The sequence below is a fragment of the Pseudomonas sp. ICMP 3272 genome, assembly GCF_001466905.1.
Classification (GTDB): domain Bacteria; phylum Pseudomonadota; class Gammaproteobacteria; order Pseudomonadales; family Pseudomonadaceae; genus Aquipseudomonas; species Aquipseudomonas amygdali.
Map to the genome: position 1 here is coordinate 168,455 of NZ_LKEK01000053.1, position 57,281 is coordinate 225,735.

Consider the following 57,281-nt stretch of genomic DNA (forward strand, 5'->3'; position numbering starts at 1 on the left):
CAGGTCGGGCAGCGACTGGGTAATGCGCTGGATCGATTCGACGCCAACATTACCCATCAACTGAGGTTTGGCGGCGGCGTCGACCAAGGGCCGCTGCAGAGTGCCTTCGGCAACGCGGACGGTTTTCTGATTCCGCACAGCCGCGACAACGTTGCCAAGGCGTGGCTGATGTTCGGCTTCTATAACCCACAACAGCAGGCTCCAGACCTGGGAGAGCGCGAGTGGCTCAACCTGTGTTCGGCGCTGGCCGGGCCGGTGCTTTTTCGCTTGTCCGAGCAGCACAACCGTCACCATGTAGAGCGCCTGGCGGTGCTTCAGGATCTGCTGGGCACCGGTTGGTGGGAGCTGATGCCTGCGCGTGACGAAATCCTCCTGGCACCGCAACTGGCGCGCAGTTTACGTCTGAGTGATCGGGTCGAAAGCCTGTCACGTCAGGACTGGCTGGCGTTGATTCATCCGGTCGATCGACAAGAACTTTCCAGTCGTCTGGCGCAGTTGCGTGACAAAGGCACAGCCCTGATGCTTTGCGTGCGTCTGGCGCAAAGCGACCCTGCCCAGGAAACCCTCTGGTTTCGTATTCAGGGTCAGGCGCTGATCAGTGGTCAGGTTCAGCGGGTGTTGGGTTTCATGCTCGATGTCAGTGATATCAAGAATCAGGAAACCGAAGCAGCGGCCGCTCACGCCCGGCTGGATAACCTGATTGCCAGCTCGCCGGCCGTGATTTACGTGCAGCGCTACGATCACGGCAACCTTGAGCCAACCTTTTTCAGTGACAGCCTCACGCCCTTGCTGGGCTGGACGCTGGCTGAATGCGTAGACGGCCAGTTGGCGGAATATATTCACCCCGAAGACCGCGACATCTGGTTCGAGCGTAACCGGCAGCTGTTGCGCGAAGGCGTTGTCAGTCGGCGTTACAGGTTGCGCAACAAGAACGGCCATTACCATTGGTTGCTGGACGAAGCGCGATTGCTGCGTGACGACCTCGGCATGCCGGTGGAGGCGGTCGGCCTGTGGCTGGACGTGACCGAAGCCACTCTGGCGGCCGAGCATGTGCGTCAGAGCGAAGAGCGCTACCGCATTCTGGTTGAAGACTCACCGGCCATGATCTGCCGCTACTCTCCGGAGCTGGTACTGAGTTTCGGCAACCGGCCACTGGCCAATTACATGGAATGCACGCCGGAACAACTGACCGGGATCAATCTGGGGGACTGGCTTTCTGACGAGCAGCGCGAGGCGTTCATTCGGCGTATCGGTCAACTCACCCCGCAAGCGCCGGTGAGCACCGAAGAAATCTGTATCGAACTGCCCGGCCGTGAGTACGCCTGGTGGGTATGGGCTGACCGGGGAATATTCGACGAGCACGGCACGCTGGTCGAGGTTCAGGCTGTAGGCCGTGATAACACCGATGTGCGCCGCTCCAGGATGCAATTGAACCAGAGTGCGAAAATGGCCACGCTTGGCGAAATGTCCACAGGCCTTGCCCACGAGATCAATCAGCCCCTCAACGTCATGCGCATGGCGGTAGTCAATGTCCTCAAGCGTCTGGGGCGCGGTGACGTGGACATCGAATACCTCACCGAAAAACTCAACCGTATCGACACACAGGTACAGCGCGCTGCCCGCGTGGTGGACCACATGAGGGTATTCGGGCGGCGCTCCGAAGTGGAGGAGCAGCTGTTCGATCCGGCGCAGGCGGTGGAAGGCACTATCTCGATGCTGGCCGAAGGCATGAAGGGCAAGGGTGTGCAGTTGCGGGTCGGCACCATGATCGAAGACGTGCAGGTTCGCGGGCATGTCGATCAGCTTGAGCAGGTGCTGATCAACCTGATGGTCAACGCCCGTGATGCGTTGTTGTCGCGCCGGGAAAAAGACCGGGATTTCGAACCGTGGATCAGCGTCGAGGCCGAGCGGGATGAAAACATCATCAGGCTGGCGGTTCAGGACAACGGCGGGGGGATTGATCCGCGTTTGCTGGAGCGCATTTTCGAGCCTTTCTTCACCACCAAGCCGGTGGGCGTCGGCACCGGACTGGGCTTGTCTGTCAGCTACGGCATCGTCGATCAGATGGGCGGCCAGCTCAGCGTCGGCAACGTCGGGGAGGGCGCTCGTTTCCAGATCGAGCTGCCGATATTCAATGCCAGTTAGATAATCAGCGTCGCCTGACCGATGTTGCAGCTTAAATTGGCACCCACATCGGTGGCACCCAGATTCAGGCCAAGTGACTCGAACAGCGGGTCGACGACTGATGTCAGCAAGCCGGTCAGCGTGTTCTCCACAATAGCGTCCAGCGCAACGGTCAGGCTGTTCAGCGTTGCAGCTGCTCCAGTAATGACGTTGCCTAGCACATTGCTGGTCGCAGGTTTATAGGCATTCACCTTTACGCTGGAAACCGTGCCGTTCAGCAACGTACTGGGTTTGGTGTGCGCAACGCTTGTCAGGAAATAGGGCGCGCTGTTGATTTCCGGCAGATTGGGCGAGCTGAAGGTTGTACTGACGACCGTTGAGCTGCCCAGCGGCGACTGGCTTACCGTATCGAACGTGAGACCTATGCCGCCACCGCCGAAGGGGGTACGGGCGGTGCAGTTGCCCAACAGTCCCGCTATCTTCTGGCAGGTCTTGGTGCCTATATCCAGCACCGGCAGAGGCAGTGCGGTGATTGCCGAGGGGTCAGTGCTGGCAGGAAACGCTGCCGTACTGTCAATCCAGCCAACCTTGGCGCTGAGCAATCCTGCATCTGTTTTGACACTCAAGGTTTTGCTGGTGTTGCTGGTACAGGTGTAGCCGGTGACATAGGTGTCGGCGCTGGCCAGCGACAGGCTCAGATCTATCCTGGGGCCGGCGCTGGCAGAAGAGTCCGAGGTCAGAAACTTGAAATCGGTGACCATGCAACTGTTTAGCCCTACGGCGCAGGTGGCTGATGTCACCAGGCCCGCGATGTTCAGGCTCAACGCGCTATTGAGGATCGGTGTCAGGCTGCCCACCACCGAGCCCGCAGTGTTGGCCAATGACGTAATGGTGCCCAGCACTGGCAGATTGATCGACACCAGCGCGCGCATCTGCGCGGTGCGCACGTAGATCCGGTTGGCACCGGTTTTGGGATTGAGCGGATCAATCTTGCTCGGGTCGCCGATGGCCGATAACTGAGGCGGCTCAACCACCTGAAATCGTGTGGTGACCTGTGCCAGGGTGCCGACATTTATCTGCGCAGCTGTGGATATGCCGGTCTTGTCATTGGCCAGTTGCGCAATGCCCTGGACCAGGTCCAGAAGGCGCAGATTGGTGTTCAATGCAGCGAGGTCCGAACTGCCTTGTATCGACAGCAAGTCACCGAGCAACACAGTGGTTGCGCCAGCCGCCAGCTTCAATGCCTGCAGGCCCGCGATGGTAGCCGTACCGTTCAAGGTCGCGCCGGGGTCGAGCACATTGATAGCACTCTGGATCAACTGGCTGACAGAAACCGATGTGTTGAGCACCTCGCTGTAACCGACCGCAGTCAGGTTAAGGTCGGTCTTGAGTCGGTTCAGATAGCTCAACAGGCTGAGGTCGGTGCTGGCGAGGCCCTGCCAGTTCGCTACGCTCAGGTTAAGCGTGCCACCGAGCAGGCTGCCGATGAGCGGATTCAGAATGGCCGCCCGAGTGCTGTCCACTGTTACGGTCGCACTGCGAATGGTCAGCGCCGCCAGTGGCGCGGCACTGGCAGCCACGGCCGTGGCGCTGATGGTGATGTTCGCAGGGGAGGGCGTTTTTTCGAACAGGGCAACAATACCGGCAGCAATACTTCGTGGCACCGGATGCGCCGCGACCACTTGAATGGCCAGTGCCTGAGTGGAGTCCGCGACAAATACGCGCTGGCTCTGCAGGCCCACCGTAAGGGTGCCGCAGAGGGTCGTTAGCGTTCGCCCTCCGGTATTCGGGGTAAAGCCGTTACGCGTGGCGCTCTGCGTGGCGAAGCCAGCGGCGGTGGCCGCATCGCTGCATGTCCCCCTGCGCCCCGCAGCTTCCAGGGCGGCGATGTCCGCGATCCGCTGCAACGAGCGTTTTTCCAGATACAGCCTGCCGCTGTCGACCACTATCAGCGTGCAAAGCAGCGCCAATCCCAATGTCAGCGCGGCCATCATGCCGATCGCGCCGCGTTGCCGGGTGGGCATTGCCGCATAACCATCCAGTGGGGACATCAGCACTCCTTCGGCCACGCCGTTGCTCACTCATCTGCTTCAGGGGAGTGTAGTCAACGCCTCGAAAGAGCACTGGCAAGGTGCCAGATTTGAGAAGTGTCGCACCCGATTTGTACGGGCGCGATCAGGTATGCCGATCAGTACTGGTAACGCAGTACTGCGTGCGAGAGGGCGCGCACTGCAAAAATGCCGAGCAGCGCGGTCATTGCCGGGACGATGAGCCACCAGACCCGGACCGACATGGCGGGCAAGGGGTCGTTGCGCTGAATGAATGCCAGGCTGGCGGCGCAGACACAGAACGCCAGGAGCATTCCAGCGAGGATGTCCGTTGGCCAGTGAACGCCCAGATAAACCCTGGAAAGCGCGATGGCCAGTGCCGGAATGCCGCCGACCAGCATCCAGCTCAGGCGCAGGCGCACGGGCTGGCCGCGCCCGGCCAGCACCGCCAGCGTCATGAACAGCGCAAAGGCCGCAGAACTGTGGCCACTGGGCATGCTGTAAGTGGTCAGTGGCTCTACCAGCACCTCCGGACGAGCGCGGGCGAAGAACGTTTTCAGGGTGCCATTGGCAATCGCGGTACCCAGTGTTGCGGTCAGGGCAAAGGCTGCGTGACGCCATTGTCTGGCAACGGCCAGCACGATGATCAGCAGGGAGGCCGCCAGCAACTGGGCCTTGAAGTCGCCGATGCTGGTGACGAAGATCACGATGTTCTGTGCGGCCTCGCTGCGATGCTCTTGAATGAGCGTCATCAGGCCGTTGTCGAAGTCTGCCAGATAGGGCCAGCCGATGAACAGCGCCGCGACCAGCGTCAGGCTGAGCACGGAAATAAGTTTGGTTGCATAACGCTTTTGGCGAATGCTGCTCTGAATACTCAGCCCGAACAGAATCGCCAGACCGGCACCGACCACTGCCGCCTCAGGCCAGAAGCCTTCCGGCAGCGGCAGGCGAATGGCCGCGCCCGCCGCCCAGCCCGGCATCAGGTAGGCAATCGACCAGCCTGCCGCGGCCAGTACACTGACGGCCGCAAAGCGCGGCAGCGGCATGTCGCACATGCCGGCAATCATTGGCAGCATCGGGCGTAGCGGGCCGATGAAGCGCCCGACCAGCAAACTGGCGATGCCGTAACGGTGGAAGTAATTTTCCGCACCTTCCATCCACTCCGGGTGCGTGCGCAAGCCGGGCAACTGACGGATATTCTGATGAAAGCGCCGACCTATGAAGTACGACACCGCGTCACCCAGCAGCCCACCGAGAAAACCCAGTAACAGCACTTCGCTCAACGGCAGTATGCCGCTGCCCGCCAAGGCGGCGATGGCAAACATGATGACCGTGCCCGGCACGACGATCCCGACGATCGCGACGCATTCAGTGAAGGCCACCAAAAAGATCGCGACAGCCACCCAGGAAGGGTTTGCGGTCAGCCAGCCGGTCATGCCATTGAGCAGATCGCCCATCGGTCAGTTTCCTTGATCGAGAAATAAGTAGTCGCGGCCTTCGACCTGACCGCGTCTGAGAGGGTTCCGTGTGCAGAAACGGGCATAACCGGCATCTACGAAGCGATACATCAAATGCTCATCGCGCCCGGCAGGGATACCCAGGCGGGTGGTCTGGATAATGCGCTCGGGTGTCTGGCCGATGTCTTCGACCAGCAACCTCTGGGGGTCGAAGCGCCTGGCGTCCCACTCCGGTACTTTCAGACCAAGCGCCTTGCAAAGCAGCGTCTGGCCAGCACAGAGCCGTTGCGGCGGGCGGATTGCGCCGCTGGCGTCGGGGTTGTTCAACTGCATCTGCGCCAGGGCGTTTTCGTCGCTGGTTGCGTCGGTCCAGGGAAATGCCGATTTGATCAGCACTGCATTGCCCGGCCCCTCGGCGCTGAAATTCAGCGAGTCACCGCCGCGCGCGTAGTACATATAGATATGCCCGCCGTCGAGGAACAGTGCCTTGCGCTTTTCGGTATAGCCCAGCGAAGCATGGCTGCCTTTTTCAGCGCAGTAGTACGCTTCGGTTTCGATGATTCGGGCGGCCAGCCACAGCTCGCCCACCTTATGCCGAATGACCTTGCCCAGCAGATCGCGGGCCAGCAACTGGGCATCGCGATGGAAGAAATGATCCGGAAGGGCAGCGGGCATAGTCAGGCGGGCACGTTGAGAAGGTGCCCGATAATAACAAGCGCAACTTTAATTGCAGCTGAATGTGTCTGGATTAGCGGCTTTGTTGTTTCTGAACGTGACTGAATCATGACAAGCCATTCAGCGCAATGCGCGATGTCTGCATGCGCATGGCGTGCTGCAATGCCAGTCGCCGGTCAATAAATCTGCGCACTGATATCGACCATCCGCCTGTCTGCGCTGTCGTTCGTGCGGCACGACAGCTATAATCAGCCGCTTTCCTCTTTGCCAAGACCTCTGAGACCATGACTGAGTCCGTTCTTGACTACATGACCCGCCTGGGTCGCGCCGCCCGCGAAGCCTCGCGAGTGATCGGTCGTGCCAGCACTGCGCAGAAGAACCGCGCCCTGCAAGCCACTGCCGCCGCTCTGGACGAGGCGCGCGCCGAGCTGTCTGCCGCCAATGCGCTGGACCTGGCCAATGGTCAGGCCAACGGCCTTGAGCCGGCAATGCTGGAACGACTGGCCCTGACCCCCGCGCGTATCGACAGCATGATCGTCGGGTTGCGTCAGGTAGCAGGTCTGGCAGACCCGGTCGGTGCGATCCGCGACATGAGCTATCGGCCGTCGGGTATTCAGGTCGGCAAGATGCGTGTGCCGCTGGGTGTTGTGGGAATCATCTACGAGTCGCGTCCGAATGTGACCATTGATGCGGCCAGTCTGTGCCTGAAGTCCGGCAATGCGACCATCCTGCGCGGCGGTTCCGAAGCCATTCATTCCAATCGTGCCATTGCCGCCTGCATCGAGCGTGGCCTGGCCGAGGCCGGGCTGCCTGCTGCCGTGGTGCAGGTGGTTGAAACCACCGACCGTGCAGCAGTTGGCGCTTTGATCACCATGCCCGAGTACGTTGACGTCATCGTTCCGCGTGGCGGCAAGGGCCTGATCGAGCGGGTCAGCCGCGATGCGCGTGTGCCGGTCATCAAGCATCTGGACGGCATCTGCCATGTGTATGTCAGCGCTCACGCCGATCTGGCCAAGGCGCAGAAGATTGCCTTCAATGCCAAGACCTACCGCTACGGCATCTGCGGCGCGATGGAAACCCTGCTGGTCGATCAAACCATCGCCGCCGATTTCCTGCCCGCCATGGCCGCGCAGTTTCGCGAGAAGGGCGTCGAGTTGCGCGGTTGCGAGCGCACTCGTGACCTGATCGACGTTATTCCGGCCACCGAAGACGACTGGCACACCGAATACCTGGCTGCAATCCTGTCGATTCGTGTCGTTTCAGGGCTGGACGAAGCCATCGAGCACATCAACCATTATGGTTCGCATCACAGCGATGCCATCGTTTCCGACCATCAAAGCCAGATTCGCCGGTTCATGGCCGAGGTCGACTCCAGTTCGGTCATGGTCAATGCGCCGACCAGCTTCGCGGACGGGTTCGAATACGGATTGGGTGCCGAGATCGGCATTTCTACTGATAAGCTGCACGCCCGCGGTCCTGTCGGGCTTGAAGGGTTGACCTGCGAGAAGTACATCGTGATCGGTGATGGTCAATTGCGCGGACAAGCCTGACTTGAACAACCCCACGACAGCGCTGCCCAGACGTATCGGTATGCTTGGGGGTACGTTTGACCCGGTTCATATCGGTCACTTGCGCGGTGCGCTCGAAGTGGCCGAACTGCTGGAACTCGATGAGTTGCGCCTGACGCCCAGCGCCAGGCCTCCGCATCGTGACATGCCGAGTGTCACTGCCGAGGACCGTCTGGCGATGGTTCAGAGCGCGGTTGCGGGTGTGTCGCCCTTGACGGTGGATGACCGTGAACTGAAGCGGGACAAACCGTCGTATACCCTCGACACACTGGAATCGATGCGCGCCGAACTGGCGCCTCAGGACCAGTTGTTCCTGTTGCTGGGTTGGGATGCCTTTTGCGGGCTGCCGACCTGGCACAGGTGGGAAGAACTGCTGGAGCACTGCCATATCGTGGTGCTGCAACGCCCGGACGCGGACAGCGAGTCGCCGGATGCCATGCGCAATCTGCTGGCGGCACGTGCGGTCAGCGACCCCAAGGCCCTGAAAGGGCCGGGTGGACACATTACATTCGTCTGGCAGACGCCTTTATCGGTGTCTGCCACCCAGATCCGTCAACTGCTGGCCAGCGGTAAGTCGGTACGTTTTCTGGTGCCAGACGCGGTACTGGCCTATATCGATGCGCGCGGGCTTTACCGTGCGCCGAACACTGATGGGTCGTCCTGAAACTGCTTTGATCGATAAGCGTTTGAACGGTCCCACACATACGAGCTGAATGAGTTTTATATGACAAAGCAAAAAATGAGCAGTGAAGAAGTCATCAATGTTGCGATTGCAGCCCTTGAAGAAGTCAAGGGTGCCGACATCCTGACCATCGATGTGCGTGACAAGACCAGCATCGCCGACTACATGCTGATCTGCACCGGTACGTCCAACCGTCAGCTGAACGCACTGGTCGATAACGTCCGTGACAAGGTCAAGGCGGCCGGCCTGAAATCCCTGAGCGAAGAAGGCAAAGGCGACAGCGACTGGGTTCTGCTGGACCTGGGCGATGTGATCGTTCACGTAATGACCGCTGCGGCACGCCAGTTCTACGACCTGGAACGCTTGTGGCAGGGTGCCGAACAAAGCCGTGCCGCCAGCGCTGCGCATCACACTCCAGGCAACGAATAAGGCCTTGATGTGCGTCTGCGTCTGATTGCTGTGGGTTCGCGCATGCCCAAGTGGGTGGAGGAAGGTTGGCACGAGTACGCCAAGCGGATGCCCTCCGAGCTTGCGCTGGAACTGGTGGAAATCCCGCTCAATACCCGAGGCAAGAACGCCGATGTCGCGCGCTTCATCCGTCAGGAAGGCGAGGCGATGCTGGCGAAAGTGCAGCCGGGCGAGCGGATTGTCACGCTTGAAGTGCATGGCAAACCGTGGAGTACCGAACAGCTGGCGGTCGAACTCGATCGCTGGCGCCTCGATGCGCGCACGGTCAACCTGATGGTCGGCGGCCCCGAGGGGCTGGCACCTGAAGTCTGTGCCCGCAGTGAGCAACGCTGGTCTCTGTCGCCGCTGACCCTGCCGCATCCACTGGTGCGCATTCTGATCGGCGAACAGATGTATCGCGCCTGGACGGTCCTGTCCGGGCACCCTTATCACAAGTAGCATCGTCTTTACTGTGAATACGGCCTAAATGTCTCAACCGATCCGCCTCAAAGACCACGAAAAGGACGCACGCCTGGTGCGCGGCAGGGTCGTGTTCGGTGCCGTGGCGGTCGTGTTGCTAGTGTGCGTACTGATTGCCCGGCTGTATTACCTGCAGGTCATCCAGTACGAGTATCACTCCACACTGTCGGAAAACAACCGCGTTCACGTTCAGCCGATTCCGCCCAGCCGTGGGCTGATCTACGACCGTAATGGCGTGGTGGTCGCCGACAACCGGCCCAGTTTCAGTCTCAGCATGACCCGTGAGCGTGCTGGCGAGTGGTCCAGCGTGCTCGACACCATTGTCGAGATCCTGCAGCTCACCCCTGACGATCGCATCATCTTCGAAAAGCGCATGAAACAGGGGCGTCGGCCATTCGAACCGGTGCCCATCCTGTTCGAACTGAGCGAAGAGCAGATCGCCTTGATCGCCGTCAACCAGTTCCGCCTGCCGGGTGTCGAAGTGGTTGCGCAACTGGTCAGGCACTACCCGCAAGGGCCGCATTTTGCCCACTCGGTCGGTTACATGGGGCGGATCAACGAAAAAGAGCTCAAGAGCCTCGATCCGATCAATTACAGCGGCACGCACCATATTGGCAAGACCGGTATCGAGCGCTTTTACGAGCCCGATCTGCATGGTCAGGTCGGCTACGAAGAGGTCGAGACCAACGCCCGTGGCCGCGTGCTGCGTGTACTGAAACGCACCGACCCGATTCCCGGCAAGGACATCGTCCTGAGCCTGGACATCAACCTTCAGGAAGCTGCCGAGGCCGCACTGGGTGGGCGTCGTGGCGCGGTAGTGGCGCTGGACCCGGCCACCGGAGAAGTGCTGGCGATGGTCAGCGCGCCGAGTTTCGATCCGAACCTGTTTGTCACCGGTATCAGCTTCAAGGCCTACGCCGAGCTGCGCGATTCCATCGACCGACCGCTGTTCAACCGCATTCTGCGCGGCCTTTACCCGCCCGGTTCGACCATCAAGCCTGCCGTGGCGATTGCCGGGCTGGACGCCGGTGCGGTAACGCCCGGTTCAAGAGTGTTCGACCCAGGGTATTACCAACTGCCCAATTACGATCACAAGTACCGTAACTGGAACCGCACCGGCGATGGCTGGGTGGATCTGGATACCGCGATCATGCGTTCCAATGACACGTACTTCTACGATCTGGCGCACAAACTGGGCATCGACCGGCTTTCCACCTACATGAACAAGTTCGGCATCGGGCAGAAAGTGTCGCTGGATATGTTCGAGGAATCCCCCGGTCTGATGCCGTCCCGTGAATGGAAGCGCGCGACCCGTCGTCAGGCCTGGTTCCCTGGCGAAACGCTGATTCTCGGCATTGGGCAGGGCTATATGCAGGCCACGCCGTTGCAACTGGCTCAGGCGACCGCACTGGTGGCCAACAAGGGTGTGTGGAACCGTCCGCATCTGGCCAGAACCATCGAAGGCAAGGCGCCTGTGGATGAAAACCCGATGCCGGATATCGTGCTGCGTGATCCGGCCAACTGGGGGCGAGTCAACCATGGTATGCAGGAAGTGATGCACGGCGCGCGTGGTACGGCGCGCAAGGCTGCCATCGGTGCGCAATACCGGATCGCGGGCAAGAGCGGTACGGCTCAGGTTGTCGCCATCAAGCAGGGCGAGAAATACGACCGCACCAAGGTTCAGGAGCGTCACCGTGACCATGCCCTGTTTGTCGGCTTTGCACCGGCCGACAACCCGAAAATCGTTGTTGCAGTGATGGTCGAGAACGGCGAGTCCGGTTCCGGCGTTGCTGCACCCGTTGTGCGTCAGGTGATGGACGCCTGGCTGCTCGACGAAAACGGCCATCTCAAGCCTGAGTATGCCGGTTCCCTGAATCTGGAGGCTGCGGCCCGTGAAGAGTAATTTCGACCGCATCCTGTCCAGCGAAGACGTGATGCGCCGCCGTGCCACGTTTCTGCAGCGCATTCATATCGATGGCCCGTTGTTGATCCTGTTGCTGACCCTGGCGGCTGGCAGCCTGTTCGTCCTGTATTCGGCCAGCGGCAAAAACTGGGACCTGCTCATCAAGCAGGCCAGCTCGTTTGGTATCGGTCTGGTGGCGATGGTGGTGATCGCCCAGTTGGAGCCGCGCTTCATGGCGCGCTGGGTGCCGGTACTGTATGTCATCGGCGTCCTGCTGCTGGTAGTGGTGGATGTCATGGGTCACAACGCCATGGGCGCGACGCGCTGGATCAACATTCCCGGGGTGATCCGCTTCCAGCCTTCGGAGTTTCTCAAGATCATCATGCCGGCGACCATCGCCTGGTATCTGTCCAAACGCACGCTGCCCCCGCATTTGAAGCATGTAGCGGTCAGTCTCGCCCTGGTCGGTGTGCCGTTCATTCTGATCGTTCGCCAGCCTGACCTGGGGACGTCACTGCTGATTCTGGCCTCGGGTGCCTTTGTGCTGTTCATGGCCGGCCTGCGCTGGCGCTGGATTATCAGTGTGCTGGCGGCCGCTGTGCCTGCGGCGGTGGCCATGTGGTTCTTCTTTATGCACGACTACCAGAAACAGCGCGTGCTGACCTTCCTCGACCCGGAAAGCGATCCGCTGGGCACCGGCTGGAACATCATTCAGTCAAAGGCAGCCATCGGTTCGGGCGGCGTTTTCGGCAAAGGCTGGCTGCTGGGCACTCAGTCTCACCTGGACTTTCTGCCGGAAAGCCACACCGACTTCATCATCGCGGTGCTGGGTGAAGAGTTCGGTCTGGTGGGAATCTGTGCGCTGCTGATCATCTATATGCTGCTGATCGGCCGTGGGCTTGTGATCACGGCACAGGCGCAGACATTATTCGGCAAACTGCTGGCCGGGGCGTTGACCATGACGTTTTTTGTTTACGTTTTCGTCAACATCGGTATGGTCAGTGGCCTGCTGCCAGTGGTGGGGGTGCCATTGCCCTTCATTAGCTACGGCGGAACTTCGCTGGTGACCCTACTGTCAGCGTTTGGGGTTTTGATGTCGATCCATACACACCGTAAATGGATTGCTCAAGTTTGATTAAGGTGAACTATTCAATGCAAGCAATGCGTAACTGGGCTCGATATGCTCCGGTGGTCGGTCTGGTAGGCATCCTTGGATCGGTGCAAGAGGCACTGGCCGGCGACTATGAGGGTTCGCCCCAGGTAGCGGAATTCGTCGGTGAGCTGACCCGCGATCACGGTTTTGCCGGTGAGCAGTTGATGAGCCTGTTTCGTGAGGTCGAGCGCAAGCAGGCGATTCTCGATGCCATTTCCCGCCCGGCCGAACGGGTCAAGCAGTGGAAAGAGTATCGGCCGATGTTCATCACCGATACGCGCATCGCCCGCGGTGTCGATTTCTGGCGTCAGCATGAGGCCGCGCTGGCCCGCGCCGAGCAGGAATATGGTGTACCGGCGCAGATCATCGTTTCGATCATTGGCGTGGAAACCTTTTTCGGCCGCAACACCGGCAATTACCGGGTGATCGATGCGTTGTCGACGCTCGGTTTCGATTACCCGCCACGCGCACAGTTCTTCCGCAAGGAATTGCGTGAGTTTCTGCTGCTGGCTCGCGAACAACAGGTTGACCCCTTGACCCTCAAAGGCTCGTACGCCGGGGCAATGGGCCTGCCGCAGTTCATGCCGAGCAGTTTCCGCGCTTATGCAGTGGATTTCGACGGCGACGGCCATATCAACATCTGGACCGATCCGGACGATGCCATCGGCAGCGTTGCCAGTTACTTCAAGCGTCATGGCTGGGTGGCCGGTCAGCCGGTAGTCAGCCGTGCGACCGCACGTGGCGACCGGGTTGATGAGGGGTTGAGCCCTGCGCTTGATCCGGTAATGTCGGTCGGGGAGTTGCGACAGCTGGGCTGGGCGAGTCATGATGCGCTGCGCGACGATATGCCGGTGACGGCGTTCCGTCTGGAAGGCGACAATGGTCCTGAATACTGGCTGGGTTTGAACAATTTTTATGCAATCACCCGTTATAACCGCAGTGTGATGTACGCCATGGCCGTGTATCAGCTGTCTGAATCGTTGGTTCAAGCTCGAGGCGTCAAGTAATGCGGGCATCGCCAATTCTGCAAACATTCAAGCTTCTGGCGTTGACCGGCCTCGCAGTGCTGGTTGCCAGTTGCTCGTCGCCGTCACGCACAACCTCGTCACAGTCGCCAAAAGGCGGTGCCGCGGTGCGCTCGATGCCGGGGCTGGACATCAACCGTGCCCACAAGGACGGCGCGCCGTGGTGGGATGTGGATGTCTCGCGCATCCCCGATGCGACGCCGACCCTGCACACCGGTGCCTATAAGGCCAACCCGTATACGGTGCTGGGCAAGACCTATTTCCCGATGAGCGATGCCAAGCGTTACGTCGCTTCGGGCACCGCCTCCTGGTACGGCACCAAGTTCCATGGCCAGAACACCGCCAATGGCGAGGTGTACGACCTGTACGGCATGAGTGCCGCGCACAAGACCCTGCCGCTGCCCAGCTATGTCAAAGTGACCAACCTGGACAACAATCGTACGGTGATCCTGCGCGTCAACGATCGCGGGCCGTTCTATTCCGACCGTATCATCGACCTTTCGTATGCGGCCGCCAAAAAGCTCGGCTACGCCGAAACCGGCACTGCACGCGTCAAGGTAGAAGGGATCGACCCTCAGGAATGGTGGGCGCAACGTGGTCGTCCGGCGCCGCTGATGCTCAATCAGCCGCAGGTCGTTGCCCAGGCGACGCCGCCCGCGCTGTCCACTTCGACCGGCACCGTCGAGCAGTACACGCCACCCCCTCAGCAGCACGCCGCACCTGTCGTGCCGTTGCAGGTTGACGCAAAAAAAAACGCTTCAGGACAAGCCGCTGGGCTGTTTCTCCAGGTGGGAGCCTTCGCCAACCCGGACGCTGCGGAACTCCTGAGGTCGAAATTGAGCGGGATGGTTCGAGCGCCGGTGTTCGTCAGCTCGATAGCGCGCAATCAGCAAACGCTCTATCGAGTGCGGATGGGACCGATCGACACGCAGGGTGAAGCCCAGCAGCTGCAAAACAGCGTCAGGTCGGCCAATCTGGGTCAGCCGAGCGTAGTGACATCGGATCAGTAAGTTTTTTCGACAATCGTTCTCCGGCAACAATAGAGGACGGTATGCAGTCGCAGGCGGCGCAGCTTTGCCATCAGGGCCAGCGTTGCAGGTAACTGCCCACAAGGTCGCGTGTCGAACAGGCGACTTTGTCAGCCAGGGTTACAGCCTGGCGCCACGAGCCGTACCGAGGCGTTTTCGCCTCGCCGGTCTGTTCAGTTTTGCCCGCAAGGGCATGTTTGCCCATTAGGATTCTAGAGAGACGGATGAACATCACCACCTTTGCAAAACGTTTGTGCCTGCTTGTTCCACTGATTATCACCCCGACCGTCTGGGCGGCAGAGCAGATGACGCCTGCTGCACCGCAGCTGGCAGCCAAGTCCTACGTACTGATGGATGCCACCAGCGGTAACGTTCTGGTCGAGAACAACGGTGACCAGCGTCTGGCGCCTGCCAGTCTGACCAAGCTGATGACCGCCTATATCGCGACCCTGGAAATTCGTCGCGGCCAGATCGGCGAGAACGATCCGGTGACCATCAGTGAAAACGCCTGGCGCACGGGCGGTTCGCGGATGTTCATCAAGGTGGGCAGCCAGGTGACGGTCAGCGACCTGCTGCACGGCATCATTATCCAGTCGGGTAACGACGCCAGTGTTGCGATCTCCGAGCACATTGCCGGCAGCGAAGATGCATTTGCCGACATGATGAACAAGACCGCTGGCGACCTGGGCATGACCAACAGCCACTTCATGAACCCGACCGGTCTGCCGAACCCCGAGCACTACTCGTCGGCTCACGACATGGCGATCCTGGCGCGTGCAATCATTCACGAAGACCCGGCTCACTATGCGATCTACTCGCAGAAAGAGTTCTTCTGGAACGGCATCAAGCAGCCTAACCGCAACCTGCTGCTGTGGCGCGACAAGACCGTTGACGGTCTGAAGACCGGTCACACCGACGAAGCCGGCTACTGCATGGTGTCTTCGGCTGTACGTGACGGCATGCGTCTGATCGCGGTAGTGTTCGGCACCAACAGCGAGCAGGCCCGCGCGGCTGAAACCCAGAAGCTGCTGACCTATGGCTTCCGTTTCTTCGAAACCCAGAACTTCTATCAGAAGGGCACCGAGCTGGCTCAGGCAGCCGTCTGGAAAGGCACCGAGCGTCAGGTCAAGGCCGGTCTGGCTGAAGATCTGAGCATGACCATGCCAAAAGGCGACATGAAGAAGCTTTCCGCCAGCATGACCATGAACCCGCAACTGGTTGCGCCAATCGCCAAGGGCGACGTGATCGGCAAGGTCGAGGTCAAGAAAGACGATCAGGTGGTTCACACCGCTAATCTGATTGCGCTTGATGCAGTTGAGGAAGGTGGCATTTTCCGCCGCGTGTGGGATAGCATCCGCCTGTTCTTCTACGGCTTGTTCAACTGACCCTCCAGTAACTATTGCCGACCTTCTCGCGGCCTGCTCATGATCTGAGCGGGCTGCGTGTCCGTCGTCACGGCTTGTGAGACCTTTACTGCCATGACTGATACCGACATCAAGTCGCACAAAATCGAATTCCCCTGCGATGACTATCCGATCAAGGTGATCGGTGATACCAGCGTGGGCTTTACTGCTGCTGTCATGGAAGTCCTGCACAAGTACGCACAGGTCGACCTCAAGACGCTCGCCGAGCGTCAGAGCAGCAACGGCAAATACACCACCGTCCAGTTGCACATCGTCGCTACAGGCGAAGATCAATTGCGCGATATCAATAGTGCCCTTCGCGCTACGGGTTTCGTGCACATGGTGCTCTGATGACGGCTGCGCTGGGTTTTCGTGATCTGGGCCTGATCGATTACGAAACTGCCTGGCACGCCATGCAACGCTTTACCGATGGGCGTGGCCGCGAGGCTGCCGATGAGGTCTGGCTGGTCCAGCACCCCCCGGTTTTCACCCAGGGACAGTCCGGCAAGGCCGAACATTTGCTGCTGCCGGGCAATATTCCTGTCGTACAGGTCGATCGTGGCGGCCAAGTGACTTATCATGGCCCGGGCCAACTGGTGGCTTACCTGATGCTGGACGTCAGGCGCCTTGGTTTCGGCGTTCGCGATCTGGTAACCCGGATCGAGAACACCCTTATTGCCTTGCTCGCCGACTACGGCGTCAAGGCAGCCGCCAAGGCCGATGCACCGGGTGTATACGTCGACGGCGCGAAAATCGCGTCGCTCGGTCTGCGCATTCGCAACGGCTGCTCGTTTCATGGTCTGGCGTTGAACGTCGACATGGACCTTGAGCCGTTCCGCCGCATCAACCCTTGCGGATACGCCGGGTTGGCCATGACCCAACTGAGCGATCAGGCAGGGCAGATAGAATTTTCCGAGGTAAGTGCCCGACTGCGTGCGCAGCTCGTCAAACACCTCGACTACGCTGAGCAGGCGACCCTTACGGGCGGAATAAACCATTATGACTGACACCGTGCAAACCCTGATCCCGACGCTGGATGTTTCCGAGCGAGTGGCCCGTCCGAAAGTCGAAGCGGGCGTCAAGCTTCGCGGAGCGGAAAAGGTTGCGCGCATCCCGGTCAAGATCATCCCGACGGTAGATCTGCCGAAGAAGCCCGACTGGATTCGCGTGCGCATCCCGGTTTCTCCGGAAGTCGACCGTATCAAGCAATTGCTGCGCAAGCACAAGCTGCACAGCGTCTGTGAAGAGGCGTCCTGCCCCAACCTGGGCGAGTGCTTCTCCGGTGGCACTGCAACGTTCATGATCATGGGCGACATCTGCACCCGTCGCTGCCCGTTCTGCGACGTGGGTCATGGTCGTCCGAAGCCGCTCGACGTCAACGAACCGAAGAGCCTTGCCATCGCAATTGCCGACCTGCGTCTGAAGTACGTGGTCATCACCTCGGTGGACCGTGACGACTTGCGTGACGGCGGCGCTCAGCACTTCGCCGACTGCATCCGTGAAATCCGCCTGCTGTCGCCGGGCGTACAGCTCGAAACGCTGGTGCCGGATTACCGTGGCCGGATGGACGTGGCGCTGGAAATCACCGCCGCCGAGCCGCCGGATGTGTTCAACCACAACCTGGAAACCGTGCCGCGTCTGTACAAGGCTGCGCGTCCGGGTTCGGACTACCAGTGGTCGTTGACCCTGTTGCAGCGCTTCAAACAGATGGTCCCGCATGTACCGACCAAATCCGGGCTTATGCTGGGCCTGGGCGAGACCGATGAAGAGGTTATCGAAGTCATGCAGCGCATGCGCGAGCACGACATCGACATGCTGACGCTGGGTCAATACCTGCAACCGTCGCGTAACCACCTGCCGGTGCAGCGCTTCGTGCACCCGGACACCTTCGCCTGGTTCGCCGAGGAAGGTTACAAGATGGGCTTCAAGAACGTCGCATCCGGGCCGCTGGTGCGTTCTTCGTACCATGCTGACGAACAGGCCAAGATTGCCAAGGCGATGCTCTGATAGATAGCGAGCGTTGAAACGAAGAAGGGCCAGGTAGCGATACCTGGCCCTTTTTTTTGCGGTTGATTATCGTGCCGATGCTCTGCGGACTATCGTGCCAATGCTCTGCGTTGGCATGCCGTTCTGGACGCTCTGCGTCCTCCCGATTACTGCCCCGCAGGCTTGCGCAGGGCCTCCAGCAATTCATGCGTCGGGTAACCATCGGCTGGCCAGCCGAATGACTGCTGCGCGCTACGAATGGCCTTGCGCGTATTGGCACCGATAATGCCGTCTGGTGCGCCTGCGTCGTACTGGCGTGCCGAGAGCAGGGTTTGCAGTTCAATGCGTTCAGAGCGGCTCAGCGGAGTGTCCCCGCGTGGCCATGCGCCTACTACGTAGCCAGCCCCTTTGAAGCGGTCAGAAAGCAGACTGATCGCCAGTGCGTAGGAGGTGGAGTTGTTGTACTTGAGAATGGCGCGGAAGTTATCCAGCACCAGAAAGGCTGGCCCGCGATAACCGGCTGGCAACAGCAAGGCGGCTTGCTGCTGGCTGGCTGCAACTGGAATCGCCGAGCCGTCCGGCTGTTTCAGGCCCAACTGCTGCCACTCCGCAAGACTCTTGCGGGTTGTCGAATCTGCCAGCGAGTAATCAAACCCGGAGCCGAGCACCACTTCAAAGCCCCAGGGCTGACCACGTTGCCAGCCAGAGCTTTGCAGGTAATGCGCAGTGGAGGCCAGGGCATCGGCGGGAGTGTTCCAGATGTCACGGCGGCCATCGCCGTCAAAGTCGACGGCGTGGGTGTTGTAGGTGGTCGGGATGAACTGGGTCTGGCCCATCGCACCGGCCCACGAACCCAGCATCTTGTCCGGTGTGATGTCGCCATGCTGGATGATTTCCAGCGCGGCCAGCAATTGGCTCTGCGCAAAACCCGGACGACGGCCTTCATAGGCCAGCGTAGCCAGCGAGCGAATGACGGATTGCGTGCCCTGGAACGACCCGAAATTACTTTCCATGCCCCATACCGCGACCAGCGCCTGACGATCCACACCATACTGCTGCTCGATCTTCTGCAGGTCGTCAGCGTACTGCGAAAGCAGCGCCTGCCCCTTGCGCACGCGTGCGGCGGAGATGGCACCGTCCAGGTATTCCCAGATCGGACGGGTGAACTCAGGCTGGCTGCGGTCGGCCTTGACCACGCTCATGTCGGGAGTGACACCGGCGAATGCCAGATCGAATACATCCGCCCGGATACCTGACTTTAACGCCTGAACACGAAAACCGGCCTGCCATTCGCTGAAGCTGACGGCGGGTTGAATCGTGAGGGTGTCATCAACGACCAGCGCAGGCGTAGGGGCTACGGCAGGAGCGTTTGTCTGTGCTTTGCTGGATTGAAGAGGCGTGGCATCGGCTGCAGTGGGTTTTTCTGCGCAGGCTACCAAGGCAATAAGGCTGGAGGCAGCGATGAGTTGGCGCAGCTGCGGGCGATGGGTAAAACGAGAAGGCATGCTTGAGTCCAAGGGTATTACCGTTAGGTGCAGACCATAACACGGCTAAGCGGTTGAAAGCGCCTCGGAGATGTTGCTCGATATCAGGCCGCCATAAAGCAGGAAGCCTCCCAGCTTTTAGACTGGAAGGCTTCGCGGCGGTAGCTGCCTTTGCCCTTGGCGGGTTGTTCCTGACGACTGCGGAACAATGGCTGGGCGATAATGGATTTGGCCTTGTTCGGCCGCTTTGGCTTGCTCATGGCGGGGGACTCCTGATGGGTGTTGTAAAACGCTGCAAATCATCGGGCAGATTGACGGTTGTGTCTAATAGTCGTGTGCTATGACGCTGAGCACGGACTTGAATGCAATACCTGTGGGAGCGAGCTTGCTCGCGAAGGGGGCAGTGCAGGCGCCTCACTTTGATTATCGTGCCGATGCTCTGCGTCGGCATGCAGTTCGTGACGCTCCGCGTCACAAGAGGACGCAGAGCGTCCTGAAGGGCATTACCACGCAGAGCGTGGGAACGAGAGTCGACAGCACCTGCCTACTCCGCAGGCAATGCCAGCCGTTGCCCGGCCATCAGCAGCGCCAGCCTGCTCAGGCTGCTCCAGGGCGAGCCTGCCGCCTGACCCTTGATCTGCGCATCGATGCGCTGTGCATCCATTAGCAGCTGGCTCCAGCGTTTTGCCGAATGGCGTTGCAGGGCTTTGCTCATCAGCGGCTTGCGCTTGTCCCAGATTGGCGGGCGGGCCGAGCTGAACACTTTGTCGAGCGGCACGCCCTGACTGAACTGCTGGGACATGTTGGCCAGTGCGCGCAGCTCGCGGGTCAGGGCCCAGAGGATCACGGGGGTTTCGACCCCTTCGCCGCGCAGGCCTTCCAGCATGCGCAACGCATGGGCTGCTTCGCCGTTGAGCACTGCATCGGTCAGACCGAATACATCGAAGCGTGCACTGTCGGCCACGGCCGCCTGTACTGTCTCGACGGTGATCTGGCCTTCTTCGGCCATCAACTTGAGCTTTTCGATTTCCTGCGCGGCTGCCAGCAGGTTGCCTTCGACCCGGGCAGCGATCAATTCGACAGCGTCCTGGGTCGCAGCAAGCCCTGCCTGAGAGAGGCGCTGGCGAATCCATTGCGGCAGTTGGCCAATGTCTACCGGCCAGATCTGCACGAACTGGGTTTGCGCACCCTCAACCAGTGCCTTGCCCCATTTGGTTTTCTGCGCACTGCCATCGAGCTTGGGCAGGCTGATCAGTAGCAGGGTGTCTTCGGCCGGCCTTGCGCAGTATTCCATGAGCGCCGCAGCGCCTTTGTCACCGGGTTTGCCTGAGGGTAAACGCAGTTCCAGAAGACGGCGCTCGGCGAACAGTGACATGCTGGCGCCGGCCTGAAGCAACGTACCCCAGTCGAAACTGGCGTCAGCGCTGAACACCTGTCGCTCATCGAAGCCTTGCTGGCGCGCAGCGGCGCGCACGGCGTCAGCCGCTTCCTGGCAGAGCAGCGGGTCGTCGCCGCTGATCACGTAGACAGGCGCAAGTGCACCTTGCAGGTGTTTACCCAGTTGGGCGGGGGCGAGTTTCATGAGTCAGAGCATGTCGGGGCCAGCTGACTGGCCCCGGACACTTACCTGGCCGGTACTTCGACAGGCGACTGCTGAGGCGTCTCGTCACGGATCCGCTGAGCGGCTTCCTGTGCGTCGGCTTCAGCCTTGGCAACTGCGTCAGCCTTGGCCTGCAGCTGTTCCAGGCGTGCCGGCGTCATCTGCTGCAAGCGCGCCATCAATTTCTGGATCAGGTCGTTGCGCATTTCCTGACGAACCTGGGCGGCTTCCTGATCGGAACCGGTCAGGTTGTTGCCATCGTGAACGTAGGAGCGGTCCGTGCTGACCTTGTCGCCGAGCAGGAAGCGATCTCTGTCGCCATGCACTTCATAGGTCAGGGTGGTGGTCAGCTGGTATTCAGCCGAGCGGCCCGAGCCCGAGTAGCTGACGGTGCGCTGGGTTTCGGCTTCGTTGGTCAGCATGAGCTTGTAAGGCGCGCCGGTGTAGACCTTGACGCCGGAACTGGTCAGCAGGCGAGTGAGTTGAGTCACGGTTTCGCCATAGGCGTTACGCGCGCTGACATCCAACTCCTTGATCGCCAGCTCGGTGGTGCCGGTGCCACGCAGCTGGAAGCCACAGGCACTCAACAGAACAGCCAGGCCCATCACCAGCAAATTGCGTTTGATCATCTTGATGCTCCCCTTGAATCCGTTTGGGCCGCCAGTGCGTACCCTGGAAATATGTTCGGCGCCCGGCGTTTGCCTGGCGCCCGATCCAATCAGCTTGCGACGATATTGACCAGCTTGCCAGGCACGACGATCACCTTGCGAATGGTCAGGCCATCAGTGAAGCGCAATACGTTCTCGTTGATACGTGCGGCCGCTTCGACTTCTTCGCGGCTGGCGCTGGCGGGCATTTCGATATGGCCGCGCAGTTTGCCGTTGACCTGAATCACCAGTTGCAGGCTGTCCTGAACCAGCGCATTTGCATCGCATGCAGGCCAGCCAGCGTCGATCACCGGCTCATTGTGGCCCAGTTGCGTCCACAGCTCGTGGCTGATGTGCGGCGTGATAGGTGCCAGCAACAGGGTGACCGTTTCCAGACCCTCTTGCAGCAGCGCGCGATCCTGCGGTGTGTCCTGCGGGGCTTTTTCCAGCACGTTCATCAGCGTCATCACTTGCGCGACAGCGGTGTTGAATTTCTGGTTCTGGCCAATATCCTGGCTCGCCTGTTTGATCGCCTGATGAATTGCGCGGCGGATGACTTTCTGCTCATCGGACAATGCCGCAACGTCCAGGCCGGTCGACGGGCCTTGAGCGATATGCGCCTGAGCCAGACGCCACACGCGGCGCAGGAAGCGATGCGAGCCTTCAACGCCCGAGTCGGACCATTCCAGGCTCATGTCGGGCGGGGAGGCGAACATCATGAACAGACGGCAGGTATCGGCACCGTACTGATCGATCATGGTTTGCGGGTCGATGCCGTTTTTCTTCGACTTCGACATCTTTTCAGTGCCGCCGATTTCCACCGGCAGGCCATCGCTGGTCAGCTTCGCGCTGATCACCTTGGCCTTGGCGTCTCTTTCCAGGGTCACGTCGGCCGGGTTGATCCAGGTCTTCTTGCCGCTGGTTTCCATGCGGAAGTAGGTTTCGGCGTTGACCATGCCTTGGGTCAGCAGGTTCTTGAACGGCTCGTTCGAGGTCACCAGGCCTTCGTCACGCATCAGCTTGTGGAAGAAGCGCGCGTAGAGCAGGTGCAAAATGGCGTGCTCGATGCCGCCGATGTACTGGTCCACCGGCAACCAGTGGTTGGCAGCGTTCGGCTCGACCAGACCACCCTCGTAATGCGGCGACGCATAGCGAGCGTAGTACCACGAGGACTCGACGAAGGTGTCCATGGTGTCGGTTTCGCGCTTGGCCGGTGCGCCGCATTTCGGGCAGCTGCATTCGTAGAACTCGGGCATGCGCGCCAATGGCGAGCCAGCACCGTCGGGCACTACGTCTTCAGGCAGGACAACCGGCAACTGGTCTTCAGGAACCGGCACGTCGCCACAGGTATCGCAATGCACGATAGGGATCGGGCAGCCCCAATAACGCTGGCGGCTGATGCCCCAGTCACGCAGGCGGAACTGGGTGCGCGACTGGCCGAGGGATTTTTTCACCAGTGCCGCTTCGATGGCATCGAATGCGGACTGGAAATTCAGGCCGGTGAATTCGCCGGAATTGATCAGCTCGCCATGCTCGCCGTAGGCCGGCTGCCATGGGGCAGGCGTCTGGTCGCCAGCACTGGTGCGTACTACGGGCTTGATCGGCAGACCGTACTGCGTGGCAAACTCGAAATCACGCTCATCGTGTGCCGGTACGGCCATGACAGCGCCATCGCCGTAGTGCATCAGCACGTAGTTGGCGACCCACACCGGCAGTTTTTCGCCGGTCAGCGGGTGCTCGACGAACAGCGAAGTCGGCTGGCCTTTCTTTTCCTGAGTGGCAACGTCGGCTTCGGCAACGCTTCCGCCTTTGCATTCATCGATGAACGCTTGCAGCTCAGGGTTGCCTTGAGCGGCCAGGGTTGCCAGCGGGTGTTCGGCGGCAACGGCGACATAGGTCGCGCCCATCAGTGTGTCAGGGCGGGTGGTGAAGACTTTCAGTGCACCGGCTTCGCCGATCGAGGCCTGATCGTACGGAAACTGCACTTCCATGCCGCGCGACCTGCCGATCCAGTTGCGCTGCATGGTCTTGACCTGTTCAGGCCAGCCCGGCAGCTCGTCGAGGCTTTCCAGCAGCTCGTCGGCGTAGGCGGTAATTTTGAAGTAGTACATCGGGATTTCGCGCTTTTCGATCAGCGCGCCGGAACGCCAGCCGCGGCCGTCGATGACCTGCTCGTTGGCCAGTACGGTCTGGTCGACAGGGTCCCAGTTGACGGTGCCGTTCTTGCGGTAGATCACGCCTTTTTCGAACAGGCGAGTGAACAGCCATTGTTCCCAGCGGTAGTAATCAGGCTTGCAGGTGGTGACTTCGCGCGACCAGTCAACCGCCAGACCCAGGCTCTTGAGCTGGTTCTTCATGTAGGCGATGTTTTCGTAGGTCCACTTGGCCGGCGCGACGTTGTTGTCGATGGCGGCGTTTTCGGCCGGCATGCCGAACGCGTCCCAGCCCAGCGGCTGCAGGACGTTCTTGCCCAGCATGCGCTGGTAACGGGAGATCACGTCACCAATGGTGTAGTTGCGCACATGACCCATGTGCAGCTTGCCGCTCGGGTAAGGAAACATCGACAGGCAATAGAAAGTGTCCTTGCCTGGCTGTTCACTGACTTCAAAAGACTTTTGCTCATCCCAGAATGTTTGGGCAGCGGCTTCGATTTCGCGGGGCTGATAGAGTTCGTGCATGGCTACTTTTTACTAAAGATTAGTGACCCTTGACCTCTTCATTGCTTCGCCGAGTCAGGTCGGCACCGCGTGGCGGACAATTGCAACTGTCTGTGCGGTGCGTTCGGGCTCAAGAGCACGGAAGTGGAATTACAGGAAGCGCAGTAGCATACATGAGGGCTGTCTATCGAGGGAAACCCTGATTGCGCCTCGCAGGGCTCAAAGCCCGGCTGACAGCCCCATCTGCCCGTTGGTCGCAGTTCCATGCCGGTTTGCACAGCAGCGCTAAGCTCAATTTCGAGGGTGATGATTATCTTCGATGAGGTGAGCGGATGACCGAGTTGCAGCATGTAATAAGCCTGTCCGAGCTGTATGAACGTCTGATCGACCGCCTCGGGCTTGCGCTCGAGACGGCAAGTACTTCAGTCAGGCTACGAAACGAGTCGCCAGCCGAGCTTGAGCTCAAGGGCTTGAGCAGTGCCGAATTCCAGCTGATCGAAGCCTATCTGGAAAAAGGCCTGAGGGCTGCGGACGTCGCTGTCAGGGAGCGCCTGGTGTTCCAGCCGGATCTCGGCAGGCCTTCCAGAGCGTCAGCGACTATCATCTGGCTGAAAGACAGGCGACGAGGCGGGGGCCTGGCACGGTTGGGTCGCCACAGTTAAGTACTTAAAATCTCGCTTCTGCGCGCAGGCGAAGGGCCTGCTTACTTCGGGCGTTGTCGCCTGGCTTCAAACATTCTAGGCTGCGGACATCCATGGAGATGTCCCGATGCCTTTGCGCTACCTGCTCAAAACCCTCCTGTTGCCGCCCGGTATCCTGTTTGTTCTGCTCATTCTTGGCTGGTGGTTGCGTCGCTCCCGTCCGCGCCTGGCAACGGCATTTTTTGCCGTCGGTCTCGGCGGGTTATGGCTGATGAGCCTGCCGGTGGCGGTGGAATTCGCTGCCCGAAAAATTGAGCAGGTCCCGCCCTTGCCGCAGCAGCAATGGGCAACACTGGCGCAGCAGGCGGACGCCATTGTGGTGCTGGGCAATGGCCGTGAGCGCAATTCTCCGACGTGGGGCACAGATACACCGACCGGGCTGGGGCTGGAGCGACTGCGTCTGGCGGCGCGGTTGTCGAAAACGTCCGGGCTGCCAATACTGACCACCGGCGGCTTGCACTTTGACCAGCCGCCCAGCGAGGCGTCGATCATGGCGCAGTCGCTGCACGATGATTTTGGTGTGACGGTACGCTGGCAGGAAGGGTTGAGCCGTACAACATGGGAAAACGCGACAATGACCGCTGCGGTTCTTCAACCGCTAGGTATCAAGCGCGTGGTGCTGGTCACGCAAGCCTGGCACATGCCACGAGCGCGCTGGAGTTTCGAACAGGCGGGTTTTACCGTGGTGAGTGCGCCGGTCGGCTTTCTCGGTGTCGACAACGCTCGCCCCTTTGGCGGCTGGCTGCCTGAAAGTCGTGTGTTCACGCAAAGCGGCGTGTTGCTTAACGAAGCGGCAGGCTGGCTGGTTTATCCGTGGATCTACCCGGACAGCCACTGACTCTTTAACCGGTATCGCCTGAAAACAGGCGATACCGGTTTCATGCAATCAGACGGTTTTGGCAATCCGTGCGGCCATCAATGCCCAGCCGAACAGCAGCAGGCAGACAATTGCCAGTGGCCACGAGCGCCAGCGCAGGTAAGGCGTGAGTTCGTGCATCGGCACCACTTCGCCGTACAACACGCCGCGTTCGAACTGCGGAATCTGCTCGGTGATCTTGCCAAACGGGTCGATCAGCGCGGTCACGCCGTTGTTGGTTGCCCGGATCATCCAGCGGCCTGCTTCAAGGGCGCGCATCTGGGCCATCTGCAAGTGTTGCAGAGGGCCGATCGAGGTGCCGAACCAGGTGTCGTTGCTGACCGTCAGCAGCAGGTCGCTTTGCGCCGACAGGCCTGCGGCGAACTCTGGATAGACCACTTCGTAGCAGATGAACGGCGCAATGTGATAACCCTTGGCCTGCAACAGCGCCTGGTCGTTCGGGCCGCGGGCGAAGTCCGACATCGGCAGGTCGAAGAAGGAAATCAACCCGCGCAACAGATCCTGCAGTGGCACGTACTCGCCGAATGGTACGAGCTTTTGTTTGAAGTAGGTGCCGTCGCCCTGGCCGGTAACCGTGATGCCGTTGTAATAACGATACTCACCGCGCCCGGTCGGCTCACGCACCGGCACGCCGGTGATCAGCGCTGCGCCGCGGTCCGAAGCGAACTTGCCCATCATCGCCAGATAGCCTTCTGCGCTTTCCTTGAGCACCGGTACGGCGGTTTCCGGCCAGACGATCAGGTCAGCCTGCTGCGAACGGAAGGTCATGTCCCGATACAGCGCGAGCTGATCATTGAGCTTTTGCGGGTCCCATTTCATGCTTTGTTCTATGTTGCCCTGCATCGCCGCGACTTTCAGCGGCGGGCCGGACGGTGATGTCCAGGCATGATCCTTGAGTGCCAGGCCAGCAATCCACGGCGCCAGCAACAGCACCACGCCCGTCGCCAGAAACGATTTGCGTGCCCGCAAGCGGTGCAGGTTGCACAGCAGTGCAGCAGTCAGGCCCAGTGAGAACGATATAAGCCATACACCGCCGACCGGGGCGAGCCCGGCAAGTGGTCCGTCAAGCTGGCTGTAACCGGAATAGAGCCACGGGAAACCGGTAAGGAACCAGCCGCGAAATGCCTCCTGCCACAGCCATAGCGCTGCAAACGCCAGTGCATCGGCCAACGGCGCTTCGTTGCGGCGTAGCCAGCGCGCCCAGACCCAGGCGGGCAGGGCGAAAAACAGGGCAATGGCGGCGATGAACAGCAGCATCAGCAGCCCGGCCAGCAGTACCGAAGCACCACCGTAGGTATGGATGCTGACGTAGATCCAGCTGGTGCCAGCGCCGTACAGGCCAAAGCCGTAACACCAGCCACGAGCCAGTGCCTGGCGCGGACTCAGCTCGCGCAGCCCCAGATAGAACAGGGCCACCGACACCAGCACCAGCGGCCAGAAGTCGAATGGTGCCAGGGCTAGGGTCGTGAGCCCGCCAGCCGCCAGGGCCAGCAGGTTACCGGGCCAGCCGGGGCGGGTTATCCAGCGCATGTAGATTCCTTAAAGCAGCATCAAGTGGTTACGGACGTGAAATGGGAGTCACGCGCAGCAAATGAATGCGGCGGCTGTCAGCGCTCAGGATGCGGAAACGATATGCACCGATTTCAGTGATTTCGTTGCGCTTGGGCAGATGGCCGAAGGCATTCATTACCAGACCGCCCACGGTGTCGAACTCGTCGTCGGAGAACGCACTGTCGAAGAATTCGTTGAAATTCTCGACCGGCGTGAGGGCCTTGACCAGGAAGTCACCGCTGGGCAGTGGTTTGATATAGCTGTCTTCCTCGACGTCATGCTCATCTTCGATATCGCCGACGATCTGTTCCAGTACGTCTTCGATGGTCACCAGACCTGCCACACCGCCGTATTCGTCAATGACGATGGCCATGTGGTTGTGGTTGGCGCGAAATTCGCGCAGCAACACATTGAGGCGCTTGGATTCGGGCACGAACGTAGCCGGACGCAGCAGCTTCTTGACGTCGTCGCTGTCGCCGTCGGCTTTAAGGATCAGCGGCAGCAGATCCTTGGCCAGCAGCACACCGAGCACGTCATCGTGGCTCTCGCCGATCACCGGATAGCGCGAGTGCGCAGCATCGATGACCGCAGGCAGAAATTCACGGGGTGTCTGGGTCGCCTTGATACTGATCATCTGCGAGCGCGGCACCATGATGTCGCGTACTTGCAGGTCAGCCACTTGAATGGCGCCCTCGACGATGGCCAGCGCTTCGCTGTCCAGCAGTTTGTTCTGGTGGGCTTCGCGCAGCAGCTCAAGCAGCTCCTGGCGGTTTTTCGGCTCATGGACAAAGGCCTGGGTCAGTTTACCCAACCATGACTTTTGCCCGTTGCTCGATCGGTCTTCGCTCATAGCCCTTACTCGTGGTCCTTGCTTGGTGTGTCTGAATGGGGGTGGTCGGCACTTTCATCTTCGGCGTAAGGATCGGGGTAGCCCAGCTCCTCAAGCAACGTTCGTTCCAGTGCTTCCATTTCTTCGGCTTCTTCATCATCGATGTGGTCGTAACCCAGCAGATGAAGGCAGCCATGAATGACCATGTGTGCCCAGTGCGCGTCAACGGACTTGCCTTGTTCAGCGGCTTCGCGGTTGACCACCGGGACGCAGATGACCAGGTCGCCCAGCAACGGGATGTCCAGCATGTCGTCCGGAACATCCGCCGGGAATGAAAGCACGTTTGTAGCGTAATTTTTATGTCGCCAGGTGTGATTGAGCTCGCGCCCTTCGTTTTCGTCGACGAGGCGGATGGTCAGCTCGGAATCGGCACTGCGCTGACGCAAGCCCATTTCACACCAGAGGCGGAATCGGGCTTCGTCGGGGGCGCTTGTTTCGCTTGCAATCTGCAGGTCCAGCTCAAGCATCGCGGTTCTTGTCCCGTGGGTAACTGTTGTTGCCCGACGAACCGTCGCTGAGCTGATCATCGAAGCGCTCGTAGGCCTCGACAATGCGCTGCACCAGCGGGTGGCGAACCACATCCTTGGGTTTGAAGTGCGTGAAGCTGATGCCCGGCACGTCCTTGAGCACATCGATGACATGCGTCAGCCCCGACCGGGTGCCCTTGGGCAGGTCGACCTGGGTGATGTCGCCGGTGATCACGGCGGTAGAGCCGAAGCCGATACGGGTCAGGAACATCTTCATCTGCTCGACAGTGGTGTTCTGACTCTCGTCGAGAATGATGAAGCTGTTATTAAGGGTGCGTCCGCGCATGTAAGCCAGCGGTGCCACTTCAATGACCTGCTTCTCGATCAGCTTGGCGACGTATTCGAAACCGAGCATCTCGTACAGCGCGTCATACAGCGGTCGCAGGTACGGGTCGATCTTCTGGGCCAGATCGCCGGGCAAGAAGCCCAGTTTCTCGCCCGCTTCGACCGCCGGGCGCACCAGCAGGATGCGACGAATCTGCTCGCGTTCCAGCGCATCCACCGCGCAGGCAACCGCCAGGTACGTCTTGCCAGTACCCGCAGGGCCGATGCCGAAGTTGATGTCGTTGCTGAGGACTTCCTTGACGTAACGCTGCTGGTTCAGGCCGCGCGGGCGAATCATGCCCTTTTTGGTGCGCAGCGAGACGCCGACTTCGGCGGCAGGGTGGTTGTCGAGGCCGTCCACGCCTGATTCCTGAAGGAACAGGTGGACCATGTCCGGCGTCAGCTCGGTACCTTTGGTTTCCCGGTACAGGCGGCGCAGAAGATTCTCGGCGGAGTGATTTTGTTTTGAATCGCCAATGAGCTCGAATTGATTGCCGCGATTGCGGATCTCGATGTCCAGGCGTTGCTCGATCAGGCGCAAGTGCTCGTCGAGTTGCCCGCACAGGTTGGCGAAACGATGGGCCTCGAAAGGCTCGAGGGTGAAGCGATGAGGTTCTATGGGTGCGTTCAAGGTCGTTTAATGGCCGTCCGGCGGCAATTGAGATGTATTGAAGAATACCCCTGGCGCTGGTTGTGTGAAAGCTTTGCCGTGTTAAAGGCCGCGCCAGGGATTCACCGTGCTCAATGGTAGGGACCGCGCAGAACCGAATTCATTCGGCGATTCGTTTCTGCGGCGACATTCAAGGTTTACTGTAGCAGCGAGCCACGCAGAGAGTGAGGCTGCGCATCATCAATGTGTACGTCGGCAAACTGCCCGATCAGCTTCGGGTTGTTACAGCGAAAATTCACAATCCGGTTGTTCTCGGTGCGGCCCTGCAGTTCGCCAGGGTCTTTCTTCGAATAGTCGGTTACCAGAATGCGCTGGATGCTGCCCACCATCTGCCGGCTGATCTCGAAACCCTGCTGGTTCAGGCGGTGTTGCAGCGCGGCCAGGCGCTCTTTCTTGAGGGCTTCTGGCGTGTCGTCTTTCAGATCTGCGGCAGGCGTACCCGGGCGCGGGCTGTAGACGAACGAGAACGAGAAGTCGAAACCTACGTCCTCGATCAGCTTCATGGTGTTGTCGAAATCTTTTTCGGTCTCGCCGGGGAAGCCAACGATGAAGTCGGAACTGATGCTGATGCCCGGTACGGCCGCCCTGAGCTTGCGCAAGCGGGACTTGTATTCCAGCGTGGTGTGGTTGCGCTTCATGGCCGCCAGAATGCGGTCGGAACCCGACTGCACCGGCAAGTGCAGGTGTTTGACCAGCTCCGGCACTTCCGCATGGGCCTGAATCAGGCTGTCGGAAAACTCCAGCGGGTGCGAGGTGGTGTAGCGAATACGGTCGATGCCATCGACGGCGGCAACCACGCGGATCAGGTCCGCCAGGTCTGCAACGCGACCGTCGTGGGTGGTGCCGCGATAGCCGTTGACGTTCTGCCCCAGCAGGGTGACTTCACGCACGCCGTTTTCGGCGAGGTGGATGACTTCGCTCAGCACATCGTCAAACGGCCGGCTGACTTCCTCGCCACGTGTGTAGGGCACCACGCAGAACGTGCAGTATTTGCTGCAGCCTTCCATCACCGATACATAAGCGCTCGGACCATCGACGCGCGGCTCGGGCAGATGGTCGAATTTTTCGATTTCCGGGAACGAGACATCGACCTGCGGCAAGCGTGTCACGCGTGCTGCGTCGATCATTTCCGGCAGGCGATGTAAGGTCTGGGGGCCGAACACCACGTCCACATAGGGCGCGCGATCACGAATGGCTGCGCCTTCCTGGCTGGCAACGCAGCCACCGACAGCGATCACCATCTCGGGATTGGCCAGTTTCAGTTCACGCCAGCGGCCAAGCTGGGAGTACACCCGGTCCTGGGCGCGCTCGCGAATCGAGCAGGTATTGAGCAGGATCACGTCGGCGTCTTCCGCGCGAGCGGTGACTTCCAGGGCCTGATGTTCGCCCAGCAGATCGACCATGCGCGAGCTGTCGTACTCGTTCATCTGGCAACCGTGGGTTTCGATATAAAGCTTCTTGGCCATGCGTGATCATCAACCGTATCAGTGAACCGAGCATTATAAGGATGAAGGGCTCGGGTTCCTAGCGTTGGCTGTCCGATGGACATGCTATAGTCCGTGCCCCTTTTTCATCTCCGATCGTTACCCGCCCGTTATGACCAAACGCGAAGCTCCAATCTACAAGGTGATTTTCCTCAACCAGGGACAGGTGTTCGAGATGTACGCCAAGCAGATCTATCAAAGTGATCTGTGGGGCTTTCTGGAAGTTGAAGAATTCGTTTTCGGCGAACGCACGACGGTTGTGGTGGACCCGAGCGAAGAGAAGCTCAAGGCCCAGTTCGAAGGCGTGGTGCGCAGTTTTGTGCCGATGCATTCGATTGTGCGCATCGACGAAGTCGAGCGCATGGGCGTGCCGAAGATCAGTGAAGCGCGTGGCACCAGCAACGTAATGCCGTTTCCCATGCCGATGCCGGAAAAGTAAGTCTGAATCGCAAGTGCCCTGAGCTATTGCTGGTCAGGGCAGCGGAGAGAAGGGGCTGCGCCCTTCGGCGGTCTGCAGTTCAAGCAGGTATTTGCGGAAGATCTGCCCCAGTACCTGGGTGGCAACTTCCAGTTCGTCGCGCTGCATCTTTGCCGACACCTCGTCGGCGGCGTCCAGCGCCTCTTCAGAGCCATTGACTGCGGCCATCTTCAGCACGATATATGCCTGAATGTTATTGGCCTGCACCCCTTCACCACGGCTGAACATCAAGCCAAGTTGATACTGCGCCTGAGCATGGCCCTGCAATGAGGCCTGCTCGAAGTAATTCAGCGCCTGCGGCAAATCGCGAGGTGCATTTTTGCCCTCGTAATAGAACTCACCCAACTCGTACTGCGCCTGCGCATCCCCACCCTTGGCGGCCTGCTGACACGCTTCAAGCGCAGCGGGCAGGTTTTCTGGCTGGGTATTGAGGGTGCAACGACCCATCGCCGGGATTAACAACGAGTTGCCGCCAGCAGTCGCCAGCAGGGGATAGACAAGCAACAGGCAGCCCAATACAAGGGTGCGGCCGGTGCGGTTCATGGGAGTCGACTTACCTCTGAAAAAGGTGCGGGCATGCCCGGCCAGCTAAACGTGCTGGCTGCGCATTATGAAATAAGCAGAGCCAACCTTACAAAGTCTTTACGGATTTTCTGCTGCACGGCGTTGAAAACGCCCTTCTTTAGGGGGGCATTACCTGAAACAACACTTCCAGTGACCTGTGTTTGCAGCATCCGCCCTGCATTGTAGAAGCAAAATACGTACTTAGCGTTCCGTTTCATTCACAGGCATCACTCGCGCCGGTTCAATGACACCCGGCGCGGGTGAGTCTGACGAGCTTATTTCAGCGCAGCAAACGCTTTTTCAGCGGCATCGAGTGTCAGTTTCAACTCGGCATCACCGTGGGCGATGGAGGTGAAACCGGCTTCGAACGCGCTCGGCGCGAGGTACACGCCACCTTCCAGCATCAAGTGGAAGAAACGTTTGAAGCGCTCGGCATCGCTGGTCATCACGTCTTCAAACGTTACGATTTCAGGGGCGTCACTGAAGTACAGGCCGAACATGCCACCCGCCTGGGTCGTCACGAACGCAATGCCTGCTGCATCGGCGCGCTGTTGCAGGCCTTCGAGCAGGCGACGGGTGTAGTCGCTCAATTCATCGTGAAAGCCCGGGCGGCTGATCAGGCGCAGGGTGGTCAGGCCGGCAGCCATCGCCAACGGGTTACCCGACAGGGTGCCCGCCTGATAGACCGGACCAAGCGGTGCGATGTGCGACATGATTTCGCGTTTGCCGCCAAAACAACCGACTGGCATACCACCGCCGATGATCTTGCCGAAGGTGCTCAGGTCGGGCGTCACGCCGTAGTAAGCCTGTGCGCCACCGAGGGCTACACGGAAACCGGTCATCACTTCATCGAAAATCAGCACCACGCCGTGCTCGTCGCACAGGTCGCGCAGACCTTGCAGGTAGCCAGGCGCAGGCGGCACGCAATTCATGTTGCCAGCAACGGGCTCGACGATGATGCACGCCACTTCCTGACCCACTTCAGCCAGCAGGTCACGCACGGCGTCGAGGTTGTTGAAGGGTACGGTCAGGGTGTGTTTCGCGAACGCCGCCGGTACGCCAGGCGAGCTGGGTACGCCCAGGGTAAGGGCACCGGAGCCAGCCTTGACCAGCAGGCTGTCGGAGTGACCGTGGTAGCAGCCTTCGAACTTGATGATGCTGTCGCGGCCGGTGAAACCACGGGCCAGACGGATCGCACTCATGGTCGCTTCAGTGCCCGAGCTGACCATGCGGACCATTTCCATGGACGGCACCAGTTCGCAGACCAGATCGGCCATTTCGGTTTCCATGGCCGTCGGTGCGCCGTAAGACAGGCCGTGTTCCAGCTGGCTGCGCACGGCATCGAGCACTTCCGGGTGGCTATGGCCAAGAATCATCGGCCCCCAGGAGCCAACGTAATCAACATAGCGTTTGTCGTCTTCGTCAGTCACGTAAGCGCCCGCAGCATGTTTGAAGAACAGCGGCGTGCCACCTACGCTTTTGAAAGCACGAACCGGCGAATTGACGCCACCGGGGATGTGTTTTTGGGCGTTGGCGAACAGTGTTTCGGAACGGGACATGATCGGGTCTCTGCTTTGAAACGGGGAATTCGTGTCTACGCTGGGGTCAGCCGAAGCGGGCAGCTTCAGGGTGGGCTGCTTTATTGGGTGGCATGAGCCAGAGAAGGCGCAGGAACGCGCACTATATCAAATGAAGGAGGATCCACGTACTCGTGGGAGCGAGCTTGCTCGCGAAGGGGGCAGTGCAGACCCCGAAAACAGAGCATTTTGAACCATCGCCTTCGCGAGCAATGCGGATCCCCGGTCACTCCCACAGCAATTCTGCTCTACAACAACGCCATGAAGGCTTTTGCCCGGCGCGTCACTTCCTGGGTGTTTTCAGCGCCGAACAGGCCGTGTACCACGGCGAGCAGGTCTGCTCCATGTTCGACCAGTTGCGGGGCGTTTTCGAGGGTGATGCCGCCGATCACGGCAATCGGCAAGTGAACCCTGGCACGCACCTGAGCAATCAGGTCCAGCGGTACTGCGGGTGCGCCGGGCTTGGTCAGGGAGTTGAAGAACCTGCCAAATGCTACGTACGTAGCGCCATCAGCCTTTGCCTGCTCGGCCAGTTCCAGACTGCCGTGACAGGTGGCACCGACAATCGCCTTGTGCCCCAGCAGGGCACGCGCATCCGGCAACGAGCCGTCGGTCTGGCCCAAATGCACACCCACGCCCAGACGCGCCGCCAGTTCGGCGTCATCGTTGATGATCAGTCGCGTCTTGTAGCGCTCGCAGAGTTTGAGCAGCTCAGTCGCTTCGCGCAGACGGCGGGACTCGTCACTGGTCTTGTCGCGGTATTGCAGCAGCGTCACGCCGCCATCCAGCGCAGCTTCGACGTACGAGAGAGATTTGCCGGACAGCAACTGGCTGTCGGTAATGGCATACAGGCCACGTAGTTTCATGAATCGAGCCTCATGGCGATGTGTTACGAGCAAAAATCCAGCGGCAACCGACGAGGCACAAATTGCCCGCGGCCCAGCTGCTCGGCGTCCCTCAGCGTTCGCCAGGTGTAGTCCAGCGCCGATCTTACCGCGCTGACCAGTTCTTCTCCCTGGGCAATACGTCCGGCCAGTGCGCTGGCCAGTGTGCAGCCTGAACCGTGGTAGCTGCCGGGTAGACGTTCGCAAATGAAAGTGTGGGTCTGGCCGCCACGCACATAAAGACGATTATGGATTTGCTGCTCGTCACCATGACCGCCAGTGATTAGCAGGTATTCACAAAACAGCAGTAGCTTGTCGGCGCACTCGTCCGCAGTACCCTCAGGCAGCTCGGCAAGAATGCGTGCTTCCGGAAGATTGGGGGTCGCGATGGTCGACAATGGCAGCAGCCGTTCGCGCATGGCGTAGCCGACTTCGTCCTTGCCCAGCCGTCCGCCGCCGCCAGCACGCAGCACCGGGTCGCAGACCATTGGCAAATGCGGGTGAGCGAGAAGCAGGTCGACGACCGTGTCGACCATCTCCAGCGAACCGAGCATGCCCAGCTTGACGGCGGCTACGTTCGAATCGTTGAGGACGGCATTGGCCTGTGCCATGACCCATTCGCGATCGAGCACGCGAAAATCACTGACATTTACAGTGTCTTGCACGGTGAGCGCAGTAATCGCCGGAGCGGCGTGACAGCCTTGGGCGAGCAGGGCTTCTATATCGGCCTGCATACCGGCACCGCCACTAGGGTCGTGGCCGGAGAGGCAAAGGACAACGGGGCGGGAGCTATAGATATTCATGGTGCGCGAGCTTATCACTAAACCTTTCGCGGGCCGCTCGGGGTGCCAGGTTTTTCTTGCTGGTGATGGTCCGTCGGCGACTGTCGCAGATTCGACAAACCTGCAAAAAATACTCATGTTTGGCCTGAAATAGCCGATGTAGAGCTATTGCCTTGATTTTTATCGCGATACTGTCTTTACGCTATTAGCGGCTATGCTTGTGTGGTCAGACCGATTACCGACGGTTTGCATCGTTTTTTATACCGATGCCAGCCAGGTCATCCCTACGTTCAATGGTCTGTTTGAATCATTAGCCTGTTTCAAGGACAGAAAATTGCGGGGCGTCGTAATCAATGGATGGATTGAACGCGACGACCTACCTTGGGGCTTCAATGCGCTATCTGTTGATCATTCTGGCTCTTTGGCTGCCGTTGCAGAGTCATGCAGTCGAGTTTGATGAAAACACTCGTTTTCTGCCGTTGGGTCGTGCCATTCAGGTATTCGAAGACCCGACCGGCGATGCGACCATTGAAAGCGTCAGCGCCGCCGCTCACGCCGGTGCCTTTCAGTCCGTGCCTGCCGGGACCTTCAACGCCGGGTACTCGCGTTCCGCCTTCTGGCTGAAAGTCGAGCTGACCTATCGCCCGATAGACGCCAGCATCCATAACGACTGGTTGCTGGAACTGGCCTATCCGCCAATGGACCACGTTGATTTCTATGTCCCGGATGCCGACGGGAATCCCGGGCGGGTCTGGCAGACCGGCGACATGTTGCCGTTCTCCAGCCGCCAGTTCGCCCAGAACAACTACCTTTTCCAGCTGGACCTGCCAGCGGGTCAGACGCGAACCCTGTACATGCGCATACGCAGTGAAGGGTCGGTTCAGGCTCCGCTCAATCTCTGGTCTACTCACGCCTACCTCGAGGCGCAGCCCACCAAGGTTTACGTCTTCGGGCTGATCTACGGCGTGCTGCTGGGCATGCTGGTCTATAACCTGTTCATCTACCTCAGCGTCCGTGAGGTGGATTACCTGTACTACCTGCTGTATGTCGCCTCGTTCGGGCTTTACCAGATGTCGATCAACGGCGTCGCAATTGAATACCTGTGGCCTGACAGCCCCTGGTGGGCAAATGCGTCGACGCCCTTTCTGATGGCGCTGGCCACGCTGTTCGCGTGCCAGTTTTCCCGCAGTTTTCTGGGTACGGCACAGTTGGCGCGCTGGCTGGACCGCTTGCTGCTGATAGTCATCGGCGCTGCTGTGCTGGTGATGGGCATGGCCTTGTTCCTGGGTTACGGGCCAGCCCTGCGCGGGGCCACTCAACTGGTCATGACAGGGGCCGTGACGATCTACCTGGCGGGCATTGTCGCCATCATGAAAGGCGAGCGGGTAGGGCGCTATTTTGTGCTGGCCTGGTCGGTCTTCATGGTCAGCGGGTTGATCTTCGGGCTGATGCTGCTGGGCTATTTGCCCAACACTTTCCTGACCATGTACGCCTCGCACATCGGCACGGTGCTGGAAATGGCATTCCTTTCCATGGCGCTTGCCGACCGTATCAACCATGCCCGGTGCCAGCAGGCGCGAACGCTGCTGGCGGCAGGTCAGGATCTGGAGCGTCTCAATCAGCAATTGGCCAACAGTAACCGGCTGAAAGATGAGTTCCTTGCCACGCTTACCCATGAGCTGCGCACGCCGATGAACGGCGTGATCGGGTCGCTGGAAGTGATGCAGACACTCGATATGGATGACGAGCTGGAGATGTATCAGCAAACGGCTGCCAGTTCCGCGCGCGACATGATGAGTATGATCAACGGCATTCTGACCCTCACCGAACTTCAAGCCGGTGTGCTGTATGCCGACTGCAATGCCTTTTCGCCCGAAGACCTCGCCGACAGGCTACGCAATCGCTTCCTGGGCGCCGCTCAGTCCAAGGGGCTGATTTTGACGCTCGATCTGGACGATAAGCTGCCGCCGTGCCTGCGTGGCGACATCGGCAAGCTCTACCAGTGCATCGAGTGCCTGATGGACAACGCGATCAAATTCACCCGTAAGGGCGCGGTGCAAGTGCGCTTCAGCGGGCACCCGCAGGATCTGGAGCGCATGTATCTGCGGGTTGAAGTGATGGACAGCGGCATCGGTTTCAGCCGACTGGACGAAGCCCAACTGTATCAACACTTCTTTCAGGTCGACGGCTCCATGACTCGCGAATACGGCGGGCTGGGCATCGGTCTGGCGATTTGCCGGAAACTGGTCGAGTTGCAGGGTGGCGAGCTGAGTCATCGTTCCGAGCCAGGCAAGGGCAGTTGCTTTACCTTGAACGTCCCGATGCTGATGGTTGTACCGGGCGCAGTGCGCAGAGCCCCAGAACTCAAGGCCCAGTGGGGTATATAAAGCGTCGTTTGATGTGCGCATCAGGTAAAAGCGCCGAGATTTCGGCGGCTACGGCACTTTTGCAAGTGTCGGGCGCGTGATTCACTGTCTGCATGTTGCGTGTGCACACAGGCAGGAGATGACTCATGAACCTGAATCAATTCGCCGAAACCCACGAAGTCACCAATCAACCGCCACCGCTGGACGGGGCGAACCTCTACCGTATCGACGTGCCGCTTCAGGAGTGGAGCAGCCGCTTCGGTGCGGGCTGGGCGCAACCGCGTATCGACGCTTACGGTGCGCTGGCAGGCGGCCCGCTGATGGAGGCGGGCTTTCTGGCCAATAAGAACAAGCCTGCATTCGCCAGCCATGACCGTTACGGGCACCGCATCGATCTGGTCGAATTTCACCCGGCGTACCACCAGTTGATGAGCGCTGCCATCGAGCACGGCATCCCGTCGCTGCCGTGGACCGATCCGCAGCCCGGCGCTCACGTGGCGCGTGCGACCATGAGTTATCTGCATACGCAGGCAGAACCGGGCAGCGGCTGCCCGCTGACCATGACGTTCGCCAGTGTTCCTGCGCTCAGGCTGCAACCGGATCTGGCTGAAATATGGCTGCCCAAGGTGCTGTCGACTGAGTACGACCCACGTAACGTGGGCATTGCGCACAAGCGTGGCGCAACCATCGGCATGGCCATGACCGAAAAACAGGGCGGCACCGACGTGCGCGCCAACACCACGCGCGCGTTCCCGGTAGGCGCAGGTGGCCCTGGCCAGGCTTATGAGCTGGTCGGACACAAGTGGTTCTGCTCGGCACCGATGTGCGACGCGTTTCTGACCCTGGCGCAGACCGACAAGGGCCTCAGCTGTTTTCTGCTGCCGCGCCACCGGCCGGACGACACCCGCAACGAGTTCTATATCCAGCGCCTGAAAAACAAGCTCGGCAACTGGTCCAACGCATCAAGCGAAGTCGAGTTTCGCGGCGCGCTGGCGTGGATGATCGGTGAGGAAGGGCGCGGTGTGCCGACCATTATCGAAATGGTCGCCATGACCCGTTTCGACTGCATGATTGGCTCCAGCGCCTTGATGCGTCAGGCGCTGACGCAGGCCACGCATCATTGCGCGCATCGTGCGGTCAGTGGCCGGTTGCTCGCCGAGCAGCCGTTGATGCAGAACGTGCTGGCTGATCTGGCACTGGAAAGCGAGGCCGCGCTGGCCCTGACCCTGCGGATGGGGCGCGCGCTTGATCACCTGGATGATGACCACGAAAAGCGTTTTGTGCGTCTGGTCACGGCAGTGGGCAAATACTGGATCTGCAAGCGCGCCCCGGCCATGATCAACGAAGCCGCCGAGTGCCTGGGCGGCGCCGGTTATGTCGAGGACAGCATTCTGCCCCGCTTGTACCGCGAAGCGCCGGTCAACTCGACATGGGAAGGCTCCGGCAACGTGCAATGCCTGGACGTGCTGCGAACCCTGTCCAAGGAGCCCGGCGCACTCGATGCGCTGTTCGACGAACTGGGCGACGGACATGGCGACCGGCAACTGGCGGCACATATCGGCAAGCTCAAGGCGGCGTTTCAGGACACCGGCGACATTCAGTACCGCGCCCGCCAACTGACCGAAGACATCGCCATCGCTTTGCAGGGCAAGTTGTTGCTGGAAGCGGGTAACGCAGCGGTCAGTGACGGCTTCATTGCCGGTCGACTGGTGTCTGGCGGGCGGGTGTATGGCGCTTTGCCCAAGGGTGTTGACGTAGAAACATTGCTGCAAAGGTCCTCGCCACAGGTGGCATGAGCACGCGAACCCGTTACGATGCACGTCTGCAAGATCAGACAGGACATGAATCGTGACCCAAGCCTTTGTTGTTGTCGACACCGCCGAGCAGGCTGTAGAACGGCTCGCCGAGCTGCATGAACGCGCCACCAGTGCGCTGAGTCAGGCGCTCAAGCGCTACCTGAAAGACCGCGTTGAGCCCACTGCCGAGGAGCGTGCGCAATTCAGCTACCCGGAACTGCGCCTGGTCTACAAATGCCAGGGTGAAGTGCCGGTCACCACTCGTGCCTACGCCAAGGTGCAGCTGCCGGGCACTTACAGCGTTACCGTCACGCAGCCCAAGGCCTTCAAAAAGTACCTGCTCGAACAACTTGTCCCGCTGATGAAAGATTTCACCGTGACGGTCGAAGTCGGCATGAGCGAGCAGAGCATTCCTTATCCTTACGTGGTCGAGCAGGGCGACGAGCTGGCCGGCACCGGTGTTACCGCAGCGGCGCTGGCGCGGGTATTCCCGAGTACCGACCTGTCGGCTGCGACCGATGGCATTGCCGACGGCCTTTATGACTGGGCCAACGTCGATCCGCTGCCACTGGCGCTGTTCGATGCCGCGCGGGTGGATTTCTCGCTACGCCGTCTGGTGCATTACACCGGTAGCGACTGGCGTCATGTGCAGCCGTGGATTCTGCTGACCAACTACCACCGCTATGTTGACCAGTTCATCCTGCACGGGCTGGAAAAACTCCGCGAAGACCCGCGTTTCGTGCGCATGGTCCTGCCGGGTAACGTGGTAGTCGACAAGAGCATGGGCCAGGAAGAAGCCCAGGCCATCGTCGCCAGCGTGGTCTGGCACCGCTACCAGATGCCGGCCTACCACCTGATCGCCGAAGACGGTCATGGCGTGACCCTGGTCAACATCGGCGTCGGCCCGTCCAACGCCAAGAACATCACCGATCACCTGGCAGTACTGCGTCCGCATTGCTGGCTGATGATCGGTCACTGCGGTGGCCTGCGTCAGTCGCAGACTATCGGCGACTACGTACTGGCGCACGCCTACATGCGTCGCGACGGTATTCTCGACCGTGTACTGCCGCCGCATATCCCGATTCCGGCGCTTGCCGAAGTGCAATTGGCCTTGCAGGAGTCGGCGGCGCAGATTACCGGCGAGCGCGGCGAAGAGCTCAAGAAGCGCCTGCGCACCGGCACTGTGTTGACCTATGACGACCGTAACTGGGAACTGCGCTGGGCTCAGGAACGTCCGTTGATCAACCTGTCGCGCGCAGTCGCGGTCGACATGGAAAGTGGCACCATCGCCGCTCAGGGTTATCGCCTGCGGGTGCCTTACGGCACGTTGCTGTGCGTATCCGACAAGCCGTTGCACAGCGAAATCAAGCTGCCGGGTTCGGCGAATGCGTTCTACGAACGTGCGGTCAGCCAGCACCTGAAAATCGGTATCGCTGCGCTGGACCTGCTGCGTACCGAGGTCAACTCGCTGCACTCACGCAAACTGCGCAGCTTCGACGAGCCGCCGTTCCGTTAATAGCATTCCGTTAATAGATTGGTATTTGCACAAAGGGCCACTAAAGTGGCCCTTTCTGTTTTTTGATTGCCTATCCCCATGTCCCGCACCCAACGCCCCGTTTCCCGCCGTCCTGCCTCCAACCCGGCAGGCGCTGCCCGGCGTGTCGCCAAAGCGCCACCGGCCGAGCCGAAGCTGTTCCTCTTCAATAAGCCATTCGATGTGCTGACTCAATTCAGTGACGAAGGAGGGCGCGCCACGCTCAAGGACTTCATCAAGATCCCCGGCATTTACCCGGCAGGACGCCTGGATCGCGACAGTGAAGGCTTATTGCTGCTGACCAACGACGGCCAGTTGCAGGCGCGCATCGCCGACCCGAAACACAAACTGGCCAAGACCTACTGGGTGCAGGTCGAGGGTGAGCCGACCGATGAGCAGTTGCAGCAGTTGCGCGACGGTGTCCTGCTCAACGACGGCCCGACCTTGCCCGCCGAAGCGCGGCAGCTAGATGAACCGCAACTGTGGCCGCGCAACCCGCCCGTGCGCTTTCGCAAGAGTGTGCCGACAAGCTGGCTGGAGCTGGTGATCAAGGAAGGGCGCAATCGGCAAGTGCGACGCATGACGGCTGCCGTTGGCTTACCGACCCTGCGGCTGGTGCGGGTCAGAATTGGCGACTGGACGCTGGACGGCCTGGATCAGGGCCAATACCGGGAAGTCGCCGCAAAGCTGTGAGGTCGAGCGGCTCAGTTGCGCAAGTGGGTCAGCGGCATTTCGGTGCTGGCCAGCACCTGATTGAGCACAAAGCTGGACTTGACGCTGGTCACGCCCTCGATCCGCGTCAGATGGCCCAACAGCAGCTTCTGATAGTGATCCATGTCCGGCACCACCACCTTCAGTTGATAGTCTGCGTCCATGCCGGTCACCAGGCTGCATTCCAGAACCTGAGGCAGGTTGCGGATTTGCTGCTCGAAATTCTCGAAGCGCTCGGGCGTGTGCCGGTCCATGCCGATCAGCACGTAGGCGGTGAGGTTCAGGCCAAGTTTCTTGCGATCCAGCAGGGCCACCTGGCGCACGATGTAACCGTCGTCCTCCAGTTGCTTGACCCGGCGCGAGCAGGGCGAGGGTGACAGACCGATGCGGTCGGCCAATTCCTGGTTGGATATGCGTGCGTCCCGTTGCAATTCAGCCAAAATGCTCAGGTCGTATCTGTCGAGCTTGCTCACGATGCACCCCTTTATCAATTCAATTGCGCTGGATTATTCATCTGAAGTCAAAAATTGCGCAAGTAATGTTTTAATCCGCAATATTAGCAATCCTCTGCCTTAGCCTCAGGCCTATTCTTTTAACCAGAATCACTGCCCGGACACAGCGTCCAGCGCGACTCGCCGAATCAGGCCAGTCGCGGCCTCCCACCCAACAGGGTGTGCCAGGCCCCCGGGCTACATACTGTCCAGAAGACGGCATGAGGTGAGCCAACGTCAAAAGCGTTGCGCCAGGGCGAAGTATCTCAAGGGGGCCATTTGGTCCCCTTTTCTTTGTCTGCTGATAAAGTGCGCAGAACGGCGCTACGCTTAAACAGTCTTAATGACGTCAACCCGCGCTCTAGTGAGGAAAGCATGAAATCTGGCATCTGGCAGTTTGCGGGTGTAAGTCTGTTGTGTCTGAGCATCAGCGCACAGGCATTGGCCGACGAACGTGATGATTCGCCGCGCAATCAGTTGTACAACAGCTCTGGCGAAAACGGGCAGCAGCGTCAGCAACAACAGCAGCAGCAGCGCTTCCAGGAACAGAATAATCAGCAGCGTCAGATTCAACAGCAGCAGAAGCAGCAGCGCCAGGTCGAGCGTCAGCAGCAACAACAGATCAACCAGCAGCAGATCAATCAGCAACGCCAGATTCAGGAACAGCAGAATCAGCAGCGTCAGGTTGAGCGCCAGCAACAGCAGCAGATCCAGCAACAGCAGATCCAGCAGCGCAACGTCGAGCGCCAGCAGCAACAGCAGATCGAGCAGCAACAGCGCGATCAGCAGCGCCAGATTCAGCAGCAGCAAAACCAGCAGCGTCAGCAGTTGCGTCAGGCTCAGGACAACCTGCCGATTCAGAGCGGCCCGAAAGAGGCGTGGCAAACCCAGCCGCCGCGTCAGGGCTATTACCAGGACATTCCACGCGGCAACAATCGCAACTGGCAGGCCGGTAACGGTCGCCCGAATGATCACTGGGAAGGACGCCCCGATGGGCGTGGCAACGGCTGGGGACCCGGCCCGCAATACCGGCCTGGCTATGCGATAGATCGCGTACCGGGTGGCTACTCGCGTATTCCCTATCGTGGTCAGGACTATTACTACTCGGGTGGCTACTGGTATCGCCCGCAAGGCCCGCGTTATGTCGTGGTGACACCGCCTTACGGTGTGCGTGTCAGCAGACTACCGTCCTACTCTCAGGAAGTATGGATAGGCAGCAGCCTGCTGTTTCTGGCAGCCGGTACTTATTATGCCTACCAGCCTGACAGTCAGGACTACGTGGTGGTCAACCCGCCGCAGAACGAGGCGGTGTATCAGGCCCCTGCTGGACAGCAGGTCAATGGCTACGATCCGGTTGCCTACCCTGCTAATGGCCAGAGCCCGCAACAGGTCGAGCTGGATCACTATCAGTGCTACTTGCAGGCTGCGCAGCAGAGCGGCTTCGACCCGGCCAATGTCAGCGGCCAGCCGCCGCCGGATCTGGTGGATGCCTATCGTCGCTCGATGGGCGACTGTCTGGCGGGGCGGGGCTACAACGTCAGCGTCAATTGACGCTGATCAGATATTGGCCTGCTTGACGACTTCCTGAGGGTCGGCGTGCACCAGCACTTCGGCCTTCGGGAATTGCTCGTGAATAGCGTCGGCGACCTTGTCGCAGAGCGCATGGGCGACCGACAGGGTCAGTGTGCCCGGCAACTCCAGATGTAGCTGCACAAACCAGTGATTGCCGGATATCCGTGTACGCAGATCATGCGCCCCAAGCACGCCCGGCACGTCGCACGCCAGCGCCAGCATGCGCGTGCTGACATCGGCGGGCAATTCTTCATCCATCAACACCGACACTGTCTCGCGGGCGATCTGCAAAGCGCTCCACAAGATGTACAGCGCGATGCCCAGACCAAAATACGCGTCCAGCTGTTGCCAGCCGAAATACGCAAGGGTCAGCGCCACCAGAATACTGGCGTTCAGCAGCAAGTCGGAACGGTAGTGCAGCGAGTCGGCACGAATGGCCGCCGAACCTGTCGCCTTGATCACCCGGTATTGCAAGGTGAGCAGTGCCAGCGTCAGGGCGATGGAAATAACCATCACCACCATACCCAACAGCGGCGCGCCCAGCGGTTCCGGGTTCTGGATGCGTTCGACCGCCTGAACCGCGATCAGCACGCCACTGACGGTGATGAACAGCGCCTGCGCCATACCCGACAGCGCTTCCGCCTTGCCATGACCATAGCGATGATCCTCATCGGCTGGGCGCAATGCGTAATGCACCGCCAGCAAATTGAGGAACGAGGCCGCGCCATCAAGTAACGAATCGGTAAGACCGGCCAACAGGCTTACTGAACCACTCAGCCACCAGGCAACGCCCTTGGCCAGGATCAGCGTCACGGCAACCGCCAGCGAGGCCCGCGTCGCCAGACGCAGCAGTCGGGAATGTTCGGCAGTGGTGCTCATGACGCTTCCTTGAACCGTATCGATATCAGGCTGCCGGGACCAGGCCCAAAGCTGCCAGTTGTTCCACGCTGCCTTTGTGCTGAATCAGGCGTGGGTCGTTCAGTGGCAGGGAACGGCCCAGCTCGGTTTCAATGATGGCTTGCAGCTTGGTGTTGTCGACGCTGCCGTCAGCCTTGATCGCCTTTTGCAGCTTCTGCGGATCGATCTGCGCATGCTCGCCGGGCGCGTAGTAGATAGCGCCCGTCGCGAAGTCCACCGCAAACGCAATCACCCCGGGAACGATATAGAACAGCAGCGCGAAAGCATCCAGCGCCGCAATGGCCGGGTCAACCTTGCCATCAATCTGACCGCGACGGTCAGGATAGAAAATACTGCCGCAGGCAGAAATCTGAGTCAGCAACGTGGCGACCAGAACGCCACCGATCAAGCGAGAAGGAATGCGCATGGAAAGCTCCTGAGATGAAGAGGGCAACTATACAAGGCAATGGCTGCAAGGCTAAGACTATTGAGTGATGGCGTGGTTCTGTGAGCGTGCAGTTGACCGAACTGCAGAATCGCAGCCGTGGGAGGAAAACAGTTCCCGCGCCGATGCCCCTTACCGCCCACTATTAACATCTGGTTTACTGTGCCCACGATAATTACAAAAACTCAGGAGTCATGTATGCAACCGATTCGTCTCGGTCTGGTGGGCTACGGCAAGATTGCGCAGGATCAACACGTCCCTGCCATCCACGCCAACCCCGCATTTGAGCTGGTGGCTGTCGCTACGCAAGGGCAGCCGTGCGCCGGGGTGGAGAACTTCAAGTCGCTGGGTGAGTTGCTCGAGAGTGGCGTGCAGGTTGACGCTATTGCGTTCTGCACGCCGCCGCAAGGCAGATTTGCGCTTGTGCAGCAGGCGCTGGCGGCAGGCAAACACGTGCTGGTCGAGAAACCGCCGTGTGCAACGCTGGGTGAGGCGATGGCGTTGGTGGAGCACGTGTCGGAGCAGGGCGTCAGTGGTCTGTTCGCCTGGCATTCGCGTTATGCGCAGGGTATCGAAGCGGCGCGTGAGTGGTTGTCCACCCGCACTCTGCACAGCGTTCAGATCGACTGGAAGGAAGATGTGCGCAAATGGCACCCTGGGCAGGCGTGGATCTGGCAGCCCGGCGGCCTGGGTGTGTTCGATCCAGGCATCAACGCCCTGTCGATCGTGACCCATTTGCTGCCACTGCCATTGTTCGTCGAATCTGCCGAACTGCGCGTGCCGAGCAACTGCCAGTCGCCAATTGCCGCTTCTATAAAAATGTCCGACACGCGTCAGCTCGATATCCGTGCCGAGTTCGACTTCGATCATGGTCATGACGAACTCTGGAGTATCGAGATTCGTTGCGCCGAAGGCACCTTGCGTCTGGATAACGGCGGCGCATTGTTGAGTATCGATGGCTTGCGCCAGACGGTTTCGGAGGAGGGCGAGTACGCGGCGGTGTATCGACACTTCCAACAGCTGATCGGCAACAAGGCCAGTGACCTGGACCTGCAACCGTTGCGGCTGGTCGCGGACAGTTTTTTCGTGGGCAGTCGGGCATCCGTTGAACCGTTCTACGACTAAGAGCCTCTCAGGTACAGGTGGGGGCAAGCGCTTTGTCGGCCCCCGCACACGTCAGCCTGACAAGAGAGTAGAAATTGGACACAAAACAGCCTTGGCCTTGCAGTGAGCAGGAGTTGGTAGAAGTACGACGGTTTAATAAAATCCTCGCGCGAATGCCGCGTTTCCAGATTCGCAATCGTGTTACACCCCGGCTGATTCAGGCGCTGTTGCGTGCAGCTCAGATCGGCAGCGCCCTGAAACCGGGAGGCCATGACCTGCGCATCGAGAAAAGAACGGTCAGTTCGGATAACGTACCGGTGCCCGTGCGCATCATCCGTCCCAAAGGTAAACCCAAGGGCGTGGTGTTCGACATCCACGGCGGCGGATGGGTGATCGGTAATGCCCAGATGAACGATGATCTCAACGTCGGCATGGTCAAGGCCTGCGACGTAGTCATTGTTTCGGTTGATTACCGACTTGCTGTAACAACCCCCATCGAGGGCCTGATGGAGGATTGTTTTTCTGCCGCCTGCTGGCTGTTGGGTAAAGACTGCGAGGAGTTTGCCGGCCTGCCGGTTATCGTGGTCGGCGAATCCGCTGGCGGGCATCTTGCCGCAGCCACGCTTCTGAAATTGAAAAGCCGACCTGATCTGCTCGAGCGGATAGTGGGGACGGTGCTGTACTACGGCGTCTACGACCTGACGGGCACCAAGAGCGTGCGTACCGCAGGGCCGGAGACGCTGGTGCTGGACGGTCCGGGCATGGTCGGCGCCATGCGCGCGCTCACCCCCGACCGAAGCGACGATAAACGCCGCGAGCCGCCACTGTCACCGCTGTATGGCGATTTGACCGGCCTTCCGCCCGCACTGATGTTCGTTGGAGAGATCGACCCGCTGCTGGATGACACACTGCAAATGGCCGAGCGCTGGGCCGACTCGGCAGAGATCGAAATGCACCTCATGCCCGAGTCGCCGCACGGCTTCATCCACTTCCCGACCACCTTGGCGCGCAAGGCTCTGGCGCGGAGCCGCGAGTGGATCAATGAGCGCATCGACGTGCTGGGTTGAGCTCGCCTCTCAGCCTATCTCCGCGACCCACTTCGATACTGGGTCGCCACTGCTCAAGCCCGGCTGCACAAGACCGTCGATCATGAAGGTCGGCGAGACGTGTATGCCGTTCTGGCGGGCGTATTTAGCGTGCCATTTCACGGCCTGTTCAAGCTCGGGATTGGCGAATGCGTCAGCCAGCGCAAGGCCGCTGTAACGCTCGATACGCGCGATGATGTCATTGGGCGTCGCGTCCATATTCGGGCCGCTTGCGTGGTGTTCAAACTCGAACTCTTCACGGTGCGAGGCAACCGCTGTCATGACGGCCTTGGCGCTTTCCTTTCCGCCTTCCAGCGTCGCAGCCGCCAGAATGCAGCGCACGATAACGCCCGAAAACATGTGCCAGGGCTGGGATTGCAGGCGGATTTTGACAGTGATTTTGTCTTCTCCGGCCTGAGCCAGCAGTTCATCGAGCTTGAAGAACGCCTTCACTGAAAAAGGGCAGGTTGGCTCAAGGAAGACTTCGAACAGACGAGGCCCGTGGCCCCAGGAAAGTACGTCTGAATACATGGTCGTGTTGCTCCCGTCGATGGTTGTGCAGAAAACGCGCCGGGCTGATTGCATTGCGCCGAGCATGGTCACCAGAAGCGTTCTCGCGAACACCTCTCGTTCCTCACGCAGAGCATTGGCGCGAGATAAACAAGGCGCGCCCGGCTGATTTGCCTTGCGCCGGGCATGGTCACGAGAAGTAATCTCCCGGACACCTCTCGTTCCTCATGCTCCGCGTGGGAATGCAGTTCGTGACGCTCTGCGTCACACATTGCAACTTTGACGCCACCAGATGAAGGCGCCATAAAGCCTGAACTGTGGATCATGCGGATTTGAGAGCAAGTTCGTGCACGAGTTCGATTTTCAGGCCAGCAATGCGCTAATCCAGCGAATCTGCTGCGCAACCTCCTGCCATTTTTCTTCGCTCACGCCTTTCTGTGCCCTTTCGAAGTTGTTCAGCGTTTTCTGTTTTTTGCCCAATAAACGCTGCCACTTGAGCAGAAACGCCGGGCTGCGCGCCTGCATCTGCAGCGGGCCGAAGTACAGCTCCTCGGCGGTGTATTTAACGGGGCCGGTGCGCTCGGCGACGATGATTTCGTAGTCGAAACGGTTTTCCCGCAGCACCTCTTCGCTGACGATGCGGTAGTCATGCTCCATCAGCCAGACACGCAACGGTTGCTCGCCGCCGTTGGGTTGCAGGATCAAGCGTTCCTGACCGCTCAGGCGCGCTTTGCCACGTTCAAGGATGTCGCGGATCGTCTCCCCACCCATCCCGCACATGCTGACCGCCGTTATCCCGTCTTCCGCCTCAATCGCCGCCAGACCATCGGCCAGACGCACGCTAACCTGTTGCTCCAGTTCATTCTCGCGCACGCTACGTTCGGCTGCGTGGAACGGCGTCAACGCCACCTCGCCAGCCACCGCCGCCGAGATCGCGCCACGCTTCAGCAGCGCGACCGGCAGATAACCGTGATCCGAGCCGATATCAGCCAGCCGCGCACCGGCCGGTACGTGTGTCGCCACACGCTCAAGGCGCATGGACAATCTCTGTTCGTTCAACGGCAACCCCTTTCACCCCAAGCGCCCGACAGCATGGCCGGGTCCGGGCGCGATTCTGTAGAGCAACGCGGCGCATTTCAACTTTCCGCGACCAAGCCCGCGGCTCGACCCCTAACTGTCGCTCGCGTAGGCTTGGCGTTTTCCGTCCTTTGCAAGGCAGAGATCCCATGGCAAACGCAGACATCATCTTCACCCCCGATCCCGATGCAGACTCCATCTCTTCGGACGTCGCCGACTTCAACGGTGTGCTGGTCAGCACCCAGATCCCGACCCATCCTGATGGCAGCCTGGAACTGGGCGGCATCACCGAGCAGAGCGAATGCACCCTGCGGGCCCTGAAAGATGCATTGGAACGAGCCGGCAGCTCGATGGACCGCGTCATGCACCTGACCATCTACCTGACCGACATGGCGGACCGGGCGGCTTTCAATGAAGTGTACAAACGCTTCTTCAAAAAGCCTTGGCCAGTGCGCGCAGCAGTGGGCGTGGCAGCGTTGGCGGTTGAGGGTATGCGCGTGGAAGTAACGGCGATGGCGGCCAAGGCGGGCTGAATGCAGTCGCTCGTTCCACACTCTGCGTGGGGGCGCATTTTGTAACGCTCTTCGTCATAACATGCTTGTCATGAATAATGAGGCGAAGCACGTCTGTCAGCCTCCAGCAGCACTAAACATAAGGAGATGTATGTGAGACCGGGTCGTAGACTGTTGATAATCGCGGGAGGGCTGGCAGTACTGGGTTTTGTTGGCCATGCCGTATATGAAGCTCTGCCCGGTGATATGGGTAATGATCATATCAATGTCGTATGCGAGGAGGTTGTTAGCGGACGCTTCAATGGAGACGGGACCATTGATGATTCAAAAAAGAAGACACAAAAGTGTTCTTCGGATCTTCGTACTCTTTCTGCCCATTACGTGGTGCTTGATGACGACGTCTATTGGATGAACCAAGTACGTTATAAGGAGAAACCCTGTATTACTGGCGCCGGTGATGCCTCAGGAGCGATTAGTAATTTTTCGTTTTCATGCCTGTTATCAAAACAAGGTCAGATCAACTCGATCGAGACGCGCGAGCTTAACCTGGTGGCACATTACTCGCCTTCCTTTAAGCCGCTGGAGGGCAGCCTTCAGGGGATTGCTGACTGGCAGACTGATCAGCTTGCCTATTACGCCAAAGACGATATTTCTGTTTACTATGGGGGACGAAAGATAAAGGGCGCAGATCCACATCTTTTTTCGGTGGTTTTTCCTTTGGGTGATGACAAAAAGTGGCGCAGTCTTAGTGTCTCTATGAGCGGCAACGAGATGTTCGTCGGCGGTTTGAGTATTGGCGACATTGATTTATACGATTTTCGTCCGTTGATTCCTGTTGATTGTCCTGAACACGGTATTTCTGAATGTGCGGGGCGTAGAGAGTTAGAGGATTTTTTAAAGTATGATAATTGGGGTCAAGGCCTGCTGGGGGTGGTAGGCAATGATCTCGTCTTTCTGCATACCTCTGGCGCTGAGCGATTTGCTGATATGGCGTCTTCCGACACATTTATGTTCGCGACCAGCAAGAAAATCTATGTTTACACCAAAGCAAAATTTTATGAGCTCGGCGGTGAGTATTCATTTAATAAAAAATTGGTGCCGATGGACGTGAACGACTTTACAAATAATCGTGGGTGATTCGATTTTTGCGATGGCGGCCAAGGCGGGCTAACCATAAGGAGATGGAATGCTAGAGATACTGGGCAAAGCCTCATCAATCAATGTCCGCAAAGTGCTCTGGACCTGTGCAGAGTTGGAAATCCCGTTCGAACGGCAGGATTGGGGCTCTGGTTTCAGGGAAACCAACACGCCTGAATTCATGGCACTCAACCCCAATGCGATGGTTCCAGTCATTGAGGACAATGGCTTCGTTCTGTGGGAGTCGAACACGATCATCAGGTACCTGGCGAACCGCAACAACGCCGTGCATCTTTATCCAGCGGACGCGATAGCCAGAGCCCGATTGGATCAATGGATCGACTGGCAGGCCACAGATCTCAACAAATCCTGGGGTTATGCCTTCATGTCGCTGGTCAGGCACAGCGTCGCCCATCAAGACCCTGACGCGCTGGCTGCCGGATGCCGTCAATGGACCCGACACATGGCGATCCTGGATCGACAGCTTGATGCTACCGGGGCGTACGTTAGCGGCAGCGAGTTTTCGCTGGCAGACATCCCGATGGGCCTTTCAGTAAATCGCTGGTTTGAAACCCCGTTAAGTCATCCGGACTTCCCGGCAGTGAAGGCCTATTACGAACGACTGAGCGAACGTCCCGGCTACCGCTTGCACGGCCGAAACGGAACGCCGTGAGCCTTATACCCGAGCCCTGCATCGAATATTGACTCGCCCGTGGAACCAGATCCCGTTGCTTGCCACCAAGACGACAATGAGTTTCCGGGGACGCATATGATCAACCTCACCAGCATTGCATCTTCGTTGGCGCGTGTAGCGCTCAGCGATTCGACAAAGCCAACGATAGACCGCGCGATGAACGTCGTTAGCCATATCGCTGGCAAAGTGGCGTTGCAGGTCAACAGCTCATTGCTGGAGCAGAAAGGCCGGCTTAACGAGCGTCAGCAGAAAGGCCTCGCGGTAATCCTGGACGCATTGCGCGGCAAGGAACCGGTGACCAATGTCGAGACTCACGAAGGCGGAGGCCGATTCAATCTGGCGCGAGCTGCCTTCGACGTGGCCAGCGTTGTCTGGGAGCGCGACAAGTCGATGCATAACGTGATGAGCTTTTTGGGCGTCAGCGACAGCCAGGGCAAGATGTTGTTCTCTCTGGGCAAGAAGCTGACCGACGCGATGGCCAAGCTTGAACCCGCGCAGGGCAAGGACAACTGTGAGGCGCACCACGCGTTCTTCTCCAGCAACCTGAAGCTGAACAAGCTGATGAACGACATCGCTGACCAGTTGATCAACGAGATTCGTCAGTCGAACATCGATCGCGTACGACGACCCACACCGGGCCCATCCTGGAGACCTGAAAGCGCCCAACAGCAAGCACGTCCGCAAACGCCTCCACGCACTCGCCCGCAGGCCAACAGCACACCGCCGCCACCGAAAGCAAAGCCCAATGCAGGCGCTGAGCGGCCTTCAACACAACGGCCTCACGACACACCAGCCGCTGACGCTTCCGCGAAGGTGGGCGATTCCGTCCCCGCCAAGCCACCCGTCAAGCCGTTGTACGAACACTTGGGCCTCTCGGACATGACGGCAGATCTCTCCGCAGTCAAAATGGCCTACAAGAAAGCCGCGTTGAAGAACCATCCTGATAAAAACGCGGGCAACGTGGCGGAGGCGACTGAGCGTTTCAAAGTGATTTCAAATGCGTTCAAGATTTTGTCCGACCCAGAATTGCGCAAGAAATACGACAATGGCCTTATTAATGAGAATGGCGACGAGGTCCAGGTCTGATTTGTCGGCGTGAGGCATGCTTGCGGCAGTCTTTCTGGCGACTGCCGTTCAGCTAAAACACGCCGCCTGATTCCCCAACCCCACCCCGGTATACTCCCCGCATCTCTCAGGGAGCCCCCATGATCTCGTTACCCATCGATGCCGTCCTGCCAGCCCTGCGCCAGGCCCTGACCACGCGCCATGAAGCCGTACTCGAAGCCCCTCCCGGCGCGGGCAAGACCACGCGTGTGCCGCTCGCGCTGCTTGAGGAAACCTGGCTGGCCGGGCAGACCATTCTGATGCTGGAGCCGCGGCGACTGGCGGCAAGAGCAGCTGCCGAGCGGCTGGCCAGTGAGCTGGGCGAGAAGGTCGGCGAGACGGTGGGTTATCGGATTCGTCTGGAAAGCCGGGTCGGCCCGAAGACGCGTATTGAAGTGGTGACTGAGGGGATTCTCACGCGTCGCTTGCAGGACGACCCTGCGCTGGAAGGTGTGGGGCTGCTGATTTTCGATGAGTTTCATGAGCGCAGTCTGGACGCCGATCTGGCCCTGGCCCTGAGCCTCAATGGTCGTGAGCTGTTTCGTGACGATCAGCCGCTGAAGATTCTGCTGATGTCGGCCACGCTGGAAGGCGAGCGGCTGGCGGCGTTGCTGGACGATGCACCGGTAGTGCGCAGCGACGGGCGGATGTTTCCGGTGAAGATGCAGTGGGGGCGTCCTTTTCAGCCGGGTGAATTCATCGAGCCGCGTGTCGTGCAGACGGTGCTGGATGCGCTGGGCAGCGAGTCCGGCAGCCTGCTGGTGTTTCTGCCGGGGCAGGCCGAGATTCGTCGTGTCAACCAGCAACTGGCAGAAGCGCTGGGCGAACGCGCCGACATTCTGCTCTGCCCCTTGCATGGCGAGCTTGATCTCAATGCGCAGCGTGCGGCCATCGAGCCTGCCCCCCAAGGTACGCGCAAGGTCGTGCTGGCGACCAATATTGCGGAAACCAGCCTGACCATCGACGGCGTGCGTGTGGTGATCGATGCCGGGTTGGCGCGGGTGCCGCGTTTCGATCCGGGCAGCGGCATGACGCGTCTGGAAACCCAGCGTATCTCGCGTGCCAGCGCCACTCAGCGTGCCGGGCGGGCAGGGCGGCTGGAGCCGGGTGTGTGTTACCGGCTGTGGTCCGAAGCGCAACACGATCAACTGGCCGCCTACGGCGCGGCAGACATTCTTCAGGCGGACCTTGCCGGGCTTGCGCTGCAACTGGCGCGCTGGGGCGTCATGCCTGCGCAACTGGCTTGGCTCGATGTCCCGCCAGCGGCGGCTTATGCGCAGGCGCAGGATTTGCTGGTGCGGCTTGAGGCGCTGAGCAACCAGCCGGGCCAACCGCCAGCGCTGACGTCCCACGGTCAGGCGATGGCCGAGCTGCCCGCACATCCGCGCATCGCGCACCTGCTGCTACGCGGTCATGCATTGGGCTTGGGCGAACTGGCGTGTGACGTGGCCGCACTGTTGGGCGAGCGCGATATTCTGCGCGGCGGCGGGGCCGATCTGCACAGCCGCCTGACCTTGTTGGCGGGCACCGAGCGTGCTGCGCGTGGTGCACAGGGCGGTGTGCAGCGAGCTAAACAGCTGGCACGGCAATATCGCGGATACCTGCGCGGCACTGCGAAAAGCCCGGTCATCGATCCCGATCATTCACGCTGGCTGGGCGCTCTGCTGGCACTGGCCTACCCGGATCGCGTGGCACAACAACGTCGCCCCGGCGGTGCTGAATATCGCTTGGCCAACGGTCGCGCGGCACTTTTCGCCGAGGCCGACGCACTGATGAAGCAGCCTTGGCTGGTCATCGCAGATTTAGGCAGCCGTCAGGGGCAGCGTGAGGAGCGGATTTACCTCGCTGCCGAATTCGATCCAGCGCTGTTCGACTCTGTGCTGGCCGAGCAGGTCATCACCGTGGACCAGATTGAGTGGGATGAGCGCGAAGGCGTGTTCCGCGCAGAACGGCAGCGCAAGGCGGGCGAGCTTATTATCAACCGCGAACCGCTGACCGGCCTCGATGACGCAGCTCGCAGCCAGGCACTGCTGGCGCTGGTACGTCGCAAAGGCTTGGAACTGCTGCCGTGGACGCCCGAACTGCGCCAGTGGCAGGCGCGTGTCTCGCTGCTACGCAATCTGGACATCGACAAAAGCGCAGCAAGCGAATGGCCCGACCTGAGTGACGCGCAACTGCTGGCGACACTCGAAAACTGGCTGATGCCCTACCTGGGCAAAGTCACCCGGCTCAGCCATTTCAGCCAGCTCGACCTGCCCTCCATCCTGCGCAACCTCCTGCCGTGGCCAATGCCGCAACAACTGGAAGCTCAGGCTCCGCAGACCATCCAGGTGCCTTCCGGCTCGAATATCCGTATCGACTACAGCGAACACCCGCCGATTCTGTCGGTGCGGCTGCAAGAGTTGTTTGGGTTATCTGATACCCCGCGCATTGCCAATGGGCGGCAGGTGTTGAAACTGCATTTGCTGTCTCCGGCACGCCGCCCGGTGCAGGTGACGCAGGACCTGGCCAACTTTTGGCGGTCTACCTACATTGAGGTGAAGAAGGATTTGAAGGGGCGGTATCCGAAGCATTACTGGCCGGATGATCCATTGGTGGCGGAGGCTACGGCGCGGGTGAAGCCTAGGGGGACGTAATAGGTTGTCGTGCTAATGCTGAATTTGTCATGTAACGCAGTCAGCGATCTCTAGAGCAAGGAGTGGCTGCAGGGCTTAGCGTTGAATTTTTCAGGCATTAGGTATAAGTGAGGGACCATTTGTAATGATCGAAGACGAAAAAAAGCTTGTTCAAGAAAGGCCTAAGTATTCTCTGGCGAGGTGGGCTGAGCAGAACAAAATTTCCCAAGAAGCAGCCGAGGAAAAAAGAGGTATCGCGCTGCGCTTGGCAATTGAAGGGATAAATGATGGGTCAATAGATTCGCTTGATGGTATAGGATCGCCGCTTTCCAGGAAAATCCAGGCGCACCACGGTGGTGCTTTATTCGAAATGAATAGAAATTGGGTTGAAACAGCGCAGTATTGGCGTTGCCCTTGTTGTGTAAGGGGGAAATTTGAAATATCTCGGCTTGGAAGTAAAAAGCAGATTCTTGCGAAGTTGGTTGAGCATCATGATCATATGGCTGATGCTTTAAAGGCTGCTTTTAATAAAGTCTTCGTTGTGTCCGGTACGGACCAACCGACAAATACCGGTTTGGCTTTAATCGAAAGGATGGCGCCAGCGTTTTCAGCCTATTCCCCGGTTTTGGTTTGCGAAGATTGTAACAATGCTGACGCTGCTGCGAAAAAAATTATTTCAAATGCTGGCCGAAAAATTGATTGGCATTCCTTTTCTATAGGTCAGATTTTTCAATTCATTACAATCCACGAACACGCTCCGCATGACATAGATGAGTCCAAGGTTTTAGCGCTCTGGAACCTCGTAAGACCTGCTTACGTTGCTCGAATGAATTTGGTATATCAAGTAGCAGAAGCTGCTGTGCTACAAGACTATTGGTTTGAGAGGTACAAAGGGGAAGTAGCCCCTGTACATACTTTTTCCAATGGATTCAATCGATACAATGGGCTTGAATTTGTTAGCGGTAATGCGTTAGTTCTAGAAATGGAGAAAGGTATTATAAAACATGCAGCAAACTATAGTCGATGGCGTACGGAGATACAGTCCACAGGGGAAAAGCCGCCTCCAAATTTCCTGGCTATAATAAAGTCGCTGCCTGGATGTGCGTTAATGTGGGAGGCGCAAGCGGACGATTGGGAGTGCCCTATTTGTACTCGGTCAAAGTATGAAATTGTTAGCTTTATGAGGGGTAAAGTAAGCTTTCATACACATTCGCCGACCAGGTTTAGTTTGGCATGGATAAGGGTAAAGAGCATATGCTCTGGGTGTTTTAATGTTGTGATAGCCATGAAGCGTGAGCTGGAGAAGGGCTGCGGTATAAAGATAGGGTCTACTTTTGACTGCGTCACGCCTGACGAATTGCGTGCTCTTCTTCGCGCAAGGCCTCACTCTCCGCCAGTGGTGAATCGTGACATGGCAAAAGCGCTGATGTACAAGTGGATATCCCGTTAGGAAGGAGCAGGGACTTGCAGTGGGTTTTGATATTTTGGTGCCTTTAGATTTAAGAAGAGCTTGCCCGTTCAATAATCAAAACTTTCATTGAGCGAAAAGCAACAGACCCAGAGAACACCAGGGCACAACGCCCTGGCAGGCAGCAGATGTCACTTTTTCTTTTTAGCCGGTTTTTCCGCCTTCTCTGACTTCTTGGCCTTTTCTGGCTTGCTATCAGCTTTTTTGGCAGCTTTCTTTGGCTCGGCGTCTTTTTTCTTGTCTTTCTTTTCGGAAGACTTGGAAAGCGTCGAGGCCGCTTCAGATTTCTTGGCCGGTGATGCTTTCTTGTCCTTCAGATCCTTGCTGGCTTTCGAGGCTTCGCCTTTGCTTTTCTTGTCGTCTTTAGCCACGTTGATCACCCTTTGGGTATGCCGGTATTGGCACGTAGCCTGTGGGAGTATCCACAGGCTAATCATTAGGCGAGCGCGTCTGAAAACGGTTCAAACTGTTTTGACCCTTTCAGTTGC

The 57,281-nt window shown here is 59.4% G+C and carries 53 protein-coding genes (1 of these 53 cut by a window edge); 29 read left to right on the forward strand and 24 right to left on the reverse strand.

Features of this window, described 5'->3' with window-relative positions; translation table 11 throughout:
- On the forward strand, positions 1-2,145 hold the 3' portion of the coding sequence (locus tag AO068_RS14230; RefSeq protein WP_058408681.1) for a PAS domain-containing sensor histidine kinase. 624 nt of this gene lie to the left of the window's left edge; only the last 2,145 of its 2,769 coding nucleotides appear in the window; its start codon lies off the left edge, out of view; its stop codon occupies positions 2,143-2,145.
- Here AO068_RS14230 and AO068_RS14235 read toward each other — a convergent pair.
- The 3 genes from AO068_RS14235 to AO068_RS14245 form a co-directional block, all read right to left on the reverse strand.
- The gene (locus AO068_RS14235) at positions 2,142-4,175 is read right to left on the reverse strand and encodes a pilus assembly protein TadG-related protein (RefSeq protein ID WP_058408682.1); all 2,034 of its coding nucleotides are present in this window, start codon (positions 4,173-4,175) and stop codon (positions 2,142-2,144) included. The genes AO068_RS14230 and AO068_RS14235 overlap by 4 nt on opposite strands.
- A 137-nt stretch (positions 4,176-4,312) precedes the next feature.
- On the reverse strand, positions 4,313-5,629 hold the full coding sequence (locus AO068_RS14240) for a bifunctional DedA family/phosphatase PAP2 family protein (RefSeq protein WP_058408683.1): 1,317 nt from the start codon (positions 5,627-5,629) through the stop codon (positions 4,313-4,315).
- Between the two features lie 3 nt (positions 5,630-5,632).
- Positions 5,633-6,304: a DNA-3-methyladenine glycosylase gene (locus tag AO068_RS14245; protein WP_058402604.1), complete on the reverse strand. Its 672-nt coding sequence runs from the start codon at positions 6,302-6,304 to the stop codon at positions 5,633-5,635.
- 284 nt (positions 6,305-6,588) lie between these two features.
- Between AO068_RS14245 and AO068_RS14250 the strand changes: the two genes are divergently transcribed.
- The 12 genes from AO068_RS14250 to lipA all read left to right on the forward strand — a co-directional run bounded on the left by AO068_RS14250 (position 6,589) and on the right by lipA (position 18,000).
- Positions 6,589-7,854: a glutamate-5-semialdehyde dehydrogenase gene (locus AO068_RS14250; RefSeq protein WP_002555339.1), complete on the forward strand. Its 1,266-nt coding sequence runs from the start codon at positions 6,589-6,591 to the stop codon at positions 7,852-7,854.
- A gap of 22 nt (positions 7,855-7,876) precedes the next feature.
- Positions 7,877-8,536 (forward strand): nicotinate-nucleotide adenylyltransferase, encoded by a 660-nt coding sequence (gene nadD / locus AO068_RS14255; RefSeq protein WP_161794688.1) that lies wholly within the window; start codon positions 7,877-7,879, stop codon positions 8,534-8,536.
- Between the two features lie 60 nt (positions 8,537-8,596).
- Positions 8,597-8,983: a ribosome silencing factor gene (rsfS, locus tag AO068_RS14260; RefSeq protein ID WP_002555337.1), complete on the forward strand. Its 387-nt coding sequence runs from the start codon at positions 8,597-8,599 to the stop codon at positions 8,981-8,983.
- 9 nt (positions 8,984-8,992) lie between these two features.
- Positions 8,993-9,460 (forward strand): 23S rRNA (pseudouridine(1915)-N(3))-methyltransferase RlmH, encoded by a 468-nt coding sequence (gene rlmH, locus AO068_RS14265; protein ID WP_002555336.1) that lies wholly within the window; start codon positions 8,993-8,995, stop codon positions 9,458-9,460.
- Positions 9,461-9,488: 28 nt separating this feature from the next.
- Complete coding sequence (mrdA, locus tag AO068_RS14270) at positions 9,489-11,384, forward strand: penicillin-binding protein 2 (protein ID WP_058408684.1); 1,896 nt, start codon at positions 9,489-9,491, stop codon at positions 11,382-11,384.
- A gap of 31 nt (positions 11,385-11,415) precedes the next feature.
- Positions 11,416-12,519 (forward strand): rod shape-determining protein RodA, encoded by a 1,104-nt coding sequence (gene rodA / locus AO068_RS14275; protein ID WP_003368803.1) that lies wholly within the window; start codon positions 11,416-11,418, stop codon positions 12,517-12,519.
- Between the two features lie 17 nt (positions 12,520-12,536).
- On the forward strand, positions 12,537-13,544 hold the full coding sequence (mltB, locus tag AO068_RS14280) for a lytic murein transglycosylase B (RefSeq protein WP_002555333.1): 1,008 nt from the start codon (positions 12,537-12,539) through the stop codon (positions 13,542-13,544).
- Positions 13,544-14,572: a septal ring lytic transglycosylase RlpA family protein gene (locus AO068_RS14285; RefSeq protein ID WP_058408685.1), complete on the forward strand. Its 1,029-nt coding sequence runs from the start codon at positions 13,544-13,546 to the stop codon at positions 14,570-14,572. The genes mltB and AO068_RS14285 overlap by 1 nt, the downstream gene beginning before the upstream one ends.
- Before the next feature lie 242 nt (positions 14,573-14,814).
- A complete protein-coding gene (locus AO068_RS14290) occupies positions 14,815-15,975 on the forward strand; it encodes a D-alanyl-D-alanine carboxypeptidase family protein (protein WP_058408686.1) in 1,161 nt (386 codons plus the stop codon).
- A 93-nt stretch (positions 15,976-16,068) separates the two neighbouring features.
- On the forward strand, positions 16,069-16,344 hold the full coding sequence (locus tag AO068_RS14295) for a DUF493 domain-containing protein (protein WP_002555329.1): 276 nt from the start codon (positions 16,069-16,071) through the stop codon (positions 16,342-16,344).
- Entirely contained in the window at positions 16,344-17,000 is a 657-nt protein-coding gene (gene lipB, locus AO068_RS14300) for a lipoyl(octanoyl) transferase LipB (protein WP_005745386.1), read from the forward strand. The genes AO068_RS14295 and lipB overlap by 1 nt, the downstream gene beginning before the upstream one ends.
- The gene (gene lipA / locus AO068_RS14305) at positions 16,993-18,000 is read left to right on the forward strand and encodes a lipoyl synthase (RefSeq protein ID WP_002555327.1); all 1,008 of its coding nucleotides are present in this window, start codon (positions 16,993-16,995) and stop codon (positions 17,998-18,000) included. Before lipB ends, lipA begins: the two co-directional genes overlap by 8 nt.
- Positions 18,001-18,146: 146 nt before the next feature.
- Here the strand turns inward: lipA and AO068_RS14310 are convergent, their stop codons facing one another.
- The 5 genes from AO068_RS14310 to leuS form a co-directional block, all read right to left on the reverse strand.
- Positions 18,147-19,484 (reverse strand): lytic murein transglycosylase, encoded by a 1,338-nt coding sequence (locus AO068_RS14310; protein ID WP_058408687.1) that lies wholly within the window; start codon positions 19,482-19,484, stop codon positions 18,147-18,149.
- A gap of 83 nt (positions 19,485-19,567) precedes the next feature.
- Entirely contained in the window at positions 19,568-19,723 is a 156-nt protein-coding gene (gene arfA / locus AO068_RS14315) for an alternative ribosome rescue factor ArfA (protein WP_002555325.1), read from the reverse strand.
- Between the two features lie 284 nt (positions 19,724-20,007).
- On the reverse strand, positions 20,008-21,045 hold the full coding sequence (gene holA, locus AO068_RS14320) for a DNA polymerase III subunit delta (protein ID WP_057402161.1): 1,038 nt from the start codon (positions 21,043-21,045) through the stop codon (positions 20,008-20,010).
- 41 nt (positions 21,046-21,086) lie between these two features.
- Positions 21,087-21,692 carry an LPS-assembly lipoprotein LptE gene (locus AO068_RS14325; RefSeq protein WP_002555323.1) on the reverse strand — a complete coding sequence of 202 codons (606 nt, stop codon included), beginning with the start codon at positions 21,690-21,692 and terminating at the stop codon, positions 21,087-21,089.
- A gap of 89 nt (positions 21,693-21,781) precedes the next feature.
- On the reverse strand, positions 21,782-24,388 hold the full coding sequence (gene leuS, locus AO068_RS14330) for a leucine--tRNA ligase (RefSeq protein ID WP_058408688.1): 2,607 nt from the start codon (positions 24,386-24,388) through the stop codon (positions 21,782-21,784).
- Positions 24,389-24,699: 311 nt separating this feature from the next.
- Here leuS and AO068_RS14335 point away from each other — a divergent pair, with 311 nt between their 5' ends.
- Both AO068_RS14335 and AO068_RS14340 read left to right on the forward strand, forming a co-directional pair.
- Positions 24,700-25,029: a hypothetical protein gene (locus tag AO068_RS14335; protein ID WP_058402600.1), complete on the forward strand. Its 330-nt coding sequence runs from the start codon at positions 24,700-24,702 to the stop codon at positions 25,027-25,029.
- Between the two features lie 106 nt (positions 25,030-25,135).
- Complete coding sequence (locus AO068_RS14340) at positions 25,136-25,906, forward strand: YdcF family protein (RefSeq protein ID WP_058408689.1); 771 nt, start codon at positions 25,136-25,138, stop codon at positions 25,904-25,906.
- Positions 25,907-25,954: 48 nt separating this feature from the next.
- Here the strand turns inward: AO068_RS14340 and lnt are convergent, their stop codons facing one another.
- The 5 genes from lnt to miaB form a co-directional block, all read right to left on the reverse strand.
- Positions 25,955-27,475, reverse strand: coding sequence for an apolipoprotein N-acyltransferase (lnt, locus tag AO068_RS14345; RefSeq protein ID WP_058408690.1), 1,521 nt, complete (start codon positions 27,473-27,475; stop codon positions 25,955-25,957).
- Between the two features lie 28 nt (positions 27,476-27,503).
- Complete coding sequence (locus AO068_RS14350; RefSeq protein ID WP_002555318.1) at positions 27,504-28,346, reverse strand: HlyC/CorC family transporter; 843 nt, start codon at positions 28,344-28,346, stop codon at positions 27,504-27,506.
- 5 nt (positions 28,347-28,351) lie between these two features.
- A complete protein-coding gene (gene ybeY, locus AO068_RS14355; RefSeq protein WP_002555317.1) occupies positions 28,352-28,852 on the reverse strand; it encodes an rRNA maturation RNase YbeY in 501 nt (166 codons plus the stop codon).
- On the reverse strand, positions 28,845-29,867 hold the full coding sequence (locus AO068_RS14360; RefSeq protein WP_004666280.1) for a PhoH family protein: 1,023 nt from the start codon (positions 29,865-29,867) through the stop codon (positions 28,845-28,847). Before AO068_RS14360 ends, ybeY begins: the two co-directional genes overlap by 8 nt.
- Before the next feature lie 176 nt (positions 29,868-30,043).
- The gene (gene miaB / locus AO068_RS14365; protein WP_057402156.1) at positions 30,044-31,372 is read right to left on the reverse strand and encodes a tRNA (N6-isopentenyl adenosine(37)-C2)-methylthiotransferase MiaB; all 1,329 of its coding nucleotides are present in this window, start codon (positions 31,370-31,372) and stop codon (positions 30,044-30,046) included.
- Between the two features lie 130 nt (positions 31,373-31,502).
- Between miaB and AO068_RS14370 the strand changes: the two genes are divergently transcribed.
- Positions 31,503-31,829, forward strand: a complete 327-nt coding sequence (locus tag AO068_RS14370) for a DUF1820 family protein (RefSeq protein WP_003376591.1) — start codon at positions 31,503-31,505, stop codon at positions 31,827-31,829.
- A 33-nt stretch (positions 31,830-31,862) separates the two neighbouring features.
- Here the strand turns inward: AO068_RS14370 and AO068_RS14375 are convergent, their stop codons facing one another.
- The 4 genes from AO068_RS14375 to AO068_RS14390 form a co-directional block, all read right to left on the reverse strand.
- The gene (locus AO068_RS14375; RefSeq protein ID WP_058402597.1) at positions 31,863-32,411 is read right to left on the reverse strand and encodes a tetratricopeptide repeat protein; all 549 of its coding nucleotides are present in this window, start codon (positions 32,409-32,411) and stop codon (positions 31,863-31,865) included.
- Positions 32,412-32,707: 296 nt separating this feature from the next.
- Positions 32,708-33,991, reverse strand: a complete 1,284-nt coding sequence (gene hemL / locus AO068_RS14380) for a glutamate-1-semialdehyde 2,1-aminomutase (protein ID WP_058408691.1) — start codon at positions 33,989-33,991, stop codon at positions 32,708-32,710.
- Positions 33,992-34,257: 266 nt separating this feature from the next.
- A complete protein-coding gene (gene thiE, locus AO068_RS14385) occupies positions 34,258-34,875 on the reverse strand; it encodes a thiamine phosphate synthase (protein WP_058408692.1) in 618 nt (205 codons plus the stop codon).
- A 23-nt stretch (positions 34,876-34,898) separates the two neighbouring features.
- On the reverse strand, positions 34,899-35,696 hold the full coding sequence (locus tag AO068_RS14390) for a hydroxymethylpyrimidine/phosphomethylpyrimidine kinase (RefSeq protein ID WP_005745399.1): 798 nt from the start codon (positions 35,694-35,696) through the stop codon (positions 34,899-34,901).
- Positions 35,697-36,067: 371 nt separating this feature from the next.
- Here AO068_RS14390 and AO068_RS14395 point away from each other — a divergent pair, with 371 nt between their 5' ends.
- The 4 genes from AO068_RS14395 (at position 36,068) to AO068_RS14410 (ending at position 42,064) form a co-directional block, all read left to right on the forward strand.
- Complete coding sequence (locus tag AO068_RS14395) at positions 36,068-38,062, forward strand: sensor histidine kinase (protein ID WP_058408693.1); 1,995 nt, start codon at positions 36,068-36,070, stop codon at positions 38,060-38,062.
- Positions 38,063-38,187: 125 nt separating this feature from the next.
- Positions 38,188-39,837: an acyl-CoA dehydrogenase family protein gene (locus AO068_RS14400; RefSeq protein WP_058408694.1), complete on the forward strand. Its 1,650-nt coding sequence runs from the start codon at positions 38,188-38,190 to the stop codon at positions 39,835-39,837.
- Between the two features lie 52 nt (positions 39,838-39,889).
- Positions 39,890-41,353 carry an AMP nucleosidase gene (gene amn, locus AO068_RS14405; protein ID WP_058408695.1) on the forward strand — a complete coding sequence of 488 codons (1,464 nt, stop codon included), beginning with the start codon at positions 39,890-39,892 and terminating at the stop codon, positions 41,351-41,353.
- 78 nt (positions 41,354-41,431) lie between these two features.
- Positions 41,432-42,064: a pseudouridine synthase gene (locus tag AO068_RS14410; RefSeq protein WP_058408696.1), complete on the forward strand. Its 633-nt coding sequence runs from the start codon at positions 41,432-41,434 to the stop codon at positions 42,062-42,064.
- Between the two features lie 11 nt (positions 42,065-42,075).
- On the opposite strand, the gene AO068_RS14415 is transcribed toward AO068_RS14410, so the two are convergent.
- Positions 42,076-42,555 (reverse strand): Lrp/AsnC family transcriptional regulator, encoded by a 480-nt coding sequence (locus tag AO068_RS14415; RefSeq protein ID WP_058408697.1) that lies wholly within the window; start codon positions 42,553-42,555, stop codon positions 42,076-42,078.
- A gap of 348 nt (positions 42,556-42,903) precedes the next feature.
- A complete protein-coding gene (locus AO068_RS29505) occupies positions 42,904-43,410 on the reverse strand; it encodes a hypothetical protein (protein ID WP_330219615.1) in 507 nt (168 codons plus the stop codon).
- Between AO068_RS29505 and AO068_RS29510 the strand changes: the two genes are divergently transcribed.
- Positions 43,402-44,124 carry a DUF6515 family protein gene (locus AO068_RS29510; protein WP_058402696.1) on the forward strand — a complete coding sequence of 241 codons (723 nt, stop codon included), beginning with the start codon at positions 43,402-43,404 and terminating at the stop codon, positions 44,122-44,124. The two genes, AO068_RS29505 and AO068_RS29510, sit on opposite strands and share 9 nt — an antisense overlap.
- Before the next feature lie 6 nt (positions 44,125-44,130).
- Here AO068_RS29510 and AO068_RS14430 read toward each other — a convergent pair whose 3' ends face one another.
- Both AO068_RS14430 and AO068_RS14435 read right to left on the reverse strand, forming a co-directional pair.
- A complete protein-coding gene (locus AO068_RS14430; RefSeq protein WP_058408699.1) occupies positions 44,131-45,024 on the reverse strand; it encodes a cation diffusion facilitator family transporter in 894 nt (297 codons plus the stop codon).
- Positions 45,025-45,049: 25 nt separating this feature from the next.
- Positions 45,050-45,469, reverse strand: coding sequence for a hypothetical protein (locus AO068_RS14435; RefSeq protein WP_002555302.1), 420 nt, complete (start codon positions 45,467-45,469; stop codon positions 45,050-45,052).
- A gap of 216 nt (positions 45,470-45,685) precedes the next feature.
- Between AO068_RS14435 and AO068_RS14440 the strand changes: the two genes are divergently transcribed.
- Positions 45,686-46,612, forward strand: a complete 927-nt coding sequence (locus AO068_RS14440) for a Gfo/Idh/MocA family protein (RefSeq protein ID WP_058408700.1) — start codon at positions 45,686-45,688, stop codon at positions 46,610-46,612.
- Between the two features lie 74 nt (positions 46,613-46,686).
- Entirely contained in the window at positions 46,687-47,658 is a 972-nt protein-coding gene (locus tag AO068_RS14445; protein ID WP_058408701.1) for an alpha/beta hydrolase, read from the forward strand.
- A 9-nt stretch (positions 47,659-47,667) separates the two neighbouring features.
- Here the strand turns inward: AO068_RS14445 and AO068_RS14450 are convergent, their stop codons facing one another.
- Positions 47,668-48,207, reverse strand: a complete 540-nt coding sequence (locus AO068_RS14450; protein ID WP_058428128.1) for a DsbA family protein — start codon at positions 48,205-48,207, stop codon at positions 47,668-47,670.
- A gap of 342 nt (positions 48,208-48,549) precedes the next feature.
- Positions 48,550-49,245, reverse strand: coding sequence for a tRNA (adenine(22)-N(1))-methyltransferase (locus AO068_RS14455; protein ID WP_310887190.1), 696 nt, complete (start codon positions 49,243-49,245; stop codon positions 48,550-48,552).
- A gap of 167 nt (positions 49,246-49,412) precedes the next feature.
- Here AO068_RS14455 and AO068_RS14460 point away from each other — a divergent pair, with 167 nt between their 5' ends.
- From AO068_RS14460 to AO068_RS14485, 6 genes are all read left to right on the forward strand, one after another.
- The gene (locus AO068_RS14460; protein ID WP_058408703.1) at positions 49,413-49,796 is read left to right on the forward strand and encodes a RidA family protein; all 384 of its coding nucleotides are present in this window, start codon (positions 49,413-49,415) and stop codon (positions 49,794-49,796) included.
- 126 nt (positions 49,797-49,922) lie between these two features.
- A complete protein-coding gene (locus AO068_RS14465) occupies positions 49,923-50,912 on the forward strand; it encodes a DKNYY domain-containing protein (RefSeq protein ID WP_080394970.1) in 990 nt (329 codons plus the stop codon).
- A 49-nt stretch (positions 50,913-50,961) separates the two neighbouring features.
- Entirely contained in the window at positions 50,962-51,585 is a 624-nt protein-coding gene (locus AO068_RS14470) for a glutathione S-transferase family protein (RefSeq protein ID WP_058408704.1), read from the forward strand.
- A gap of 96 nt (positions 51,586-51,681) precedes the next feature.
- Entirely contained in the window at positions 51,682-52,692 is a 1,011-nt protein-coding gene (locus tag AO068_RS14475) for a J domain-containing protein (protein WP_058408705.1), read from the forward strand.
- Between the two features lie 119 nt (positions 52,693-52,811).
- Positions 52,812-55,346: an ATP-dependent helicase HrpB gene (gene hrpB / locus AO068_RS14480; RefSeq protein ID WP_058408706.1), complete on the forward strand. Its 2,535-nt coding sequence runs from the start codon at positions 52,812-52,814 to the stop codon at positions 55,344-55,346.
- 124 nt (positions 55,347-55,470) lie between these two features.
- On the forward strand, positions 55,471-56,775 hold the full coding sequence (locus tag AO068_RS14485; protein ID WP_058408707.1) for a hypothetical protein: 1,305 nt from the start codon (positions 55,471-55,473) through the stop codon (positions 56,773-56,775).
- A 149-nt stretch (positions 56,776-56,924) separates the two neighbouring features.
- Here the strand turns inward: AO068_RS14485 and AO068_RS14490 are convergent, their stop codons facing one another.
- Positions 56,925-57,173, reverse strand: coding sequence for a hypothetical protein (locus AO068_RS14490; protein ID WP_003368741.1), 249 nt, complete (start codon positions 57,171-57,173; stop codon positions 56,925-56,927).
- Between the last annotated feature and the right edge of the window lie 108 nt (positions 57,174-57,281).

What these genes read in the sequence shown, in the direction of transcription:
- AO068_RS14235 (WP_058408682.1), bottom strand. Translation starts at nt 4,175, where the DNA reads ATGTCCCCACTGGATGGTTATGCGGCAATGCCCACCCGGCAACGCGGC.
- AO068_RS14240 (WP_058408683.1), bottom strand. Translation starts at nt 5,629, where the DNA reads ATGGGCGATCTGCTCAATGGCATGACCGGCTGGCTGACCGCAAACCCT.
- AO068_RS14245 (WP_058402604.1), bottom strand. Translation starts at nt 6,304, where the DNA reads ATGCCCGCTGCCCTTCCGGATCATTTCTTCCATCGCGATGCCCAGTTG.
- AO068_RS14250 (WP_002555339.1), top strand. Translation starts at nt 6,589, where the DNA reads ATGACTGAGTCCGTTCTTGACTACATGACCCGCCTGGGTCGCGCCGCC.
- rsfS (WP_002555337.1), top strand. Translation starts at nt 8,597, where the DNA reads ATGACAAAGCAAAAAATGAGCAGTGAAGAAGTCATCAATGTTGCGATT.
- mrdA (WP_058408684.1), top strand. Translation starts at nt 9,489, where the DNA reads ATGTCTCAACCGATCCGCCTCAAAGACCACGAAAAGGACGCACGCCTG.
- rodA (WP_003368803.1), top strand. Translation starts at nt 11,416, where the DNA reads ATGCGCCGCCGTGCCACGTTTCTGCAGCGCATTCATATCGATGGCCCG.
- mltB (WP_002555333.1), top strand. Translation starts at nt 12,537, where the DNA reads ATGCAAGCAATGCGTAACTGGGCTCGATATGCTCCGGTGGTCGGTCTG.
- AO068_RS14285 (WP_058408685.1), top strand. Translation starts at nt 13,544, where the DNA reads ATGCGGGCATCGCCAATTCTGCAAACATTCAAGCTTCTGGCGTTGACC.
- AO068_RS14290 (WP_058408686.1), top strand. Translation starts at nt 14,815, where the DNA reads ATGAACATCACCACCTTTGCAAAACGTTTGTGCCTGCTTGTTCCACTG.
- AO068_RS14295 (WP_002555329.1), top strand. Translation starts at nt 16,069, where the DNA reads ATGACTGATACCGACATCAAGTCGCACAAAATCGAATTCCCCTGCGAT.
- lipB (WP_005745386.1), top strand. Translation starts at nt 16,344, where the DNA reads ATGACGGCTGCGCTGGGTTTTCGTGATCTGGGCCTGATCGATTACGAA.
- lipA (WP_002555327.1), top strand. Translation starts at nt 16,993, where the DNA reads ATGACTGACACCGTGCAAACCCTGATCCCGACGCTGGATGTTTCCGAG.
- AO068_RS14310 (WP_058408687.1), bottom strand. Translation starts at nt 19,484, where the DNA reads ATGCCTTCTCGTTTTACCCATCGCCCGCAGCTGCGCCAACTCATCGCT.
- arfA (WP_002555325.1), bottom strand. Translation starts at nt 19,723, where the DNA reads ATGAGCAAGCCAAAGCGGCCGAACAAGGCCAAATCCATTATCGCCCAG.
- holA (WP_057402161.1), bottom strand. Translation starts at nt 21,045, where the DNA reads ATGAAACTCGCCCCCGCCCAACTGGGTAAACACCTGCAAGGTGCACTT.
- AO068_RS14325 (WP_002555323.1), bottom strand. Translation starts at nt 21,692, where the DNA reads ATGATCAAACGCAATTTGCTGGTGATGGGCCTGGCTGTTCTGTTGAGT.
- leuS (WP_058408688.1), bottom strand. Translation starts at nt 24,388, where the DNA reads ATGCACGAACTCTATCAGCCCCGCGAAATCGAAGCCGCTGCCCAAACA.
- AO068_RS14335 (WP_058402600.1), top strand. Translation starts at nt 24,700, where the DNA reads ATGACCGAGTTGCAGCATGTAATAAGCCTGTCCGAGCTGTATGAACGT.
- AO068_RS14340 (WP_058408689.1), top strand. Translation starts at nt 25,136, where the DNA reads ATGCCTTTGCGCTACCTGCTCAAAACCCTCCTGTTGCCGCCCGGTATC.
- lnt (WP_058408690.1), bottom strand. Translation starts at nt 27,475, where the DNA reads ATGCGCTGGATAACCCGCCCCGGCTGGCCCGGTAACCTGCTGGCCCTG.
- AO068_RS14350 (WP_002555318.1), bottom strand. Translation starts at nt 28,346, where the DNA reads ATGAGCGAAGACCGATCGAGCAACGGGCAAAAGTCATGGTTGGGTAAA.
- ybeY (WP_002555317.1), bottom strand. Translation starts at nt 28,852, where the DNA reads ATGCTTGAGCTGGACCTGCAGATTGCAAGCGAAACAAGCGCCCCCGAC.
- miaB (WP_057402156.1), bottom strand. Translation starts at nt 31,372, where the DNA reads ATGGCCAAGAAGCTTTATATCGAAACCCACGGTTGCCAGATGAACGAG.
- AO068_RS14370 (WP_003376591.1), top strand. Translation starts at nt 31,503, where the DNA reads ATGACCAAACGCGAAGCTCCAATCTACAAGGTGATTTTCCTCAACCAG.
- AO068_RS14375 (WP_058402597.1), bottom strand. Translation starts at nt 32,411, where the DNA reads ATGAACCGCACCGGCCGCACCCTTGTATTGGGCTGCCTGTTGCTTGTC.
- hemL (WP_058408691.1), bottom strand. Translation starts at nt 33,991, where the DNA reads ATGTCCCGTTCCGAAACACTGTTCGCCAACGCCCAAAAACACATCCCC.
- thiE (WP_058408692.1), bottom strand. Translation starts at nt 34,875, where the DNA reads ATGAAACTACGTGGCCTGTATGCCATTACCGACAGCCAGTTGCTGTCC.
- AO068_RS14390 (WP_005745399.1), bottom strand. Translation starts at nt 35,696, where the DNA reads ATGAATATCTATAGCTCCCGCCCCGTTGTCCTTTGCCTCTCCGGCCAC.
- AO068_RS14395 (WP_058408693.1), top strand. Translation starts at nt 36,068, where the DNA reads ATGCGCTATCTGTTGATCATTCTGGCTCTTTGGCTGCCGTTGCAGAGT.
- AO068_RS14400 (WP_058408694.1), top strand. Translation starts at nt 38,188, where the DNA reads ATGAACCTGAATCAATTCGCCGAAACCCACGAAGTCACCAATCAACCG.
- AO068_RS14410 (WP_058408696.1), top strand. Translation starts at nt 41,432, where the DNA reads ATGTCCCGCACCCAACGCCCCGTTTCCCGCCGTCCTGCCTCCAACCCG.
- AO068_RS14430 (WP_058408699.1), bottom strand. Translation starts at nt 45,024, where the DNA reads ATGAGCACCACTGCCGAACATTCCCGACTGCTGCGTCTGGCGACGCGG.
- AO068_RS14435 (WP_002555302.1), bottom strand. Translation starts at nt 45,469, where the DNA reads ATGCGCATTCCTTCTCGCTTGATCGGTGGCGTTCTGGTCGCCACGTTG.
- AO068_RS14440 (WP_058408700.1), top strand. Translation starts at nt 45,686, where the DNA reads ATGCAACCGATTCGTCTCGGTCTGGTGGGCTACGGCAAGATTGCGCAG.
- AO068_RS14450 (WP_058428128.1), bottom strand. Translation starts at nt 48,207, where the DNA reads ATGTATTCAGACGTACTTTCCTGGGGCCACGGGCCTCGTCTGTTCGAA.
- AO068_RS14460 (WP_058408703.1), top strand. Translation starts at nt 49,413, where the DNA reads ATGGCAAACGCAGACATCATCTTCACCCCCGATCCCGATGCAGACTCC.
- AO068_RS14465 (WP_080394970.1), top strand. Translation starts at nt 49,923, where the DNA reads ATGTATGTGAGACCGGGTCGTAGACTGTTGATAATCGCGGGAGGGCTG.
- AO068_RS14470 (WP_058408704.1), top strand. Translation starts at nt 50,962, where the DNA reads ATGCTAGAGATACTGGGCAAAGCCTCATCAATCAATGTCCGCAAAGTG.
- AO068_RS14475 (WP_058408705.1), top strand. Translation starts at nt 51,682, where the DNA reads ATGATCAACCTCACCAGCATTGCATCTTCGTTGGCGCGTGTAGCGCTC.
- hrpB (WP_058408706.1), top strand. Translation starts at nt 52,812, where the DNA reads ATGATCTCGTTACCCATCGATGCCGTCCTGCCAGCCCTGCGCCAGGCC.
- AO068_RS14485 (WP_058408707.1), top strand. Translation starts at nt 55,471, where the DNA reads ATGATCGAAGACGAAAAAAAGCTTGTTCAAGAAAGGCCTAAGTATTCT.